A 57,671-nucleotide genomic window follows, 5' to 3' on the forward strand; every position below is an offset into this window, starting at 1 on the left:
CCAACCAAGCTCACGCAGTTACGCCTTTCCAGCTCCCCAGGCGGTTGGGGTTTGGGGCGAAGCCCCAAGGTCTTGACTGTCCACATAAGAAGCACCGTCCTCCAGGTAGGCAGTGCCACCCAAGGAACGCGCCTCAACGGCGGCACTCATACGACGAAACAATTCCGGCGATAAGACAGACGATGCCTCAGCCGACGTACACCAGCGCCAGCTTCGGAGCTCTTCAACAGGGAGCACGATGCGCGCAGCCTGGTCGGCGGACAAGACGCCCCCGTCGAAAACCAGCATGAGCCCGTCGACAAGGGGCGGCGTCCAGTCGATCACCAGCAACCGGCCGACCGGCAACGAAAGACCCAGCTCCTCGAGCAACTCCCGGGACACAGCAGTCAACGGCGACTCCCCCGCTTCGACCACCCCTCCAGGGATCTCCCACGTGTCCTTGTAGGTGGGCTCGACAACCAGAAACCGGCCACCTTCATCGGTGATCAATGCGCCCGCCCCGACCACTTTCCGAGGCAGGGAAGCAAGGAAGGTCATGCGGTGACTTTGTCAGGTCTTTGCCGGGCGGTCACGACCGTGTGGCTCTGCGCACTCCCAGGCGGTTCACAGTGTGCGCATGATCCGGTTTGCGGCCCTCGGTGATTCGGTCACCAGCGGGTACGGCGATCCGATGCCCGGCGGCGGCTGGCGCGGCTGGGCGGCTCTGCTCGCCGACGCCCTTCCCGCGGGCACCGACTTCCACAATCTCGCCGTCAGCGGCGCCCGCATCGGCGACGTCGCCGAGCGTCAGCTGCCGGCCGCCCTCGACCTGCGCCCGCAGCTGGCTTCCGTGCTGATCGGGATGAACGACACCCTTCGCGGCGACTTCGACCCCCGGGTCCTGGGCCATTCCCTCACCGACATGGTGGCGGCGCTGTCGGCGTGCGGCGCCACAGTGCTGACCGCCCGCCTGCCCGACCCGGGCCGCATGTTCGGCTTGCCCGGCGTGATCGCGCGTCCGCTGGGCCGGCGGATGGCCGCCCTCAACGAGGTTCTCGACGAGATCGCCGTGACGTACGAGACCGTGCACGTCGATCTGGCCGACGCCGCGTACGCCCGTAACAACTGGAGTGTCGACCGTCTGCACCCGTCGGAGCGCGGCCATCGCCTGCTGGCCCACAGTTTCGCCACCGCCCTGGTCGAGGCCGGTCATCCCGTCGATCGCCTGCCCGGCCTGGACGCGATGAACCCGGAGCCCAGCATCGGCGAGCGGGTGTGGTGGATGGCCACCAAGGGCAACCGCTGGCTGCTGCGCCGCTCCACCGATCTGCTGCCCACGCTGGCGCAGCTGGCCGCCCGCGAATGGCTCACCACCACTCAGCCCACGACCGTCCGCGTCACCGACTGATCCTCGCCGGCCCGCGCGGGCAGCCGCAGTTCGAGTTCGACGCTTTCCGGTGCGGCCAGGCTCGCCCCGATCGGCACCGGCCGGCCGCATCGGAAGCCTTGGGCGAAGTCGACCCCGTAGCCGCGCAGCAGGTCGAGGGTCGGTTCGTCCTCGACGTATTCGGCGGCCACCCGGATGCCGAGGGTGTGGCACAGCGTCACGAGCTGCGAGACCAGCGCCTGGTCGGTCGGCGACCGGCACAGGTCGACGATGAACGTCCCGTCGATCTTGACGAGGTCGACCGGGAAGTGCCGCAGGTAGTTGAGCGGGGCGAACCCTGTTCCGTAGTCGTCGAGGGCCAGGTGGCAGCCGATCCGCCGGATGCCGGTGGCGAAGTCGAGGGCGGCGTTGTGGTTCTCGATCAGCGCGGTCTCGGTGATCTCGAAGGTGAGCCGGGCCGGGTCCACCTCGTGCCGGCGGATCGCCTCGTGCACGAAGGCCAGCAGTCCCGGGTCGGCGAGCGACCGGCCCGAGACGTTGAGCTGGTAGTGCGAGGTCTGCGTGCCCCGGCTGACCGCTTCGAGGGCGTGGTCGATCACCCACTTGTCCACGGCGAGGATCTCGCCGACCCGTTCGGCGATGTCGAGGAACGCCCACGGCGCAGTTGGCTCGCCGGTGTCGCTGCGCACGCGCAGCAGGATCTCGTGCCGGGTCACCTTGTTGAGACCGAGGTCGAGGAGGGGCTGGGTGTAGAGGGCGAACCGGTTGGCCGAGACCGCCCGCAGCACCCGCTCCCGGCAGCGGGCGGTCCTTTCGGTGTTCCGCACCGGGTGGTCGAGGGCGTGGACGACGTGGCCGCTACGCCGGGCCTCCCGCACCGCGTACTCGCCGTCGACCAGCAGGTCGAACCCGGTTTCGGGCACGCCGGCGCCGAAGTGGACCAGGCCGGCCCACGTGTTGAGCCGGATCGACTTGCTTCCGGTGGGGAACAGGTGGTGCCGCAGGGTGTCGGCGATCCGCTCGGCCAGTGCCTCGGGTGTCTCGCCGGGCCGGTCGGGCCCGGTCACGAGCATGCCCCACAACCCGGGGCCGACCAGTCCGCACGTCACCCCCGGGCCGGCGATCTGTTCCAGCAGGTGCGCCGTCCGGGCGGCCAGCCGGTCGCGGTCGGCGTCGGTGAAGTCGCCGGGCAGGCGGACGGCCGGTTCGGTGGCCACGACGACGAGGGCCCCGTCCGTGGTGCGCCGGGCCCGGTCGACCTCGTCGGTGAACCAGGCCCGGCTGGGCAGCCCGGTCACGTGGTCCTGGGCGGCCCGGTCGGCGCACAGCATCTCGTTGCGGGTGGCGACACGGACGCGTTCCTGCCGGGCGAGTTCCTGGGCCGTCACGTCCTCACCGGTCGCGATGACGCCGGACGGCTCGCCGGCGTCGGTGAGGACTTCGATGTCGCAGCGCACGTAGCAGACTGTGCGATCTTGCCGGATCACCCGGAACGTGACCTCGCCGGGACGCCGGTGCTCCCAGGCCGCCTCGACCGCGGCACGGAAAGCGGCCGCGTCGGCGGGGTGAACGATCTTCAGCAGCGCGTCCGAGGTCAGCTCGATCGTCCCGGGCGCGTACCCGAAGATCATCGCCATCTCGTCCGACCAGCTGACGTCGGTCAGGCGCCGGGGCTGCCCCCGGCCGACGGTCCAGGTGATCGTGCCCAGCTTGGCCAGTTGCGCGGCCCGCGCGATCCGGGTCGCCTCGTCGAGGCCGGCGGCCAGCGGATCCACCACCTCGGCGTCGACGATGATCTCGCGGTTCTCGGCCAGCGCGGCGTCGTGCTCGCTCAGCACGGCCCGCGCGAAGCGACGGGCCCGCGCGACCTCCAGCGCAGTGGCCGGCTGAGATTCGGCCAGCGCGAGGATGTCATCGAGATTCATGACGGCCTCCCGGTCGGCGGCTCGTCTTCGACCGGTAGCCCGCCTGCTCGGCGAGCTGGCGCAGCTTGCCGATCGCGGCCGACCGGTACGAGACGACGCTGTCCTCGGCCACTCCGAGGTGGACGGCGATCTCGCGGTCGCCGAACCCGTCGCGCGACATCCGGAACACCTCGGCCTGCCTCGGCGACAACTGGGGCAACCAGCGTTCGACCAACTCGCGCGCCTGCCAGGCGTCGGTCACGTCGAGCGGTGGCGCCGGCGGCAGGTCCTCCGGGGCCGTCGCGGCCTCGTCGCGGAGCTTGCGCTGCTCCTTGAGGATCTTGAAGCGGGCGGTCGTGATCACCCAGCCGACCGGGTTGACGTGGACCCGGACCTCCGGCCACTTGACCCGAGCGTGCAGGAAAGCCTCGTGCAGGGCGTCCTGCACCAGCTCGCGCTGCCGGCACCGGGCCAGCAGGATCCGCTCCACAGTGCCGTAGCCGGCCTCGGTGAAGACCTGGAACTCGGCGTCGTGCTGGGCCTTGAGACGCCCGGCCCCACCGTCGTCGTCGGGCGGATCGGGGTTCAGCGCGACGGTACCGTCCACGGTGGTCATGCCGCCTCGCTCTCCGTCGCGAGAGGCGCGGCCGGGCCGCCCAGCTCCACCTCGCGGTGGCCGTCCCGGTCGCGCTCCACGATCCGCACCACGTCGTGGTGCGTGCCGGCCAGCCCCATCAGTCCGTTCATCCGGGCCGCGGCCCGGGCCGAAGCCTCCCGCTCCGCCTGCCACCTGGTGCGGTGTGCGATGTAGGCCCGCACCAGCCCGGCCGCCGCCCCCGCGAACGTGACGGCCAGGGCCAGCGGCCCGATCATCGATTCGTCCATCGTCTCCCCCACTCGCTCCCTGCCCCGCTAATTACTGTCCGTGGGGAGGGCCGGAGATGGATGACACTGCGGACGGCAATCTTCGAGGTGATCGACGATCACGGGTAAGAGCAGGCCAACAGTCACAAAGTTATCTGCCGGCCACGCTGAGCGAGCAGTGCCGCCAGCGACCGAAGGAACACTCTCAGTGGCGGTCGGTGAGCAGCTCGGGTGGGGGTGCGGTGGGAACGGCGGCTCGGAAGGGGACGGTGAGCAGCAGGGCGAGGCTGATCCAGACGTACGTGTTGCTGCCGATCGCGGCCAGGAAGCCGTGCGCGCCGGCCCACCAGAGCCAGACGACGCTGCTGCTCAGAATCACGTAGGCCACGGCCAGCGCGGCCAGGCGAGGGCGGGATCGGTCGCGCAGGGCGGCGTCGGTGAGCAGGAACAGGGCGGGCAGCAGCCACACCAGGTGGTGCACCCAGGTCACGGGGCTGATCAGGCAGGCCACGATGCCGGTGGCGGCGAAGCCCGCGGCGTGGTCGGCCGGGCCGGAAGCGTCACGGAGCAGGCGTACGCGCAGGAACCACACGGCCAGGACGACCGCGACCGCGGCCAGCCACCAGGCCGAGGGCAGCTCGAGGCGGGCGACGACGCCGCGCAGCGACTGGTTGGAGACGTACTCGAGGCGGCCGACCCGGTCGGTGTCCCACAATGTCGTGAGCCAGAACTGGGCCGATGTGCTCGGGGCGATCAGCGCGGCCAGTGCGGTCGCGCCGGCCGCGGTGGCGGTGGCCGTCCAGGCGGCGCGGTACTGCCGGGTCACGATCAGGTAGCCGATGAAGACGACCGGGGTCAGCTTGATCGCGGCGGCCAGGCCGATCCCGGCGCCGGCCCAGCGGCGACCGGTGGCCAGGGCGCGCAGGTCGACCAGCACGAGCACCAGCAGCGCCAGGTTGACCTGGCCGAAGCTGAACGTGTCGCGGGCCGGTTCGAACACGAGGATCGCGAGGAAGACCAGCGAGCAGACGAACCACGTGGAACCGCCGTACCGCCGTACGACAGGAACCAGGAACCACCGCAGCAACAGGACCACCGCCGCGGCGTTGACGACGATGCCGAGCGCGACCGCCACCGGCCAGCTGGTCAGCGCGAGCGGGCTGAAGACCAGGGCCGCGAACGGCGGATAGGTGAAGCCGTACTCGGTGTTCTGGTAAAGGAAGTCGTACAGCTCGTTGCCGTCGAGCAGCCACGAGCGCACCGCGCCGCGGTAGACGCCGAGGTCGAAGAACTCGCGGAACGTGGGCACGGTGACCAGGAAGACGCCGACGGCCACGGCCGCGACGACCACGACAGTGATCTGCAGCCGGCGGCTCATCGGGTCGCCCTCGCCGGGACGAGCCGGTCCGGGACGGGCGCGGCGGCCAGACGCACGGCCAGGAAGGCGGCGCACCCGGCCAGGCCGCCCAGGGTCGCCAGCAGCAGTTCCCCGGCGTCGACGGCGAAGCCGTCCGGCAGCACCACCAGCGTCATCACCGCGCAGGCGACCGCGAGCGCGCCGCGCACCCAGCGATGACCGGCCGCCGCGGCCAGCGGCACCAGCCCCCAGATCAGATACCAGGGGCGCAGCGCCGGACCGAACGCCACGACGGCCACCAGCACGACCCCGAGGCCGTAGAGCGGACCGAGACGGTCGAGGTAGGCCCAGACGAGCCCGGCCACCACCAACGTGGCGAGCACGCCCAGCCAGCGCCAGAGAGCAGTGGTGTCCGCGCCCAGGAAGTCGGTGGTGAACCGGCCGAGCACGCTGGTCAGCGACAGATTCTGCGGGGAGATCGGGGTGTCCAGGGCGGCGATCCAGCCGTACCCGGTGCCCGCGATCTGGGTGAACAGCGCGGTCGCCGCCGCGGCGGTGGCTCCGACGGCGGCTGAGGCGCGCAGGCGGGGTATGCGGCCGTCGAGCCGGGACGCCCAGATCACCGCGACCGCCACCAGGCCCAGCACGGCCGGCGCCTTGATCAGCGCGGCCGCCACGATGAGGACGGTCGCCAGCACCGGGCGGTTGCGGATGGCGGCGGCCAGGCCGGCCGCGAGCAGGCCGACCATGAGCGCGTCGTTGTGCGCGCCGCCGACGAAGTGGATCAGCACCAGCGGGTTCAGGACGGCCAGCCACAGCGCCTTGTGCGGCGGAACTCCGGCCTCGGTGGCGAGCATCGGAAGCACGTACGCCAGAAGCGCGAGACCGGCGACGGCCAGCAACCGCATCGCGATCACCCCGGTCAGCAGGTGGCCGCCGATGGGCGCGGTGACCACCTCGGAGAGCAGCAGGAAGACCGGCCCGTAGGGGCTCGGGGTGTGCTGCCAGATCGCGGGCACCTGCTCGGCGAAGAACCCGCCCAGCGCGGCCGGCCCGGCCCGGTAGACGTCCATCCCCTCGCCGAGCATCAGGCCCTGGGCGAGGTAGCTGTAGACGTCGCGGCTGAACATCGGCGGCGCGATCAGCAGGGGCGCGGCCCACAGCGCGGCCGTACGCCACATCGTGCGGGTGTCACCGGCCCGGCTCAGCCGCCCCAGCCACCACCACGCGAGCAGCAGCAGCATCAGGCCGCCGTACACCGCGAACAGCCCGATGCGCACGTGCTTGAGCCCGGCGAAGAACGGGATCCCGACCGGCAGCGCGCCCGCTCCGAGCCCGCCCACGGCGATCAGGCAGGACCCCGCGAACCCCGTCGCGCGTGCGGCGTGATCTCTCAACACCGCAGAACCCTCTCAATGAAGGGTGTCGCGCCGGGGACGGGATGCCGTCGCTCAAGTGACGGGCCGCCGTCCCGTCAGTCGGAGATTTTGTGCGCTGCGCCGCGTCCCGCTTCCACCGCGTGACGGAGGCGCCGGGCTCACCGGACAGTCAGGGTGCTGCCGAGCGAGTTCCAGCCGCGGGCGGCGTCCCAGACACCCGCGTTGGCCAGGCGAATCGCGTAGGCCGGGGTGGCGGCCAGTCGGGGCGACGTGTCGGGCAGGCTCAGCGAGAGGCGGTAGGCGCCCCGGGCGGGCGCCTTGAAACTTGCGGTCAGCGTGACGGCTCGGCCCGGTTCCCACGTACGAGGGTCAGTGGCGACCCGGATCGCTCGGGAGCCCAGCCGCAGATAGACCGGACGGCTCTGGGCCGGCGCCGCATAACCGTCATTGACGAGGGTGATCCGGGCGGTAACCGTGGCACCGGCCCGAGCCTGAGCCGGCAGGGTGGCCTTGACCAGGCGCACCCGGTAGCCCAGCCGGCGGGCGGCCTCGGCCCGTCCGGCCGCGCCCCACGAGGCCAGCACCTGCTCGTTGAACGACGGGTTGAGGTACGTCCAGTGGTAGCGGGCCATCTCGGCGCCGGCGTTGGGCCAGCCCGACCGGGCCGAGACGTCGCACGTCTCGCCGCCGACCAGGGTGGTCGTGGAGGACGCGAGCCACTTGGTGTCGTCGGGCGCGGTGAAGGTGCCGTAGTCGTCGGTGCCGGCCAGGAAGCAGTCGTTGTGGATGCCGATGCGCGCCATGGACGGGAACAGGCGGCGCTTGTATTCGGGCGTACGCACCTGGATCAACGTGGTCGGGGCGGTAGCGGCCAGCAGCGCCGCCAGCACGGCCTTGCGGTCGGCCCAGTTCTGCGCGGTCAGCACGCCGGGCGACGACGAGAAGTTCTTGCTGTAGTACCACTCGCCCCACTGGCCGATGAAGCCCGCCTGCAGCGCGAAGATCACGTCGGCGTTGGCCTTGAGCAGCGGCCCGAGCTGGGCGATGTGCCCGAGGGCCCGGGCCTTGGGGGCGTCGGCGTCCGTTTCCGAGCTGTACGAGAACCGGAGCACCAGCTTCACCCCGGCCTTGCGGGCGGTGGCGAAATCGGCCCCGATCAAAGCCAGGTCGGCCGCCGAGATCTTGTCGACGGCCTGGTACTTGTCGAGGTAGTAGTGCCGGTAGACCAGAGTCCGGTCGCTCTTGGCCGGCGCCAGCGGCTCGAAAAAGCCCAGGTGGGTCTCGGTGTACGCGAAGAAGCCGCGCCCCGGGTTGGCGATCACCTCGGACGTCGCCGCGTACGTCTTCGTCACGGACGCGGCCGGCGTCGCGGCCTGGGCCGAGCCCGGGAGCAGCACGGCGACGGCCAAGGCCGCGACGGACAACAGACGCATGATTCGGTTATCGACCGGCACCGGGCCGGCCTGAGCAAACTCAGCGGATCACCGTCCGCAGGGGCGGCAGCCCGTTGAAGCCCACCGACGAGTATGTCGCCGTGTAGGCGCCGGTGCCGAGAATGCGGATCTCCTCGCCGGCCGCCAGGTCCAGCGGGAGATCGTACGGCGCGTGCTGGTAGAGGATGTCGACGCTGTCGCACGTCGGTCCGGCCAGGATCACCGGGCCCGTCGGGCCGTCCCGGGCCGTCCTCAGCTCGTACTGGATCGCCTCCTCCTCCGTCTCGGCGAGCCCGCCGAACCGGCCCACGTCGAGGTAGACCCAGCGCGGCTCGTCGTCGTAGGACTTGCGGGCGACCAGCACCACCTGCGTGTGCAGGACCCCGGCGGGTGCCGCGACGTACCGGCCCGGTTCGATCATGAGCGACGGTGCATCCTGTCCGAAATGTCGCATGACGGCCGACCGGATCGCCGACGCGTAGGACGTGATCGGCTCGACCGGAGTGCGGTACGAGACCGGGAAGCCGCCACCGGCGTTGAGAACCCGCAGGTCGACGCCCGAGCCGCGCAGAGCCGCGAAGATCGACGCGGCGGTGGCGACGCTGGGCTCCCACCGTTCGGGGTAGAGCTGCTGCGATCCCACGTGGAACGCGATGCCGGCCGGGTCGAGCCCGCGCAACGCGGCCACCTTCATGAGGTCGACCGCCATCTCGGGCACGCAGCCGAACTTGCGGCTGAGCGGCCAGCGCGCGCCCTTGCTGGAGGCCAGCACCCGGCACATCACCGACGAACCGGGCGCGTGGTTCACGATCTTGTCGAGTTCACCCTCGCTGTCGAAGGCGAACAGGCGGACCCCTCGGGCGTACGCGTAAGCGATGTCCTCGGCCTTCTTGATCGGATGGCCGTAACTGAGGTCACCCGGAGAGGCGCCGGCGGCCAGGCAGAGGTCGATCTCGGCCCGGCTGGCCACGTCGAACCGGCATCCGGCGGCGACCAGGGCCCGTAGCAGGGGTGGTTCGGGGTTGGCCTTGACGGCGTAGTGGATGTGGGCCCCGGCGAAGGCGTCGGCGATCCGTTGGTACTGCTCACGGGCCACGTCGACGTCGATCACCAGGCACGGTGTCGGATGCGCGCCGGCCGCGAGCGCCGGCTGCGCTGTCTCATCTGCGGTCACTGTCATGGTTGCGGTGTCCTCATCGATGACGGGGGCAACGACGACACTCAGCGTACTTCCATCAATGCGCTGAGTGGTGATCGGATATAGACAGCGGGAAAGATTCAGAAGTCTTATTACAGTTACGGCGTGTCCGACCTGCTCTCCACACCGGAGCAGCACGCCTACCGCCTGCTGGTGCGGATGGCCGGAGCTGCCCCCAGGGATCTCGCGGCGCAGGCCGGCCTCGACCCGGTCGAGGCGTCCGCATTGCTCGAGGCCCTGCACCGCAAGGGGCTGGCCACGCCCGGCCCGCTCTTCCACGCCCTGCCGGCCGACGTCGCGCTGGGCGAGACGCTGCTGCGCGAGCAGCAGGCCCTCGAGTCGTCGCGGCAGCTGGTGGCCGCGCTGAGCGAGGAGTACCGCTCGAACACCCGCCGGCGCAACTCCGACCACCTGGTCGAGATCGTGGTCGGGGCGCCGGCGCTGCGCACCCGGCTGCGCGAGATGCAGGACTCGGCCCGCGACGAGATCCTCTGGTTCTGCCGGGCCAACCCGATAGCGATGCAGGGACCCGACAACAACGAAGAGTCGGGGGCGCTGGAACGCGGCGTCCGCTACCGCGCGATCTACGAGCGGGATCTGCTCGAGAAGCCGGGCGAGCTGGAGAGCATCGTCGACGCCATGCGGCTGGGCGAACTCTCCCGGACCCTGCCCGCCCTGCCCGTACGGCTGGCGATCGCCGACCGCGAACTGGCGATCTGCCCGCTGGTGCCCGACGCCTCCCGTGGCGTCGGGGAGCCCACCGCGGCATTGATCCGCCCCAGTGAGCTCCTCGACGCCCTGGTCGCCCTCTTCGAGAGCTACTGGGAGCGCGCCACCCCGTTGCTGCCCGACGGCAGCGAGGAGGAGCCCGACAAACTACTGCTCTCGCTCTTCGTCGCGGGACTGCCCGACAAGTCCATCGCGACCCAGCTCGGGGTCAGCCGCCGGACCGTCCAGCGCCGGCTCGACCGGCTGATGGAGGCGGCCGGCGTGGACACCCGGGCCGGCCTGGCCTTCCAGGCCGCCCGGCGGGGCTGGCTGTAGGCCGGCCACCGGTCCTCCGCGAGCGGTTTCATGCCCGGCCGTAGGCCCGGAGCACGGTCTGCGTGACCGAGTTCCCGGACTTGTCCGAGGCGGTCACCCGCAGCGACACCGTCCCCTTACCGGCCGGCACGATCACCGTCGAGCCGATGGCCGGGGCGGTCTTCCAGGTCTTGCCCTCGTCGGCCGAGGTCTCGACCCGCACCTGCCGGGCGTTCGGCACCTTGACGCCCAGCAGATGCGGCTTGGTGGTCGTCACCGGAACGTCGTATCCGACCTGCAGCAGTGGAAGACGGCCGGCCGCACCCGATGTGAAAGTCCACTCGGTGGCGGTCGACGTGCCGTACTGCCAGTCCTCGCTGCTGCGGTTGCTCGTGATCGACAACTTGTAGGTCGCCTTCCCGGCCGGCACGGTCACGTCCTGCCAGCCGTCGGGCAGCGTGGCCAGCGGGGCGCCGTCGCGGTAGAGCGTGGCCGGGGCCGCGTCCACCAGATAGTGCCGATCGCTGCTGTCCACGTAGGACGCCACTCGCAGCTTGAGTGTGTCGCCCTCGCGGGTGTTGCTGTACCCGTCGGGGGTGGCGGGCCGCACGACCGGCGCGTACCAGATCTCCGTCGACGATCCCGCCTTCGGGTAGGAGACCGGGTCGTCCTGGATGCCACCCTGCAGGCTGCCGCCCATGTTGTTCCACGGGTACTCGTGGTGCACCTGGTGCTGCCACACGGTGTCGCCGGTCGAGACCCACTCCTGGCGCACCGACGGGGTGCGCACGGCCCGCTCGGTGTCGTTCCACGAGTACTCCTGGGCCGGCCGCCACCCGAACCGCTGCTCCTTGATCCAGTCGAAGCCGCCGTTGTCGGGGTAGCGCGTGGTGATCCGCCGCGTGTTGGCCGGGGTCACCTTGTGCACGATCTGGCTGGGCACCTGATTCTTCGAGACCTGGTACACGTCGTACAGGTAGGGGCTGTCCGGGGTGAGCGTCAGCGTGATGGTGGCACCGGGGCGGGCCGCCCGGGCCAGGATGCGCTGGCCGTCGTCGTGGGCGACGAGCGCGCTGGGAATCGCCATGCGGTCACCGCTCGGATCCCACGGCTGCCAGGCGCTGCGGTCGGCCGGCACCACGACGAGCGCCACCGCCGCCCCGGCCGCGGCCGCCGCCGCGGAGGCGTCGTCCGGGTTGTCCGACTCGATCAGGACGGCCTTGCCTCGTACGTTGCCCTTGAGGCCTTTGACCAGTTCGAATTTGCGGGTGCCGTCCCACGCCGGCGAGGTGACGCAGAGGTTGATGTCGAGCTCGCCGGTGACTCCCGGCACGCTCGGCTGCACCAGCGGGGCGACGAGCTGCCAGCGCGACGAGAACTCGTAGCTGCCGTGGCGCAGCTTGGCCGTCGGGGTGACGTTGATCTTCTGCACGGCGCTGAAGCTCATGAAGCCGTTGATGATGCTGCGGCCGCTGCCGGTCACCCGGTGCACGTAGTAGCTCTGGATCGCCCGCTGCTCGGCCGGCTTGGGCGTCTCGATCCGGATCGGCCGGCCGGTGCGGGCGTCGAGCAGCACGGTCAGGTCCCGGTCGACCTTGAGCTCGGGAATGGTGACCAGGGTGTCCTGCTCGTCGAGGGGCACACCGTCCGAGATGAGCGCGTCGACCAGGTAGTCGCCCTCGCCGAGCTGGAACGTCTTCTCGTCGCCCTGGAACAGGAAGTCGAGCACGTCGTAGCGCGCCACGTCGCCGAAGGCCTGCAGGGCGGGCACGGCCGCGGGCTTCCCGCTGCGGTCGACGGCCTTGAACGTCACCAGGTGGCGGGGCTGGTCGAGGGTGCCGCCGACGGCGGTCGTGACCTTGATCCCGTCCGGCCCGGTGGCGGTGAGCCAGCCGCTGAACTGGCCGGGGTCCGACTTCGCGATGTCGAAGGTGAGCTTCACACCGGCCGTGCCGCCGGCCGGAACGGTCACGGTGGACGCCGAGAGGCCGACCGCGGCCACGTTCTTGGTCAGGGTCAGCGTGACCGGCGTGGCGCCGGTGTTGGCGTACGTGACGGTTCGCTCGAGCAAGGCCGGCGTCTCGTCGATGGCGTGGAAGCCGAAGTCGGCCACACCGGTGCCGGACACCGGCTGAGAGGTGGCCCGGGTCAGGTCGACCCGGCCCGCGCCCTGCGCGTAGACCGAGGTGTCGGCGGTTGTCTTCGCCGTGCTGACCAGCTCGTCCTTGATCTGCGCGCCGGTCCAGTCCGGGTGCTGCTGTGCGATGATCGCGGCCGCGCCGGCCACGTGCGGGGTGGCCATCGAGGTGCCGTTGGCCGCGGTGTAGAGCTCGTCGACCGGCTCGCCCATCGAGGTGCCCTCGGCCCGGGCGGCCACGATGCCGACGCCTGGCGCGGTGATCTCGGGCTTGAGTCCTTCGTCGCCGAAGCGCGGGCCCCGGCTCGAGAAATCGGCGATCCGGTCGTCCCGGTCGACCGCTCCGACGGTCAGCGCCGAAGGGGCCGCGCCGGGCGTGCCGACCGAGTAGTCCTGGCCCTCGTTGCCCGCCGCCACCACGAACAGCGTGCCGGTGGCCGCGCTGATCTCGTCGACGGCCGCGCTCATCGGGTCGGTGCCGTCGGTGGCCCCGCCGCCCAGGCTCATGTTGACGACCTTGGCTCCGGCGCCGGCCGCCCACTCCATGCCGGCGATGATCCCGGACTCGTAGCCGGAGCCGCTGTCGTCGAGAACCTTGCCGATCAGCAGCCGCGCGCCGGGCGCCACGCCCTTGCGGGTGCCGTTCGATCCGGCGCCCGAGCCGGCCACCGTGGCTGCCACGTGTGTTCCGTGTCCGAAGTGGTCGGTGGTACCGGTGGCGCTGTCGCTGAAGTCGCGAGCTTCCAGGATCCGCCCGGCCAGGTCAGGGTGGTTCTGGTCGGCGCCGGTGTCGAGCACGGCAACCTTGACGCCGGCGCCGTCGAGGCCGGCCTTCCAGGCGTCGGGCGCGCCGATCTGGGCCGTGCTGCGGTCGAGCACCGGCTCGACCTTGCCGTCGAGCCAGATCTTGGCGGTGGTCGCGGTGCGTGAGCCGTCGGCGCTTGCTTGCGTACGCCAGAAGTCCGCGAGCGTCTTCTTGTCGGCGCGCACCGCCACGGCGCCCAGGCTGGGCAGCTCGGTGCCCGCCGCAGCGCCGAGCGCACGGGCGCCGGCCGGCGACTTCACGATCAGCGGGAGGGTCGGCGTGGCCGCGTCGCCGTAGCCCTCGTCGACCAGGTGCTGCACGTCGAACAGCTCGGCGTCGACGCGGCCGTCGGCGATCAGCGGCACGGCGTCACGCGGGACGACCCGGACGCCGTCCTTGGTCTCGGTGGTCGTGAACGACATGCGCTCGCGACCGGGGGCCGGCCACACCGTCGCCGCGACCCGGCCGTCGCCCGCGGGGGCGAGCTGGACGACGTCGCCCGTGACGAGAGTGATCGCCTGGGCCTGGGCGCGGGCGGCGCCGGGTGCGGCCGGGGTGGCAGCGGCGGGTCCTGGGGGGAACCCGGCGATGCTGCCGGCTCCGATCAGGACGCCGGCTAGTACGCAGCTGAGGCGCTTGTGTGGTGACAAGGCCGACTCCTTCGCGTGGGGTTCCACGCATTTTGAAGTGGGCCGATGTCTCGGCGGGAGGTGTGCGCGGTGCCGCAGAGGCGACATGGCGCGATGTGGACAAGTTGTTTCAGGACAAAGACAGCGCGGCCACGCGGGCTTCTTCGAGGCTGGTGAAGCCCTCGAGGCGGTACGTCACCTGACCGTGCTCCCAGATCAGGGTGGGCGTGGCCAGGCGGGCGGTGGCGGTGCGCTCGGCGCCGGTGCGGTCGACGTAGGTCAGCGTGTGCGGGCCGGACAGCCAGATCGCCATGTCGCCGCCCATGTCGACCCACTGGGCGTCCCGGGCCTGCTTGAGGAAGGCGCCGGCCGAGCCGTCGAACTGGTCGAACCGGATGGCGCCGCCGTGGTAGAGCGCGCTGACCACCCGGGGCACGCCGTTGTCGTCGGGATCGGCCAATTCCACGCGCTCCGGCGGGCCGAGTGCGGCCGGCATCCGTACCGGGAAAGGCGCTTTCTGCTTGGCCACGTCGAGGGACACCGAGCCGGCGGAGGGAAGCGGGCTCGGACTGCTTTGCGGGGGCGCCGCGTTGTTCGAACGCTCCACCTCGATGCCGGCGATCCGCAGCACCGAGGCGACCGCGTCGACCACGGCGGCCCGCGCCGGCTCCACCGCGACAACAGTGACCGCGACCGCGGCCACGGCCGCCGCGAGCCAGACCCGCCACCGGCCGATTTCCTTGCGGGACAAGCGTTCCCGGACGGCCACGCGCTGGTCGGCCGGCTCGGGCACGGCCAGCCAGCTCTCCAGGTCGCGCAGCTCGTCGATCAGGTCGTCGTCGCGGTCAGTCACCAGGCACCTCCTCGGCCCGCAGGTGCTCACGCAACCGGGCCAAAGCCCGCGAGGTACGCGACTTCACCGTGCCCTTGGGGACGCCGAGCGCGGCCGCGGTCTCTTGCTCGCTCAGGTCGAGCAGGAAGCGGCAGACGAGCACGTCCTGATCGCGCCGGTCGAGCAGGCGCAACCGGCTGACCAGCCGCTCTCGTCGTTCGCGAGCCAGCACTGTGTCGGCCGGATCGGGCGCGTCGGGCAGCGGTTCGGAGGCCGCGGCCGCGCGCAGGGCCAGCCCGTCGCGGCGCCGGCGGGAGCGGTGCAGGTTGCGGGTTTCATTGGCCACGATCGCCAGCAGCCACGGGCGGAAGCCGGACTCGCCGCGGTAGCGCGACAACTGCCGGTACGCCTTCACCAACGCCTCCTGCACCACGTCGTCGGCGTCGTCGCCCGCGCCGAGCAGGACGGCGGCCCGATGGGCGGGCACGGTGTAGCGGGCGGCCAGGACCTCGTACGCCCCCAGGTCGCCGCCCCGCGCCCGGCTCACGGCCGTCGCGTCGTCCAGCTCGGTGTCCGCGCTCAACCGGCTCCTTCGTCCGCACCGACACTGCACTGACACCGGCCGTGGCGGAACGGTTCCCGGAACCCGATGCGAAGTTGTGGTGTCAGCAAGGCATGACCACACGCCGCTCGTTCCTGACGCTCTCCGGTGGGGTGCTCGCCGCCTCCGCCCTGGCCGCCTGCCGCGAAACGCAGGCGGCGGCCGCTCCCCTGTCGTCGTCGGTGCCCGACGTGGTGCTGGCGGGCAGCCGTACGGGGATTGTCCGGCTCACCGGCGGCGAGGTGCGCCCGATCGGCGCGCAGTCCGTGCTCAGCCGGGCCGGCGACGTCGCGTACGTGGTGAGCGACGCCGGGCTCGAGCGGGTGGACGCGGCGACCGGGGCATCCCTCCAGCAGCAACCGATCGGGGGTGGATGGATGCCCCGGGTGGTCGCCGAGTCGTCGGATCTGTGCGCGCTGCTGACTACGCCGCCGGGCGAGCCGCCGGCCGCGCGCGCGACGTCCGGCCTGCTGGTCGTGGGGGCCGGCCGCCGGCAGAAGTTCAACCTGCCGGGCTGCGTCGAGCCGGACGCCTTCACGTCAGACGGCACCGGTCTGTTCGTGCTCGACTGGTTGCCGGCCGACTTGCCGGACCATTACCGCGTACGGCTTCTGGACTTCAGCGACGGCAAGCTGCACCCGCTCTACACGCGCGACAAGACGCCCGTGCCGGAAGGCGCGGAAGAGCAGATGCAGGGCCGCGGGCGCCAGGCGGTGTATTCGAAGGATCGGCAGACGCTGTACACGCTTTACACGCACCAGCCCGAGCATCAGCACACGCGCAACCTGCTCAACGGCACGCGCAGTCACGTGCACGCCTTCGTCCATGTGCTGCACCTGGCCGAGCGATGGGCGTACTGCCTGGATCTGCCCGACCCGTTCGGGCGGGGGCCGGCCGAGGGGCACGCGCTGGCCGTCGACGGGACGCGGCTGGCCGTGCTGGACACGGCTTCCGGCTCGATCGCCCATGCGAACACCGAGACGCTGCAGATCGAGCGGGTGGCCCGAATCGCGGCCGGACACGGGCCGGCCGGTCTGGCCTACAGCCCGGACGCCCGGCTGTTCGCGGCGGACGGCAACACCGTGCATGTGTTCGATCGCACCGACCAGGCGCTGGCGACGTGGTTGCTGCCGTCGGCGGTGCGAGGGGTGCGGCTTAGTGCGGACGGGGCGCGGCTCTACGCCGGGAGCGAGAACGAGGTGGTCTGGCTGGACGCCGGCTCGGGTGTGCTCCGGGGCCGCGTACGGGTCGATGGGTTGACCGAGATACTTTCCGCCGGATGACCGGAAGTTTCGGTTGATCGCCTGTCACGAGCAACGGCCTCACCAGCCGATAAATCGTCGGAAGTTAATGGTTGACTCCGCCTGGACGCGCTCCCAAGATGGAGTCAATGACGACCGTCGATGGCGTCAGGGCTTCCACCGGTCCTCCGCCGTCGTCTCCCCCGACCGACGAAGGTGATCCCCCGTGATCCGTCCTCGATCCCTGATCCTCGCCACCGCGGCGGCGCTGCTGGCCGGCGCCGCCGCGGTCGCCCTCACTCCCCCGGCCCAGGCCGCGGCCAGTTGTGCCAACGGCTACGTCGGCCTGACGTACGACGACGGGCCCAACCCGAGCACCACCACCTCGCTGCTGAACGCGTTACGCAGCAACGGTTTGCGGGCCACCATGTTCAACACCGGCCAGAACGCGGCGGCCAATCCCGGCCTGGTGGCGGCGCAGGTGTCGGCCGGCATGTGGGTCGGCAACCACAGCTACACCCACCCCCACATGCTCACACTGAGCCAGTCGGCCATGTCGTCGGAGCTGTCGCGCACCCAGACGGCCATCCGCAACGGGGGCGGCGGCACCCCGACGATCTTCCGTCCCCCGTACGGCGAGACCAACGCGACGCTGCAGTCGGCCGCCTCGGCCCTCGGGCTGCGTACCGTGACCTGGGACGTCGACTCACAGGACTGGAACGGGGCCAGCACCGCCGCGATCGTGCAGGCCGCCTCCCGCCTCACCAACGGCCAGCTGATCCTGATGCACGACAACTACCAGACGACCATCTCGGCCATCCCGCAGATCGCGGCCGGCCTGGCCCAGCGCGGCCTGTGCGCCGGCATGATCTCGTCCTCGACCGGCCGGGCCGTGGCGCCCAGCGGCGGGTCCGGCCCGACCAACCCCACCACGCCGCCGCCCGGCAACGGCAGCTGCACCACCACGTACACCGCCGGGCAGCAGTGGCCGGACAGGTTCAACGGCTCGATCGCCGTGAACGGCAGCAGCAACTGGGTCGTCACCGTGACGCTGCGGGCGCCGCAGCGCGTCATCGCCAGCTGGAACGCGTCGATCAGCACGGACAGCAGCGGGCTGGTGCTGACCGCACGGCCCAACGGCAACGGCAACACGTTCGGCCTCACCATTCAGCACGGCGGTAACTGGACCTGGCCGTCGCTGAGCTGCCGGGTGGGCTGACGGGTCGAGCGTGGGGGTGCGCGTGCCGGCACCCCCACACTTGATCACCGGAGTGGCGTCTGTCCTTTCGTGTCCGATTCTCGTAGATTGGAGCGCATGGCAACGAACTCACTCCGCGGCGCTCTGCTGCGGTCGTTGCCGTTCCTGCTCCTGCTGCTGACGCTGGGCCTCGTGCGCATCGCGCCGGCTGCGGACTCCACTGCCGACGGTCGGTCCGACGAACTGGTCGAGGCCGAAGCCCGTACGTCGGCGCCGGTTGCCGACCGCACGCGGGCTCTCACCGCGCAGCGCACCGCCGGGGTTTCCGGCTCTCGCGCACCGCCTTTCCACACCGCCTGATCACGCGCTGACGGCCCTCGCGGCCGTGCCCGTGGTCGCTGCTTCCGCGCCCCCGGCTCACCTGTGTCCCGGCCCGCGCGGACCCGATCAGCCTTCGGCGGCGTGGCCCTGTCCGCGTTCCCGTCGGCGCCCAGCCCGACTTTCTCCCGAGCGGACAGGACTACCTGGCGATGAACAACGTTGTTGCGGAAATGCTGCTGACCACCCCGGCCCCGGCCGCCATCTGGGCCACCCTGTGGATCCTGACCCTGCCCGCCATGCTGCTGCTGGCCAGCCCGCGGGCCATGCGCAACCCCTGGCAGACGCTGCGCGAGACGGTCGGCTGGCTGCGCGACCGCACCGAGGAGCGCCGCGAACTGGCCCTCGAAGCCATCGCGGCCACCCAGTTCGCCGAGGAGGTGCGGGTCGCCGCCGACCGCGCCGCCCTGGCCGCCGACCGCTGGCAGGAGCGCTGGGAGCAGACGACCGACGAGGTGACCGACGCCTGGCAGGCCTGGCTGGACGCCGACGCCCGCCTGCGCACCCGCCGGGCCGGGGCCGTGTTCGGCACCCCGTGGAGCGCCCAGACCCCCACCGAGTACGCGGCCCGCGAACGCTTCCTGCACAAGGCCGTCCGCACCGCCGCCGACCAGGGCTGGCTGCCCGCCGCCGCCGTGGCCGACGCCCTGGCCGGCCGGGCCGGCTGGGACGCCCGCCTGCACCCGCTGGAGCAGGAACTGGTCGTCCTGCGCGCCGCCGCCGGCCACCTGCGCGACCACTACGAGCGCGCCGTGGCCGCCGAGCAGTCCGCCGCCCACGACGCCGAACTGGCCCGCCGCACCCGCGACAGCCTCCGCCAGGAGTCCTGGACGGCCACCGCCCGAGCCGCCGAACTGCGCCACCACCTGCCCGCCGAGCTGACCACCGCCGAGCCCGCGACCAAGCGCGCCCTCGCCGCCGCCTGGCGCTGACCCGCTCTGATCTCCGCAGCGGCGCTCCGATCCCACGGTGGGTCTCTGTTATTTGGGCCCGTAGAGGCCCGCTGAACGGGCCAGTGGCGGCCGCTCGCCGGCGTTAGCCTGCGGGGCATGGCAACGCACTGGACCATCGGCGCCGACGCCGCCGACCCGCACCGCCTGGCCGCCTTCTGGGCCGAGGCGCTGGGCTACATCGCCGAGCCCGGCTACGACGACCCCGACGGCGCCTCCCTCATCGACCCCGACGGCCGCGGCCCCGCGATCAGCTTCCTGCGGGTGCCCGAGCCCAAGACCGCCAAGAACCGCTTCCACATAGACATCCGAGTGGCCGGCGAACCCCCATGGAACATGCCCGAGCGCGAACAACTGATCCGAGCCAAGGTCGAAGCCCTCCGAGCGGCCGGCGCCACCGAACTAAGAGACGAGTTCTACGGCGACGACCTCGGCCACGTGGTCATGCTCGACCCCGAAGGCAACGAATTCTGCGTCGCCTGAAGGGGCGCCGAGCACGCCGGCTAGAGGGCCTGCGCGAGGTTCCATTCGTAGCGACGCCCCTCGGGTGAGGGGTCGGTCCAGACGATCACCCAGCCCCCGCCCTCACGCACCTCGGGCGAGCCGATCCGGCCGAACCGGTGCAGTTCCTCGACACTCGGCGCCTTGTCGCTTTTCGGGAAGACGAAGCGAACGGTCAGCTCGCTGAGAACGGAGTTGTCGCCGTTGCCGGCTGGGAGCCGGTCGTTCCAGACGAGGTGGTCGTAGCCACGCTTGCGCAGCGGCGCCCACAGTCCACGCGAGCAATAGCTGATCTGCCAGGTGAAAGGCTCGGTCAAACCCGGATCGAAGACCAGCCAGACGCGGGGCTTCTCGGTCGGCCGCAGCGGCAGAGGGGTGATTCCCCCGTTGGGCCGGTCCAGCGCCCATTTCAGTCCGATGTCGTCCAGGCCGATGATGCGGTCGTTGCCATAGGGCACGATCGGCCGGATCGCACGCTGGGTCACTCGTGGCTTCGGGGTGGTGCGGCGGCGCTCAAGGATCGTGTCGCCGTCGTCGTCCGCACCGATGGTGACAGTCAACTCGAGGCTTTCGGCGTAGATCGGCCCTTCCTGGTCGATGATCCGGTCGATCGCTTCGACGTAACGCTGGTGCGCGATCTGCTGGGCAGCCAGTTCCTGCCGCAGCTTCCCGCCGACGCGGACGTAACGCAGCAGCGAGTACCGGATGATCAGGTACAGCAGGCAGGCGGATCCGAGACCGGCGAGGATGAACCGGCCGACTCCGGTGGGCCAGCCGTACAACTGGGCCACGCCCGACCCCAGCCCGACCACCAGCGCCACGAAGCCGATGAATTCCTGTAGCAGCTTCCGCACGTGCGGCTCCCACGGATCTCTGGATCACCCATGGTGCCGAATACGCCATCTCGCCCGCATCACTCGCGACGGTGATTGTGCGCCGCACAACCGGCATGGCCAAGATATTCACGTGCTCATCGTTGTGATCTCGAATCGTGGCGTCGCATCCTTGCGGTGGACATTGAATTGACTCAGATCTTTGGAGTCGACGGATCACCGGAGGGTGGAGATCCACATGCCGCGACTGTCGAACGGCCGTTCGCCACAATCAGCCGACGGCGGCGAAGGCGGGAGCTTCATGCACAGTTTGTTCGCGGCGCCGAGCGCCATCTCGGAGAAACTGACCGACGCCGGCCTGCTCGCCGTCACCCTGTCCTTGTCGGCGGTCCTGGTAGTCATGGTGGCCGCCGCCGTGGCTGTGTAGCCGGGCGGAAAGCAGCGAAGCCGCCCATCGGGGCGGCTTCAGAGCGGGCGGATCACATGCGCTCAGCGGAAATTGCCGCCCTCGCCGCCGTGCCGGACATCAGTCGAAGTCGCCATGACAAGATCCTTCTCTCGATTCGGTCACGCCATTTCCCGCAGTGGTGAAAATGGCGCCACGGGAGGCTACCGGATGCCCAACGAATGGTCGCGCATCACCGATGTCACCCGGACAGGCCGAATCTACTGACCGAACAGCCGGGCTGCAGGCGAACCTGCGACCCGGCCGCTTCCGTGGTCTTTGTCAGGGGCGGGTGAGCAGGCAGCCGGACTTGTTGAGGTCGATCGTGCGGGTCGAGGTCAGGCACGTGGTGAACCAGTAGGTCTGTTCGCCGTAGCTTTGGCCCTGGTAGGCCCTTGTCGTGCCGTCGGCGGCTACCTCGCAGGGGTTGTTCAGGGTGCACATCTGGCCGTCGTCGTTGCCGGTGTTGTTGATTCCTACGATCTGGTTGGTCGCGGCGTTGAGGATCGGGGAGCCGGACGTGCCGTGGATGGTGTCGCAGGCGGTGTCGTAGCGGATCGAGTCGCGCCACGTCCATTCGCCCTCGCGCAGCTGGGGGACGAAGCTGTCGATCTTGCAGTTCCAGATCCGCTTCCAGTAGCTGGACGGGATGCCGATGCTGATGCCGGCGGCCGGGCGGCTGCTCGCGATGGTCAATGCGGTCGCCCCGTACCGGCTCGACAGCGTCGCGTAGGTGCTGGTGAGGCGGTACAGCGCCACGTCGGTGCCGGTCATCGTGGCGTAGAGGACGCGGTCGGCGCGGACCGTGCCGAGGCTGCCGCCGCTGCTGTTGAGCAGGGAGCCGGACCGGCTGGAGGTGCGGTTCTGCAGCACCTGGCCGGCGCTGAGGAAGCCGCCCTCGTAGCAGTGCCCGTTGGTCAGCATCATCGCCCGGTCACTGCTGACCGAGGACGGGTACCGCACGAGCGAGGCCGAGCAGTTGTTCAACGCGATGGTGGACGCCAGCGTGGTGGCGGCGACCGCCTGGGCGGGGGCCGGCCCGGCCACGACGCCGGTGATGGCGGCGGCGGTGGCGGCGGCGAGGGCGAAAGCACGTCGTAAGCGCATGGTTCGCACAGTGGCACCGCGCATTTAGGCCTGTCAATCTATAGCGCCCGGGTCATATCCCCCGGCCGGTCCGTTGTGCACGGACGCGGACCGGGCCAGGATGAGCCCCATGGGCACCGCGAGGAAGTTCAACCGGATCCTGCATTCCGAGCTTGACGTGCACGCGGCCTGGGTGCCCGTGACCAACACGTTCGCGCTGGGCGACTACGGCGTCTTCAGCGACGGTGTCTTCGTCAAGATGGGCAACATCGCCGAGCACGGGATCACCTTTTCGACCGCCTCGGGCGCGCCGGCCCGATTGCGGTTCCGGTCCGACGGCGTACGCGTGACGAAGTTCGTGGCCGGCGCCGAGGTGCCCAATATTCCGCAGGTCGACCTGGAAGCGTCGATCCGCATCGAATTCTCCACCGCGGATTCGTTCTACGTCGACGCCCCGGTGCTCTCGGTCGAGTCGATCGAGGACGTGGCCCGGGTCGGCGCCGCCCTGCGCGAGGTCGAGGGGTGGCGCCGGAAGTACAAGGTGGTCTTCTCGACGTACACGGGCCAGGGTTGCACCGTCATCTCGTCGCGCAAGGCCAACTCGACCTTCGAGCTGAGCGCCACCGCCGACGTCCTGCACCTGCTCGAGCTGGGCAAGGCGAACGGCGGCATCACGCTGTCCGGCGAGTCGGCGGCCGGGCTGGAGGTCATCGGGGCGACCGGCGTCGTCGGGCTGCGCCTGTTCAAGCTGCGCCTGTTCACCGGCAGCACCGACATCCTGCGCGACCAGGAGAAGGGCGACCTGATCGAGTACGAGGACGAGGGCGACCCGGAGGACGACCTCTGACATGCGGTCCGACCTGATCGAGTTCTTCCGCTTCGACGACCAGGACTCGGGCATGCTGCGGCGCGGCGACCGGTTCCTGCGGGCCCGCGGCAACGAGCCGGTCACCGAGGTCGAGATCCCGATCCAGCACCGCGACTTCCTGCGCCGCCTGGACCAGCTGCGGTACCAGGTGCAGCACGACTCCGACCGCCGGGACGAGGCCCTGCGGGCGCTGGCCGAGGTGGTCACCCAGGTGCTCGGGGTGTGCGCGACGCCGGACGAGCCGACCCAGATCGACCTGGTGACCAATGCGGCCGAGCTCAGTGCCCTGCCGTTTGAGCTGGCCCACGACGCCGACGACCGGCCGGTGTTCGCGGTGTCCGAGCCGCCTTTGGTGCTCACCAGGCGGGTGCGCACCGGCACGCACGGCACCCGCCACGTCTGGTGGTCCACGCCGCGCGTGCTGTTCGCGGCGGCCTCTCTGCCGGGGGCGGGCGAGCCGGTGCCGATCGAGCCGCACCGGGCCGCGCTGCGTGACGCGCTCAAGCCGTGGAGCGAGCCCCTGCCGGTCGAGGGCATGAACGACGCGGTCCGCGACAACCGCCGCGTGCTGACCACTCTGGAACGGGCGAGCCTGGGCCGTATCCGGTCGGCTGCGCTGGCCGCGGCGGCCGAGGGCCGGCCCTACACGCATCTGCACGTGCTGGCCCACGGCTGCGACGTCGGCGACCAGTTCGAGCCCGCGTTCGGCGTCGCGCTGTTCGCCGACGACGGCAAGAGCCGGGCCGCGGTCACCCCGGACGAGCTGCGGGCGGTGATCCAGTCGATCGAGCCGGGTCCGGTGGTGGTCACGCTGGCAGTGTGCGACGGCGGCAACGAGTCGAACAGCGTGACCGGCGGCGGCAGCCTGGCTCACGAGTTGCACCGGTCGGGCGTACCCGTCGTCCTTGCTTCGCAGTTTCCGCTCACCTTCGCCGGTTCGACGACGTTCGCCCGGCAGTTCTACGGCGACCTGCTGGCCGGCGGCGACGTGCGCACGGCGCTGCACAAGACCCGCTCCCGGCTGCACCACGAGGGCGCGGACTCCAAGCACGACTGGGCCAGTCTGGTCGCGTACGTGCAATTGCCCGAGGACTACCAGGACAGGCTGTACGAGGTGGCCATGCAGGCCGAGATGGCCTCGCTGCGCACCGCCCAGCTGTGGTCGGACAGGCTGATCAGGGAGGGCATCACCGACGAGGCCGCGTTCGAGACGGTGGCCGAGCAGCTGCGGTCGCGGATCGCCTCGCTGACCCGCTACGTCGAGGGCCCGGTGGCCGAGCCGGCCGAGGCGGCCCGGCTGGAGAACATCGGCGTCCTCGGCAGCGCCCAGAAACGCTACGCCGAGCTCTCGTTCCACCGCGGTGACCCGGAAGCCGCCCGCGCCGCCCTGCACGAGGCGCACCGCTGGTACCGGCGCGGCTTCACCCGCAGCCTCTCGCACCATTGGCACGGCGTGCAGTCCCTGTCGACCGAGGCGGTGCTCACCGGCGGCATCGAGAGGCCGGGCCAGTGGTACGCCGCGGTGGAGGCCGCCGAGTCCGATGACGACGACGTCTACGCCCCCGGCTCGCTGGCCGAGCTCTGCCTGCTGGCCCCGCTGGCCGGGTTGCCTCCGGCGCTGGAGCAGGCTGAATTGCGGCTGGCCGAGCTGGTGGCCGGGGCCGGCCCGATCCCGGTCGACTCCACCCGCCGCCAGCTCACCCGCTACGTCCGCTGGTGGACGCGGGGGCACGGCTACTTCCCGGGCTACGCCGGGGGCGATCTGGCCGCCGGGGCGTCGCGGCTGCTCGAGCGGCTCAGGGCGTTGCCGGCACCATCCAGTCCAGCACCGGAGTTCCCTGAAGAGTCACCAGAACGCACATGACCAGCAGCAGGGCGACGCTCCAGCCGACCACCCGGCGGAAGATGTCGCCCTCCTTGCCCGCCATGCCGACGGCCGAGGCGGCGATGGCCAGGTTCTGCGGGCTGATCATCTTGCCCAGGACGCCGCCGGACGAGTTGGCCGCGGCCAGCAGCACCGGGTCCAGGCCGGCGTCGGCCGCGGTCTGCACCTGCAGCGCTCCGAACAGCGCGTTGGCCGAGGTGTCGGAGCCGGTCACGGCCACGCCGATCCAGCCCAGGATCGAGGACAGGAAGACGAAGAAGCCGCCCGCCTGGGCCAGGAACTCGCCGAGCGTGTTGGTCTGACCGGACTGGTTCAGCACGTAGGCGAGGGCCAGGACGGCCATCACCGTGACGATCGCGTGCCGCAGTTCGACGTACGTCCTTCCGTACGCGCGCAAGGCTTCTCGCGCCCCGACGCGCAGGAGGACCGCGGTTATCAGGCCGGCCAGAATCATCAACGTGCCCGCGGCGGGCAGCCAGCCGAGGGTGAACGTGGTCGAGGCCAGGGGTTTGCCGTTGGCGCCGAGCACGTCGAGCCCGGGCCACCCGAACGACACCGTCCAGGGCGCCTCGGCCAGCGCCGCCTTGATCGGCCCCAGGTTGGCGATCGAGAAAATCACAATAATTACCAGGTACGGCGCATAGGCACGGGCCACTTCGGCCCGGGTGTCCCGCTTCTCGGCCACCGCCACGGCCGAACCCGACGCCGGCGCCGGCCGTTCCCCTGTGGACAGATTGGGCGACTCGACCGGGCGCCACCGCCGCAACAGCAGCATCACGGCCGCCGCGGCCAGCAGCGCGGCGATGATGTCGGTCAGCGGCACCGAGATGTAGTTCGACGCCACGAACTGGGCGCCGGCGAAGACCACCCCGGCCACCAGCGCCACCGGCCAGGTCTGCTTCACGCCGCGCTTGCCGTCGATCACGGCCACCAGCACCAGCGGCACCACCACGGCCAGCACCGGCGTCTGCCGGCCGACCATCGCGCCCAGCGTGTCGGGGTTGAGCCGGGGGTCGTCGGCCGCGCCCGATGTCACCGTGCCCAGCGTGGTGATCGGGGTGGCCAATGCGCCGAACGCGACCGGCGCGGTGTTCGCGATGAGGGCCACCGCGGCGGCCTGGATGGGGCGGAAGCCCAGGGCCATCAGCATCACCACGGTCACGGCGACCGGCGTGCCGAAACCGGCCAGCGCCTCGAGCAGCGCGCCGAAGCAGAAGGCGACGATCACGGCCTGGATCCGCATGTCCGGGCTGACCCGTTCCATCGAGCGGCGCAGCACGTCGAAGTGGCCGCTGACCACGGTCAGGTTGTAGACCCAGATCGCGTTGATCACGATCCACAGGATCGGGAAGAAGCCGAACGCGGCGCCCTCCGTGGCCGACAGCACCGCCTGCCCCACCGGCATGGCGTAGACCGCCACGGCCACCACGAGGGCCACCAGCAGCGAGATCACCCCGGCCAGCCAGGCCCGCATGCGCACGACGCCGAGCAGCACGAACAGCGTCAGCAGGGGCAGCACGGCGAAGACGGCGGAGACCGCCACCGAGTCGCCGACCGGGTCCGTCACGATCCGGAACTGATCAAACATGATCGCCATCCATAAATATCGATGGAGTGTCATCGTCCACCCGTTGCCGCGCCGCCGCATCCCGAGCCTCAGATGCCGCCGAATGCGGAAAGAGCTCACTTTCGGCGCATTTCGCTAGTACGGTCGGGGAGCGTGAGACCAGGGCGCCCACCCGCCGCGACGCCGGTCCGTGACCTCCATGACGAGCTGGAGGAACAGGTCCGGGAGCTCGACGCGTTCGCGTATTCGGTCTCGCACGACCTGCGCGCGCCGCTGCGCAGCCTCGAGGGGTTCAGTCAGATCCTGCTCGAGGAGCACGCGGCCGGCCTGGACGACGAGGGCCGGCGCTACCTCGAGCGCATCCGGGCCAACGTCGAACGGATGACCGAGATGATGGACGCCCTGCTGGAGCTGTCGCGGGCGGCCCGGTCGCAGTTGCGGCGGGAGCGGACGGACCTGAGCGCCCTGGCCCGCGAGGTGGCCGCCGACCTGACCGCCACCGACCCGGGCCGGCCGGTGCGCTTCGCCGTCGCGGACGGGCTGGTGGCGCCGGGCGACCCGAACCTGATCCGGATAGTGCTGCAGAACCTGCTCGGCAACGCGTACAAGTTCACCGCCCAGCGGCCGGACGCGCTGATCGAGGTGTTCGCCGAGCGGCAGGACGGCGTCGACGTCTACGTGGTGCGCGACAACGGCGCCGGCTTCGAGACGCGGCACGCGCACCGCATGTTCGACCCGTTCCAGCGGCTGCACCCGGCCAGCGAGTTCGAGGGCACCGGGGTCGGCCTGGCCATCGTGCGGCGGATCGTGGCCCGGCACGGCGGTCAGATCGGCGCCACGGGTGAGCCCGGCCAGGGCGCGCAGGTGCGGTTCAGCCTGGCCCCGGGCCCGGCCGGCTGGGAGCTGCGATGACGACGGACGAGATCGCGGTGCTCGTGGTCGACGACAACGACGACGACGCGGTGCTGATCGGTCATTCGCTGACCCGGGCCGGTCTGCCCGTGCGGGTCACCCGGGCCGAAACCACCGAGGAAGTGACGGCCGCGCTCACCGGCCTGAAGGTCGACGTGGTGATCTGCGATTACAACCTTCCCGGCGTACGGGCGGAAGATGTGCTCGCCCAGGTCGGTGCGCACGACGCGGACCTGCCGTTCGTCCTCGTCTCCGGCCAGGTCGGCGAGGAGACGGCGGCCGATCTGATGCGGGCCGGGGCGCGCGACTTCGTCCTGAAGGACCGCCTGACCCGGCTCGCCCCCGCCGTACAACGGGAATTGCACGAAGCGGCCGAGCGCCGCCGTCACCGCCGCATCGAACAGCAGCTGCGTCAGGCCGAGCGGCTCGATTCGCTGGGGCAGCTGGCGGGCGGCATCGCGCACGACTTCAACAACATCCTCGCGGTGATCTCGGGCTACGCCGCGATGCTGACCGAGGAGCTGGGGCCCGGTCACGAGCTGCACGCCGACGCGGTGGCCATCGAGCAGGCGGCGGCCCGGGGCAGCGGGCTGACCCGGCAGCTGCTCATCTTCAGCGGGCTCGAACCGTCCCGCCCCGAACTGCTCGACCTGAACGCCGTGGCCACCGACATGCAGCGGGTGCTGAGCCGCACGCTGGGCGACGACGTCGAGCTGACGATGATGCTGTCGCTGAGCGTGCCGCGCATCCTGATCGACCGCAGCAAGCTGGAACAGGTCATCATGAACGCCGCGATGAACGCCCGCGCGGCTATGCCCTCGTGCGGGCGGCTCACGCTGAGGACCGAGGTGGTGCGCGAGAGCGGCCAGGTCTGCCTGTCCATCACGGACAACGGCTGCGGCATGTCGCCCGAGGTGGCGGCGCGGGCCTTCGAACCCTTCTTCACCACCAAGGGCCGGGGGCGCGGCACGGGTCTGGGGCTGGCCACCGCGTACGGCGTGATCGCCGAGGCCAACGGCACGATCACCCTCGACTCGCACGAGGGCGCGGGCACGACGTTGCGCATCTGCCTGCCCCCGGCCGAGGTCGCGGCACCCGCGTCGACACTGGTGAAGCGTCCGGCGGCGGCGTCGGGCCGGGTGCTGGTGGTCGAGGACGAGGACGGCGTACGCGACATCGTGTGCCGCATCCTGCGCAGGGCCGGCTACGAGGTGCACGCGGCCGCCGACCCGGCCGAGGCCCTGCGGCTGGTCCGCGAGCAGCACCTGACGATGGACGCCCTGCTGACCGACATCATCATGCCCGGCATGTCCGGCACCCAGCTGGCCGCCGAGCTGCGCCGCACCCGCCCCGACCTGCCGGTGCTGTTCATGTCCGGCTACACGAGCGGCCCGGCCCCGGGCGGCCAGGCGCTACCGCCCGACGCTCCCCTGCTGCACAAGCCCTTCCAGACCGAGAACCTGCTCAACGCCCTGCACGCCGTCCTGCCCTAAGCGATGCGCAGGGCGTCGAGCTCGTCGAGGGCCCGATGGCCGCGCTCGATAACCTCGGGAGCGAGATGGTTGTCTCCGTTACGGATGGAGACCTCGAGCATGTGGAGGATCTGGGCCGCGGCAAGCACCGCCGCCCCCTCCCATCCGACCAGGGCGAGGATTCTTGTCCAGAGCTGCCTGCGAGTAACGTCCAGCGAATCCTGGAAGGTGTTCCACGCGAGGGTGGTCAGATCGGTCGCCCGTGTGCCACTGCCCGCGTTCCCGATGTCCACGACCGCCACCACGACTCCGTCGCGGACCAGGACGTTGCCGGGGTTGAGATCGGCATGGACCATGTCCGGCGCCTCCGGTGGTGGCGGGACGCCGGCACACCTGAGCCGCAGGCGGTCGACCAAGGCCGACACCGCGGAGGAATGCGCGGGGAGCCGGGCCACGGACCGGCGGAGAGATGACTGCTCCGGCGTCTCGGTGACATCGGCCGATTCCTGGCCGGTGGCGACCCGCCAGGCGTACGACCAATGGTCGTAGGGCTCGGAAGCCTGGCCGGCCTGGAGTTCGACGATCGGAATCAGCTGCTCGACGAGGGACGGCGTGAGCTCGGGCGCGGGCTTCGCGTCGACGAAGTCCATCAGATGCCAGACATGAGTGGCCGTGGCTCCTGCTCCGAGCCAGGCCGGGGTGGGGTAGCCGCACCGGCGCATGTGCTCGACCACTCGCTGGGCTCGCAGGGTCTCGTCCAGGTGGGTGGGGTGTGCCCGTGGCACCGCCTTGAGCACTGCGTGCGCCCGGCCGGCCAGCTGAACGCGCATGGCGCCGCCGTTGACGCCTCCCTGGAGGGGGCCGAGCAGGGTGACCTCCGCCCCGACCACGCCGGCCACGTCGTTCAGGACGTCAGGCGGCGGCTCGGGACGGGCGCTCCGGCTCATGGGCCTCAGGACTGGGGCTGGGCGAAGCGGAGGACGTTGCCGGTGGGGTCGACCACCTCGAAGGTGGGGCCGCCGGGTGAGTCAGGCTCGATCTCGTGCGGGAGGTGGCCGCCCGCCTTCTCGGCGAACTCTTTGTGCAGGCCGTAGACGTCGGTGACCGGGATCCACACGACGCTGTTGGGTGTGCCGTCGCCTCGGTGCTCGGACAGGTGGAACACCGTCTGCGCGCGGGAGACCTGCACGTACAGGGGAAGGCCGGGGGCGAAGCGGTGCTCCCAGTCGACCTCGAAGCCCAGCCGGTCGACGTAGAACGGCAGGGCGGCTGCCATCGACTCGACCCGCAGCACGGGGATTCCTGGTCCGATCTCCATCTCTGCCCGCCTTTCCGGTCGCGGTTCCTAACTGCGCAGCGTAAGCGCGGGACGCCACTGGCCGGTGTGGTCGCGGTAGAGGGGCACGGCGGTTCGTTCCGGGGGCGGGGTGTAGGTCAGCAGCAGCATGAGGGCCACGCCGAGGGTCAGCACCGCGGCACCGGCCAGGGCCAGGCGGGCGGCGTCGGGGCCGGTCACCGGGAAGTGGCCGGGAGTGCCACCCGGGTCGTCGGCCGGGATGACCACGGTGGAGGGGGCGTGGGCCTGGGCCGGCCGGGGCCGGGACTCGACGTCGCCGGTCACCCGGGCCTCATAGGTGCGGTGGCCGCGCGCGATGTCGTCCGCCGTCAGGTGGTACGGCTCGGACACGCAGGTGGCCTGGGCGCCGGGGGCGAGACGGGTCGGGTCGCAGGTGACCTTGGCCGGGATGCCGTCCACCCGCACGTTGACCAGTGTGGCGTTGCCGGTGTTGGTGACCCGGACGGTCGAGACCACGTCGTCGCGGATGCTCAGCACGCCGTTGCCGTCCCGGTCGGCCCAAGTGGCGGTCTGGGCGGCGGTCATCCGGGGCCGCAGGGCGACGGGCGGCACCGACACCGAGGCCGGCCCGAAGGTGAGACGCCGGCCCGCCCCCGTCGCCGACGCGGTGGCGGCGAACGTCAACGGCTTGGCCTTGTCTACGTCGGTTTGCCGTACGGGATAGGAGGCGTCGGCCGGGCAGGTGGCAGCGGCGCCCGGCACCAGCGCGGTGATCGGGCACGTCGCCGAGGGAACGGTCACCGCCGTGAGGGTCACGTTGCCGGTGTTGGTGAGGCGATATGACACCTCGACGGTGTCCCCGGCCGCGACCCCGGATCGGTGGCCCGGCGGCGTGACCGTGGCGGCGGCGACGATCCGCAGCGCCGGCGTGGCCTTCTGAAGCGGGACGGCCACCGTGAACGGCCCGAACCCGTTCACCGAGACGGATTCGACCAGTGGCCCGTCGGCATCCACATCGGACTGGCGAACGGTGACTTCGGCGCCGCCGGTGCATGTCATCGTGGCCCGCACGGCCAGTGTGGTGGCCGGGCACCGGGCCGTCCCGGACCGGACGGCCGTGACGACGATGCCGGTGGCAGTGCGGTTGCCCGAGTTCACCACCTCGAACGTGTAGGCGATCGTGTCGCCGGCCCGGGCCGCGTACTGGCGGGCCACCGGACTGACCTTCGCCACCCCGTTGACTGTGAGCGAGGGGGCGGCGGCGAGCACGGCGACCGCGGCGGTGGCCGGGCCGAAGGTGACCACCGCGCCGCCGGGCAGCCGGCCCGACACGTAGGCGTCGGTGGTGATCGCCTCGCCCGCGTCGACATCGACCTGGCGCACCTCGTAGGTCGCCGGCGAGGCGCAGGACGTCGACGCCCCCGGAGCCAGGGTGCCGGCAGTGCAGGCGGCTGGGCCCAGGGTGTCGTCGTCGACCGTGATGTCCCGCATCGTCACCCGGCCGGTGTTGCGTACCCGGTAGGAATAGCCGATCTGGTCGCCCGCCTCGACCGCCGTCGTGTGGGCGGCGGGCGTCACGACCGGCGTCACGGTGAGCACGAGCGACCCGCCGGCCGAGGCCAGCGGCAGGCTCGCGGTCGCCGTGTCGTACGCGCGGGATACCGGGTCGGCCGGCGCCCGCCCCAGCACCCGCGCGGTCGAGGCGATGGTCCCGCCCGCGTCCACGTCGTCCTGGGTGATCACGTAGGCGGAGGCACCGGCACAGGTCATCGCCACCGCGGGCGCGACGGCCGCGGCCGGGCAGGTGGCCACGCCGAGGCGCGAGTCGTTCACCGTCACTTCGCTCATGGTCACGTTGCCGGTGTTGCGCACCGTGTAGGCGTAGGTGATCCGGTCGCCCAGCGTGAGCCCGCGCGACGGCGCCGACGGCGTGATCGTCACGCGCAGAGCGGGATCGGCCGGAACCACCGGCACGCGCGCGGAATGCTCGGCCGTGGTCCGCGGACTGCCCGGAGTGACGCCGTGCCCCTCGACCAGCACGTCGTTGATGATCAGCACGCCGGCGTCGATGTCGTCCTGGGTGACCTGGTAGTCGCCGGCCGAGGTGCAGACGACGGCCGCGCCGACGGCGAGCGCGGTCACCGGGCAGGCGATGGTCGCGATCATCTCGTCGGTGACGAGCAGACGGTCGACGGTGACGTTGCCCCGGTTGGTGATCTCGTACCGGTAGGCGATGCGGTCGCCGGCCGCGACCGGGCCGGTGGGGTCGGCCGTGACCCGCACGGTCAGGGCAGGCGCGGGCGCGGCGACTTTGACGTCGGCGCCGAACGGTCCGTACGAGCGGGGCGTGGGCGACCCGGCCGGCCGCGCGGTCACGGTGGCCGCGTCGGTCACCGCTCCCCCGGCGTCGAGGTCGGCCTGGCGTACGACGTACCCCGACACCGACGTGCAGGTCATCGTGTCGCCGATGGCCAGCGTGGTCGCCGGGCACGAGACACCGCCGCCCAGGGTGTCGCTGAGCCCGAGGAACTCCATGGCCACGTTGCCGTTGTTGACCACCGTGTACCGGTAGTCGATCGTGTCGCCGGCCGCGGCCGCGTTCTGCCGGCTCGGGGCGCTGACCGTGGGCGTGACCAGGACGACCAGCGACGGCCAGGCGGCGGCCAGCGGCACTCCCGCGGTCACCTGGGCGTACTGCACCGGGCCGGTGGTCGTCGCGTTCCCGGCGGTGGCGGTCGCGACGTCGGTGATCGGGTTCCCGGCAGTCACGTCGGCCGAGGTCACCACGTACGAACCGGCGGTGCAGGTGGTCGTGGTGCCGGGCCCCAGGGTGGTCGTGCCGCAGGCGCCGGGGCCGCCGCGGGTGCCGATGACGGCCAGGCCGGTCATCTCGAGGTTGCCGGTGTTGGTGACGCGGTAGCCGTACGTGATGGTGTCGCCCGCACCCGCCCCGGCGGCCGACGCGGGCACGACGGCCGTGGTGACTTCCAGGTGGAGCGCGGGCGCGGCCGGGTCGGCGGTGACCGTGGCGGTGTCGCTGTCGTTGGACGGCTCCGGGTCGATGCTGCCGGAGGAGACGAGCCGGCTCGTGTTCCTCAGGGTGCCGGCGCCCTCGGCCTCACCGGCCACGTCGAGCTGCTCGGGTGGCTCCCGCCGCGAGCGACCCGAGCCGCCACACGCCGGCCGGATCGTACGAGCCGGCGGTCGCCGTGCCCGCCGTCAGCAGCAATCCGGCCGAAGGCTCCTCGCGCGTCACGACCGCGTCGGCGTCGGACGGGCCAAGGTTCTCGACGGTGACGCGGAAGGCCACGGAATCGGTCTGCACCACCGACGGCGTCGAGGTCGTCTTCGTGATTCTCAGATCGGCCCGGTGTTCGACAGTGGCCGTGGTGGTCACGCTGTCGTTCGACGCGTCCGGGTCCGGCGCCGAGGACGAGACCGACGCCGTACGGGCGAAGCTGGATCCCGCATAGCCCGGCGGCAGCACGACGTCGCCGAAGGTCACCGTCCACGCCGCCGAGCGGGCCAGCGCGGACAGCGTGCAGAGGTAGAGGCCGCCGTCCGGACTGATTCCGCCGGGGCTGCCGGTGCCCTGGTACGCGCACGACCCGCCGGACGGGCTCGCGGCCGGGATGCGCCGACCGGCCGGGACGGGCTGGCGCAGCGCCACGCCGTCGGCCCGGGTGGGCCCGGCGTTGGTGACGGTCACGACCCCCCGTACGGAACGACCGGCGACCAGGACGGCGCCGCCGCCCGCGTTCGTCAGCGTCTGCGCGACGGCCAGATCGGCCTTCAGCACGATCGTGAAGGTGACCGTGTCGGTGTCGTTGGCCGCCCGGTCGTCGGTGGTCGGCGAGATGACTGTCGTGCTGGCCTGCTGCACACCCGCCGCCGCATCGGCCCCGACCACCGCGTCGCCCTGGATCCTCACCACGGCCCCGGCCGGCAGCGCGGGCAGGGTGCAGGCCGTCGGTGTGCAGTACGGGTTGCTCGGCCGCACGATCGTGAAGCCGGGCGGGACGACGGTGTTGAACGAGACGTTGGTGGCCGTCGACGGTCCGTTGTTCGTGACGACCAGCGTGAACGGCACGGTGTCGCCGGGCGAGGCCGTGTTCGCGGCGAGGCTGAGCGCGACACCGACGTCGGCCACCGAGGTGCCCGCCGACTGCACCGAGTAATTGTTGTTGCCCACCACGGGATCCGGTGTGGCCGCACTGACTGACACAGCGTTGTTGATCGCTCCGGTGCCGCCGGGGTCGAGTTTCACCACGATCGTCACCGTCTGGCTCGTGCCGGGATCGGTGTCGGGCAGCGAGCATTCGACAGTGCCGGTCGAGCCGAGGGCGCAACTGCCGTCGGTGGTGGCGCTGACGTACGTGGATCCGGTGGCGATCGGGTCGGTGAGCACGATCGTGCGGGCGAGCGACGGGCCGGCGTTGGTGACGGTGGCGGTGTAGGTGACCGTGCCGCCGGCCACCGGCGTCGGCGGCGAATAGGCCAGGGTCACGCCGAGGTCGGCTTGGGTGACGACCGCAGCGCTGACCGAGGCCGCGTTGTCGGCCTGATTCAGCTCGTACGTCGTACTCGCGACCGAGGCCGTCAGGGTGGCCTGCGCGCCGGGGGTGGCGCCGGCCGGCACGTCGCCCGCCACGGCCATCGTCGCCGTGGCGCCGGAAGCCAGCGATCCGACGGTGCACACGGCGGTCGACCCGCTCACCGTGCAACTGCCCTGGGGCGTGCTCGCGGTGACGTTCGTGATGCCGGGCGGCACCTGGGCGGTCACCTGCACCCCGGTGGCGGCGCTGGGCCCGGCGTTGCTGACCGTCAGATTCGTGATGGCGCGGCGGCCCGCCACCACGCCCGGGCTCGCGACGACGGCGGCGACGGACAGGTCGGCCGCGGCAGCGACGGCCGTCGTGACGGTGTTCGAGATCGAGGCCAGCCGGCTGCCGCTGATGTCGTCGGTGTAGGCCGAGCGGGCGTCGGCGCTGATCGTCGAGGCGGCCGCGGCCGAGGTCACCCGGGCCTGATAGGTGAACGAGCGGCTCTCCCCGACCGGGATGGCGCCGCCGGCGATTGAGCCCGCGCCCACTCCGCCGCGCACGGTGACCGTACGGGAAGAAGCGTCGTACTCCCCGGTGTCGCTGTCCGCCGCGTCGGTGACCGTGCTGCTCGTCGCCCCGTTGACCGACCGGATCGAGCCGGGAACGAAGGTCAGGCCGGCCGGCAGGTCGTCGCTGAGCACGCTGAGCCGGGCCGGGTTGCCGCCGTCGTTGCGGGCGGTGACGGTGTACGTCAGCACGTCGCCCACGTTGGCCGCGGCGCTCGAGACGGCGGTGGTGGTGACCAGGCAGGGCGCGGTGCCGAAGGAGATGCCGTCGAGGAAGTTGCCGTAGGTCGGCTTGTTCTGCGCGGCCGAGACCGACTCGAACGCAAACCGGGTGGTGGTCTGCCCGGCCGGCACGGTGTAGGTGCCCGAGTACGTGCCCCAGGCCTGGCCGTCGGAGATCTGCCGCTGCTGGACGAGCGTGCCGCCGGGCGGACCGATGTTCACCGCCATGACGTCGACGCCGAGGCGGCCCCGGTGCTTGAGTTCCCACCGCAACGGCTGGCCGGGTGTGGTGGCCACGTCCTGATACAGCGTCGAGACGAAGTTGGCGTTCAGCTCGACGAACTGGGACCGCGAGCCGGCGTTGACGTCCATCCGGACCTCGCGCCACAGCTCGAACACCTTGTCCGGCGCGGTGGTCTTCCAGCCCGGCATGTTGCCCTCGCTGATCAGCGACATCGACGCCGCGTTGATCACCGGCAGCTCGAAGTCGCCGTTGACCAGGGCCACCGCGGCCGGGCAGACGGTGGCCGCGGTCGCCTCGGGCCGCAGACCCGGCAGCGTCACCGGAAGCAGCAGGCACGTCGCGGTGAGCACGACGAGAGCCGCGACGCGGGCGAAGAAGCCGGACACCCCTCGAAAGATATGCCGGAAAAGGTGAGCTTACGTCGTATTTGAGGTTATTCCGGCCGGGCCGGTGCCGGATGCTCATCCCACGGCCGAATGCTGTCCATCTGGCCTGCCTAGCGTCACCGGCGTGCGGTTCGCTGAGTATCTGCTGCTCTTCTTCGGGCTCGTCGGGATCTACATTGCGGTCGACGTGCCGGGCGGGCCGATTCCTGTGCTGCTGGTGGCGGGGGCGCTGATCGTCGTCTACCTGCGGCGGCAGAAGGTCGGGCTGGCCGGGCCGCGGGACTTCCGGGGCGTGGTGGGGCTGTGGGCGGTCGTCTCGGTGCTGACCGTGGCCGCCATGGCCCTGTTCGACCGGGACAACCTGTTCGTGCTGCCGCGCGAGAACCCGGGGCTGTGGCTATTGATCATCGTGTTCTATCCGCTGGTGTCGGTCTATCCGCAGGAGCTGCTGTACCGCGCCTTCCTGCTGCACCGGTATCGCGACGTGTTCGGCAGCGGCAAGCGGGCCGCGGCGGCGAGCGCGGTGGCCTTCGGCTTCGCGCATCTGCTGTTCGGCAACGTGATCGCCGTCGTCGCCACCGTCATCGGCGGCTGGCTCTTCGCGCGGCGCTATCAGAAGACGGGGTCACTGCTGGTGGTGTCGGTCGAGCACGCCCTGTACGGGATCACGATCTTCACGGTCGGGCTGGGGCAGTACTTCTATCACGGAGCCTGAGCCATTTCGGGCGCCGGCCGGGGCTCCCCAACCCCGGCCGGCCGATCCTGGGCTACTGGCCGATGTTCGCCTGCGGTCCGGCATACGTCTTGAGGAGCGCCGGCACGTCGGCGGCCGGGTCCAACGCGTACGAGTAATAACTGCTCGGCGTGAAGGCGGAGCCGTTGGTCTGCTGCTTGCCCGAGCTGTTCACCACGATGCTTCCGCTCTGCTTGAGCTGGGCGGCCGACGTGTCGTTGTAGTACGGGTTCTTGACGTTGTCGAAGTAGCTGTTCTCGAGCACCAGCTTCGTGCTGCCGCGCGAGAGGTTGCCGTACGACGTGATGTTCTGCAGATAGTTGTTGTAGAGGTGGGCGTACGCGACGTTGTCGACGCTGGGGTTGCGCTGGTTGGTGTCGTGCAGCCAGTTGTGGTGGATCGTCATCCGCGCGGTCACGTTGTCGGTCCAGCCGATGCCGAACGACTTGTTGTTGTTCGACAGCACGTTCCACGACACGGTCAGATAGGTCGTGTCCTTGCGGCTGTCGATCGAGCCGTCGTTCATCCGCGTGATGGTGTTGTGGTCGATCCAGATGTGGTCGGCCGTGTCCATCTGGATGCCGTCGTAGTCGTACACCTTGTCGTCCGGGTCGTCGTCGGGCATCGCGGTGTCGCGGATCGTCAGGTTGCGGATGATGACGTTGCGCACGCCCTCGCCCAGGAAGAACCCGCCACCGACGATGTGGCCGCTGGTGCCGACGCCCACGATCGTCTTGTTCGACTTAACCTTGAGCTCGGTTCCCTTGGGCGTCACGGTGATCGCGCCGTTGACCCGGATGACGTACGGCTCGGTGGCGGTGACGTACTTCTGCAAATCAGCCAGCGTGGTCACGGTGACCGTCGTACCCGCCGCGCCGCCGGTCGTGCCGCCGCCGGTCGAGGCGAATCCGTCTGGTGTGGACGGCCAGGTCCGTTGATTGGAGGCGGCCTGAAAAGCCCATTGTTTGTTGGAGTTCGCGGAACACGTCTCCTGGATGATCGCGGCGCCGGACGCCGTCGAGGCGTCCTTGTCGCTGATGCAGAGACCGTTGCCCACGTTGATGATCTGGAAGGTGTTGGTGCCGCTGGCGGCCAGCCGCCACTGCTGGTTCGTCTGCCCGCTCGCGCAACCCCATTGCTGCAGCTGCGTGCCGCTGGCCGTCGACGCACCCGGTACGTCGATGCACTTGCCGCTGCTGACGTTCTGCAGCAGGTAGTTGGAACCGGCGGCGACCAGCTTGAACTGCTGCCAGCCGGCACCCGACGTACAGCCCCACTGCTGAAGCAGGGCGCCGTTCGCGGTCGAAGCGCCCGGCACGTCGATGCACTTGCCGCTCTTGGTGACCGCGAGTTGATAGGTGCCGCCGGTGGCGGGCAGGGCGGCCGCGTCCGACGGCAGCACCGAGATGCCGACCACGGCGGCCGGGACGACGACGGCGCTCAGGGCCGCGATGATTCTCTTCTTCATGGGGTTCCCTCTCAACCGACCGGGTTCCAGCCGTCGCTGCCGGCCAGGTATTTCTGCGGGGTGTAGGTGGCGGCCTGCGCGTCGCTGAGCTGGGGCCGGTTGCTGTTCGTGCCGGCGCCGGAGCCGGTGTTCTTGTACTCGAGGAAGCGGGCGGACTTCCACGAGTTGCCGGACATGTCGGTCCACGGCTGAGCGGTCTTGATCGTGGCGCTCAGGTTCGACTCGCGGTACAGCACCTGCGCGTTCGGTCGCCAGGGCCGGCCGAGTTGCGTGACGTTGTTGGCGGCGCCGGTGATCGTGCATTGGTAGAACAACAGCCCGTACGTCTTGGCGGCGTCGGTGCTGGCCGCGGTGATCGGGCCGCCGCTCGTGCGCTTCTCGTGGATCGTGCTGCCGTGGAAGACCGTGGTGGCGCCGCCGAAGATGAAGTCGACCGTGCCTTCGACGTACGAGTTCCTGACGTACGACCGGTTGTTGTTCACCAGGAACGTGTCCTGATTGCCGAGGAAGCGCACGTTGGTGAACACCGAGCGGTCGGCGTTGAGGTTGACCGCGACCGCCTGGCTGCCCTCGCCGTAGTCGTTGGAGAACGTCAGATTCGAGGCGGCGAAGTCGTGTCCGTCGAGGAAGGCGGTGGCGCTGCCCGACGTGCCGTAACCGCCCGCGCTGCTGTGGTTGTTGACGATCACGGTCTGGCTCGCGCTGCCGCCGAGGCCCTGCAGTGTCACGTACGGCTTGTTCGACGGAACCGTGACGATTTCGCGGTAGGTGCCGGCTTTGATCGTGATGACCCGCCGCGTGGTGTTGCCGGCGGGCACGGCGTCGATCGCGGCCTGGACGGTCGAGTACTGGCCCGTGCCGTCCTTGGCGACGGTCGCCGTGCTCGGCGTGCCCGTCGGGGTTCCGCCGACCGGCGTGAAGGCCCATTGCTTGTTGGTGTTGGCGGTGCACGTCTCCTGGATGATCGCGGCGCCGGACGAGGTGGACGCGTCCTTGTCGCTGATGCACAGGCCGTTGCCCACGTTGATGATCTGGAACGTGTCGGCGCCGCTGGCGGCCAGGCGCCACTGCTGGTTCGTCTGCCCGCTCGCGCAACCCCACTGCTGCAGCTGGGTTCCGCTCGTGGTGGAGGCGCCGGGTACGTCGATGCACTTGCCGCTGCTGACGTTCTGAAGCAGGTAGTTGGAACCGGCCGCGACCAGCTTGAACTGCTGCCAGCCGGCGCCCGACGTGCAGCCCCACTGCTGGAGCAGGGCGCCGTTCGCGGTGGAGGCGCCGGGGACGTCGACGCACATGCCGCTCTTGGTCACTTTGAGCTGATAGGCGCCTCCGGTGGTGGGCAGGGTCGCCGCGCTCGACGGCATCGCGATGAGGATGACGGCGGCGGTGGGGACGGCGATCGCGAGGGCGGCGACGCCCTTTCTCGCGAGGGGTGGTCGGGACATGGGAATGTCCTCTCGCATTGTGGGAGCGCTCCCGAATGGTCACGCACTGCTGTCGCCACCGTGGGGAATCGGCGGCACCCTGGTAGATGCGTTGCCGGCGAGGCGACAACAGGAATCACCAAAATTTGTTCGGCGGACCGTCTCTTTACAGCTCCCGGCGCCCGTGTCAGCATCGGGCCGCCCGTTTCGAGGCCGTTTCGAATGGATGATCATAGATACGCCGAAGGAGCCGACCGTGACACAGAGTCAGATGGCTCCAGAGGTCGACCGGCTCGTGCGCCGGGCCCAGGCCGGCGACGTGGCGGCCCGGGACGCGCTGATCGCCGAGCACCTGCCGCTGATCTACAACATCATCGGGCGGGCGTTGCACGGGCACCCGGACGTCGACGACGTGGTGCAAGAGACGATGCTGCGGGCCGTCCGCGGGCTCGGCGGACTGCGCGAGGCTGACCGCTTCCGGTCGTGGCTGGTCGCCATCGCGTACCGGCAAATTCAGCTGCACCTGCGGGCGCGCCGCACCAGCCGGGCGCAAGCGGTGCCGGCGCCGCCCGACGTGCCCGACCCCGGCGGCGACTTCGCCGAACGCACGACGGCCGAACTCGTGGTGGCCGACCAGCGGCGCGAGCTGGTCGAGGCGACCCGGTGGCTCGACGATCAGGACCGGCGGCTGCTCGGGCTGTGGTGGCAGGAGGCGGCGGGGGAACTCACGCGTACGGAATTGGCGGCCGCCCTGGACGTGCCGCCGAAGCACGCGGCGGTGCGCGTGCAGCGGATGAAGGCGCAGCTCGAGGCGGCGCGCGGAGTGGTGCACGCGCTGCGGGCCCGACCCCGCTGCCCCGGGCTGATGGCGCAAATCAAGCGGTGGAACGGGGTGGCCGGCCCGCTGTGGCGCAAGCGGCTCGTGCGGCATGTGCGCGACTGTCCGCAGTGCGCACTCGGACAGCACGGCCTGGTCGCGCCGGAGGAACTGCTGCTCGGCATCGCGGCGCTGCCCGTGCCGGCGGCCATCGCGGCCGGAGTCGTGGCGAAGGTGTCGTCGGTCGCCTCGCACAAACTGCTGGCCGTGGCGGCGGTCGCGTCGGTCGCGGTCGGCGGCGGCATTGTGTACGCAGTGAACTACTCACCGGCACCTTCGGCGCCCCCGGTCGCCATCGCGCCGCCGGCGGTCGTACGCCCGTCAGCACCCGGTGCGGTGGCCCGCAGCCGGGCGGCCGCACCGGCCGCCTCGCCGACGACCCGGCCGGCCGTGGTGGGGCTCGGCGTGCAGCGGGCGGACATCTACGTCGCACCCACCGGCTCCGACAAGAACGACGGCACGATCGGCCAGCCGCTCGCGACAGTGGACAAGGCGGCCGAAGTCGTGCGGCCCGGGCAGACCATCGCGCTGCGCGGCGGCGTGTACGACGTCTCGTCCGAGATATCAATATCGGTCAACGGCACGGCCTCCAAGCGGATCACCCTGAGCAACTACCGCGACGAGAGGCCGGTGCTGGACGCGGCCCGGCTGCCCGACACCGACTGGGCCATCGAACAAACAACGGCGTACTGGACCGTGCAGGGCCTCGAAATCCGGAACGCGCCGTCGCACGCGCTAGTCTGCTCCGCCTGCCGCGACACCGTGTTCCGGCGGCTGACCCTGCGGAACAACACCCGGGCCGGGATGATGCTGCGCGACTCCGGCACGGTGCGGAACCAGGTGCTGGACAGCGACTTCACCGGCTCGGACGGCATCGGACTGGGGATCCAGTTCGGCTCGGGGGCCGGGAACGTCGTACGCGGGAACCGGTTCTTCGGCAACAAGTCGTCCGGCCTCGACCTCAAGTTCGACAGCCCCGTGCTGGTCGAGCGGAACTGGTCGTACGACAACGGGGCCAACGGCTTCGTGCTGACCGGCGACCCGGCGTCGCACCGGCTGCGGAACAACGCGGCCTGGGACAACGGCGGCCACGGCTTCACCGACGACGCCGGGCCGACCTCCGGCCTGCTGCTCGAACGGAACACCGCCTACCGCAACCGGGGGTCGGGGTTCGCGCTGCCCGGCGGCCCGGCCACGCTGCGCGCGAACGTCGCCGTCGACAACGCCGAGGACCAGGAGAGCCTGACTCAGAACTCTTCCGCCCAGGGCAACAGCTGGCAGCAGGCGGCCTGGACGAGTGATCGCTTCCGGTCGACGTCGCCCAACACAGCCGAGGCGTCACGGCCGACAACCGGCACCCTGCCCCGCACCACCTTCCTGGCCACCAACGACCCCGTCGGCGCCGACATGACCACCGAATAGCGCGCCGTTGGGACCGCGCCGGCCACCGGATCCCGACCCCCGGTCACCCGCGGCCCCACCAGATCTTGGCACCCCGGTCGCCCTCAGCGGCCCCGGCTTAGGCGCCACGATCGCCCTCGATCGGCCTCGGTTCACCGGACTCCGGCACCCCGGTCACTCCCGGAACGGCCCCGGCTCACCGGACCCCGGCACCCCGGTCACCCCCGAACCGCCCCGGCCTACCGGATCCCGGCGCCACGATCGTCCCCGGCCACCGGGTCTCGGCACCCCGGTTCCTTCCGGCCCACCAGATCTCGGCACCCCGATCGCCCCCACAAGCGGCCCCGGCTTACCGGATGCGGCGCCACGATCGTCGCCGGCCACCGGATCTCGGCACTCCGGTTCCCTCCGGGCCACCAGATCTTGGCACCCCGATCGCCCCCAAGCGGCCCCGGCTTACCGGACCTCGGCACCTCCGGTCACCACCGAGCGGCCGCCCCGGCTTGCCGGATGCCGGCGCCGCGATCGCCTCGGGCAGCTCTTGCCTACCGGCCCGGACATGGCGAAGGCCCGGTCTGCGCGACCGGGCCTTTCATAACTGCAATGGGGTGATCGACGGGACTTGAACCCGCGACCCCCTGGACCACAACCAGGTGCTCTACCAACTGAGCTACGACCACCATTGCGCACGAGGAACCAACCCCGTGGTGCCGGACAAGCATAGCCGAACTCCGGCGGTGCTCGTCCAGCGGGTTACCGGCACGGCCGGGTGACCGGTTGTCGCAGCTCGGGCGGCTGCTTTCCGGCTTTCCGGGCGGACTGCTTTCCTGGCCGGCGGCTTTTGTGGGCCGGCGCTTTTGTGGCCGGCTGCTTTCCGGGCCGGCTGCTTTTCGGGCGGCGGCGTCAGAGTTCGGCGGCGATGGCCTTGGCGGACTCGACGTCGGGGCCGGGGAGGGGGACGAAGATCGTGCGGCGGTAGTACTCGAGTTCGCGGATGCTCTCGCGGATGTCGGCCAGGGCGCGGTGGGCCAGGCCCTTGGCCGGCTGGCCGAAGTACACACGCGGGTACCAGCGGCGGCACAGTTCCTTGATCGAGGAGACGTCGATCATGCGGTAGTGCAGGAACGAGTCGAGCGCCGGCATGTCGCGGGCCAGGAAGCCGCGGTCGGTGGCGATCGAGTTGCCGCAGAGGGGCGCCGTGCGGGGGTTGGGCACGAACTGCTGGACGTACGCGAGCACGGCCTCTTCGGCCTCGGCCATGGTGATCACCGACTGGCGTACCTCATCGGTCAGACCGGACTTGGCGTGCATGTCACGAACCACCGGCGGCATCGCGTCCAGCGCCGCGTCGTCGGCATGAATGACCAGGTCGACGCCCTCACCCAGCACGTTGAGATCGGCATCGGTGACGAGCGCGGCCACCTCAATGAGCTTGTCCTTGCCCAGGTCGAGGCCCGTCATCTCACAGTCGATCCACACCAAATGATCAGCCACCCGCACAGCCTACGCCGCGCACGCATGGACCGGTGTCACGTCTTTCCGAGACACCCTCCCGGGCACGCTCCGCACAGCGATGCGCTTTGCCCGCTTTCGGGCGATGACTTCCCACTCGGGTCGTTGACGGGCTAAACTGGTCTTAACGGACGAAGCCCCCTTTCGGTTACTCCGTTCCCCCGGTAAAGGGCCCTCCGCGTCGGCAGCGCGGAGGGCCCTTTCGGCTAGTCACACCACCTCCTCCCCCGCCCGCACCGCGATGGCCACGGCAAAGCACAGACGCGAGTCGGCACCGGGATTACGGGCAACGCTCAGGCGCGGGACAACGCTCGCGCGCAGGGCGACGCTCAGGCGCAGGGCGACGCTCAGGCGCAGGGCAACCCTCGGGCGCAGGGCGACGCTCGCGCCCGGGGCGACGCTCGAGCGCAGGGCAACGCTCGAGCGCAGGGCGACGCTCGCGTGCAGGGCGACGCTCGCGTGCAGGGCGACGCTCGCGTGCAGGGCGACGCTCGCGTGCAGGGCGACTTCGAAGATCTGGAGCGACGCTCAGACAAGGGAAACGCTCGGATGCGCCGGCCGACCGGGCTCGCCGCACCAACCCGGATACTCCCCGGCGGATCGCGCCGACCGATCACAGTGGCGACGCCAGAGCGGACGCTGTCGGGCGGTTCGCGCCGGGCGACGGGGACTCGCGCCGAGTGTTCCGGTGGTGGGCAGCGAAAGGGCCCTCCGCGTCGGCAGCGCGGAGGGCCCGGTCGGGTTGGTCAGGCTTCGGGTTGTGTTCCGGGGGCGGGACGGCGGCGGCTCGGCGGTTGGTCGAGGCCGGCGTCGTCCGGCTGGTCGATGGGGGCCGTCGTGGTGATTCGGCGGCGGCGTCGCTGGGTGTTGCCTTCCAGCAGTTCGGCCGCTTCCTTTTGGTACGCCGCCAGCCAGCCGGCGGGGGTGCCGCTGCTGGCCGGGATGGCTCCGGTGCTGGTGCGCACCGGAACGTCGGCGGCCGGGCGGGGTGTGCGCGTCATGCCGGTGGCCGGCTTGGCGGTGGACCGCGCGGCGGGCTTGGCCGGGGTGGCCGGCTTGGCCGTCGAGCGGGGCTTGGCCGGAGTCGTCGCCTTGGCCGGTGCCGCCTTGGCCGCCGCGGCCTTGGTTGCGGCTGCCTTCGCCGTCCTGGCTGCGGTGGCGGACTTGGCGGCCGGTTTGTCGGTTTCGGTCTCTGCCTTGGGCTTAGTAACCCGGGCGCGGGTGGCCTTGGCCTTGGGCTTCGTGGCCTTGGCGGGCGGCGTGGCCGGCTCGTCGTCGAGCGTGTCGGCGGCCGGCTCGGAACCGACCTCGGCCGCGGCGGCGCGGGCCGCCACCGTCTGGGCGGCCTTGCGCCAGGCGGCCGGCGCCGGCCGTCCCGACGAGCCGCTGGGCAGGCGGCCCGCGAGTGAGGACGTGGGCCCTCCTTCGGTACGGCTTTGGGCCTGCGCCATGAGGTCGCGCTCGGAGTCGAGTCGGGATCGCCGCCCGGCCGTCGGCTCGGTACCGGCCGCGACCGGCTCTTCCTCGGCATCCTTCGCGCTTCCGGCGTCCTCGGCCGGACTGCCGTCGGAGGCCAGCTCGGACCGCTGCTGGAGAGAAACAGTTGCCGAACGTTCCTCGGCCGAGTCGCCCTCGCCTGCCTCCGAAGAGGCGGCGGTCGCCGACTCCGAGCCACCGACCGAAGTCGTGGACGACGGAGCACCGCTGACCGCGCTGCTGTCGCCGGTCGTTCCCGGTTCACGACCATTGGCGGCCGAAGGCGACAGGGACGAGCGCTCGCCGGCCGATTCGGTCAGGGCGGACGGCTGGTCGGTGTGCGCGCGGTCGCTTCCGGCCCCGCCAGGCGTGGCCGCCGACGTGGGTGCGGCAGCCGGAGCCGCCGACACACCGTTGGTCGCGGCCGCAGCCTGCGCCGCGCCGTTGGTGGCCGCCGGAGCCGGCGACACACCGTCGGTCGCGGCCGGAACCTGCGCCACGCCGTTGGTGGCCGCCGAACCCTGCGCCGCGCCGTTGGCGACGGTCGAAGTCTGCGGCACGCCGTTGGTCACAGCCGGAGCCTGCGACACGCCGTTCGTGACCGCCAGAGCTTGCGGCACGCCGTTGGTGGCCGCCGGAGCCTGCACTGCGCCGTTCGTGACCGCCGGAGCTTGCGGCACACCGTCGGTCGCGGCCGGAACCTGCGCCACGCCGTTGGTCGCGGCCGAAGCCTGGGGCGCGCCGTTGGTCGCGGTCAGAACCTGCGCCACGCCGTTGGTGGCGGCCGAAGCCTGGGACGCACCGTCGGTGGCCGCCGGAGCTTGCGGCGCGCCGTTGGTCGCGGCCGGAGCCTGCGGCACGCCGTTGGTCGCGGCCGGAGCCTGCGCCGGGCCGTTGGCGGCCACCGGAGGCTGCGTTGCGGCGTTGGCGGCCGCGCCGGTCAGGCCCGAGACGGCGGGTGCGGGCGAGGTCGGCGCGGCAGCCGGGATCGGAGCGGCGGGGCGGACCTGGCCGCTGCCGTTGGTCTCGGCCGAGACGGCGGGTGCGGGCGACGTCGGCGCGGCGGCCGGGATCGGAGTGCTGGGCCGGACCTGGGCGTTTCCGCTGTTCAGCGGGCCGTCGGGCGTGGTGCCGTTGGTGGGCGACATGTTGGTCGCGGCAGTGGCACCGTTCGGCGCCGCGCCCTTGGGCGGGACGCCGTTCGCGGGGGCGGGCTGCTCCGAGGTGCCGGGGCGCGCCGGTGAGGGAACGATCGGCCGGGTCGGTGACGGTGGCCGGGGAATCGTCGGGCGCGGGGGCGCCGGGGCGGTGGTGGCTCCGGGGCCGGAGTCGTCGCCTTCCTTTGGCTGGTTCCGCCGGGCGGCGTCGTCGGGTGTCGCCGATTCGGTGCCGGTGACGTCGGCTCGGGGGCTGGCCTCTTCCACGTCGGCCGCGGGGGTGGAACCCGGCTGGTTGCGAGCGTCGGTGGACGACTTGGAAGCCGGCACCGGGCGGTTGCCTTCGGTGCCGGCCTCCGTGGCCGGGCGGACCCCACTGGCGGATGGGGTGGCCGGCTCGGTGTCAGTCTTGGCGGCCGCCTGCTCTGCGAGTTCGCGTTCGCCGGCGGCCGGCTGGCCCGCGCCGGGCGCGGTGGAAGTGTGCGCTGCGGCATCCGTAGCCGAGCGTCGGCGGGGCGCGCCGGGCGACTGGCGAAGTCCCTCGGGCGTCGGGCGGTCGGCGAGGTTGGCCGGTGTGGGGTGTGCGGGGCCGGTCGGGCTCTCGGAGTTGGGGTTGGTCGGCGTGTGGTCGGGGGAAGGGCCGCGGCCGGTGGGGGCCGGGCGGCCGGGGCGGTCCGCGGGGGAAGGACGACGGCCGGGGGCCGGACGGCTCGGGGGCGGGGACTGGCGGCCGGCGCCCGAGGGTTGCGTGCGGGGCATGCCCATCGCGGACCAGTCGGTGGCCCGAGGGCCGGTGACCATGGAGACCTTCTGGTTGGCCATCCGGGGGTCGCGGCCGTCGTCCATGGCGTCCTCGCGGATCGCGCGGGCGTCGGCGGCGCCGGCCGCGTAGGCGGCGGCCACGGCGTCGATCGGGTGGCCGGCCTCGTCGTCGGCCGCGGCCGGCTCGGCGGGCGTCGCGCCCGCTGCGGCGCCGGCGGGGGCCTGGGCCTCGGACGGGACGCGGGCCGAGCCGACGGCTACGGACCCGGCCGCGGCGGAAGCAGCTTCGGCACCGACGCGGGAAGCGTCGGCATCCGACACGTGAGCAGCCGCTACAGCATCACGGGCGGCCGCCGCACCGGCGGCGGAAGGAGAGGCCGAGGCGGCAGCACCAGCAGCTCCGGCGCGAGCGGAAGCGCCCGCCGCACCGGCGGTAGCAGGCGTAGCCGGAGTAGCGGCTCCGGTGGGAGCGGAAGCGCCCACCGCACCGGCCGTAGCGGACGTGGCCGGAGTAGCGACGCCAGCAGCTCCGGCGGGAGCCGAAGCGCCCACCGCACCATCGACAGAAGCAGCCGCAACAGCGTCACGAGCAGCACCGGCACCGGCAGCGGCGGAAGCAGCAGCGGCGGCATCACGAGCAGCGCCGGCACCAGCCGCGGCGGAAGCAGCAGCGGCGGCGTCACGAGCGGGAGCGCTGACACCGGCCGAAGCGGAAGCCGACCCGGCCGCAGCGGCGGCGTTGCGAGCAGCACCGGCGGCGGTCGGGACATGGGTCCGCGGGGAGGCCGGCGACGCGGCGCCAGGCCGGTCGGCACCTGCGGCGGCTCGGCGGCGGGCCACCTCGGCCTGCCGGGCCGCGGCCTGAGCCTCAGTCTCGCGAGCCCGCACCGGCGCCGTCTCGGCCACCCAGGCCTCGACGGCCGACGGCTGGAACATCGGGATGTCGCCCGGCACCGGCACCTGGCGCTTCGCCGCCCGCTCGGGACGGCGCCCGGCCGATTCTTCCGAAGCGAACGACGAGAGCGCCGACGACGGCGCCGACGACGAGGACGAGGGCGGGGACGAGGACAAGGACGGGGACGAGGGCGAGGGCGGCGCCGACAACGGCAGCGAGCTCGCCCCGATGAACTGCAGCGGCTCCCCCGGCGCCGGCTGGCGCCCCGGGATGGCCGTGGCCGCCGCGTACTCGGCCGGGTCCGGCGGCATCCCGGGCCCGGCGGCCGGCGACGAGATCGCGGGCGGGGCGGCCGCCGCGGTGAGGGCGGGCGCCGGCGGCCAGGCCATGACGGCCGGCATCGGGCCCGGGCGGGAGTCGGCCAGCGAGCGCGGCCGGTGCGCCCCCACCGGGCGCCCGGTGGACGGCAGCAGCGGCATCGGGGCGCCGATGGCCTTCATGAGCTCCGGCACCTGGCTGGGCTCCACCACGTACACAATTTCGCGTCGCCGCGGCGGCCAGGCCAGGATCGTCATGCCGACCATCATCAGCAGGGTGCCCAGGGTGAGCAGCCCCCACGCGCTCGAGCTGAGCCAGCCCGGCCGCAGTTCGGCCCTGGTCCGCAGCTGCAGGCCCGGCGTGGCCTCGGGGCTCATGATGACCAGGCTGTACGGGCCGCCGCGGACCTCGGACGGCGTCCACGAGATCTGCCCGGCGCTGTCCGTCCGGGTCCAGATCGGCGCCAGGCCGGGCTGCAGCCGGGGGGCCGACGTGCCGGGGACGACCGTCGTGGCGACCGGCAGCGCGCCGGTGCCGATGTCGACCGTGCGAACCGTGCTGTGCTGCACCCCGGCCAGGTACTGCCGCACCGCCTCGGTCGGAGCCAGCCCGAGGAACGCCGCGCCCTGCTGGGTCTGCCCGACCAGCCGCAGCTGGGTGTCGCCGAGGCGGGTGAACGGCGCGTCGGAGCGCAGCAGCCCGTCCACGTCGTCGACCACGAGGGCGTAGCCGGGCGTGGACAGCTGCTGCAGGCGCGCGCTGAAGGCTTCGCCCTCGTCGCGGTGCTGCATGGCAGCCCACAGGCCCGCGCCGGCCAGCAGCGACGGCAGACCGATGGTCAGCGCCAGCATGCCGAGGATGGTCCGGAACACCCGCATCGCTTCTCTCCTTCAAGCTCAGAAGCAATAACGGCCCGACCATACAAGTCCAAATAACCCCAAAGTGGTCAAATAACGGCTAACTCGCTGATAGAAGTGAGGCTCACTTGACCGTGACGGTCGTGGAAAGCGTCGACTGATCGATGTCGCTCGTTCGCGCGGTGACCTTGAACGTCCACTCGCCGGCGGCCGGCAGGGCGATGTCGCCGACCGCGTGGAAGTCGGTGATCCGCAGCAACGGGATCTCGATCGGTTCGATGCCCTTGCCCGCCAGCGCGGCCGTCGCGCTCCACTCGACCACGGTCAGCGGCTTGTTGTCGGGCGTGTAGGCGTACAGGTGAATGCTGTTGTTGCCCACCGCAGCGGGGAAGACGTCGATCTGCACGGCCATCTTGTTGTCGGTCAGCGTCTTGGTCACCGTGGTCGAGACACCTGCGGTGTCCGAGGCTTCGGCCGTACGCGCGGGTGGGATCTGCACCAGCGCCGAGGTCACGCCGAGCACGACGGCCGTGATCGCTAGTTCGACCCAGACCACCCGGCGCAGCCCCCGGGGCTCGGCCTCGGCCGCCTTCGAGCGCACCAGCCGGCGCGAGTACCAGGCCACGCCGAGCACGATGGCGGCCAGCCCGACCTTGACCAGGATCAGACGCCCGTACGTGGTGAGGAAGAGCCCGTCCAGCGACGAGACCTCGATCAGCGCCTGCACCACCCCGGCCACGATCAGCGCCGCGACGGCCGTGGCGGCCCAGCGCGACCAGATCGGCAAGATGGCTCCGAGCTCTCGTTCGTCGGCCTGGCGCAGCAGGAAGGCGACCAGCATGACCAGCCCGCCCAGCCACACCGCCATGGCGGCCAGGTGGATCGCGTCGACCACCACCGACACCCCGGCCACCGGGGAGGCGGTCGGGTGCCCGGTCAGCGGCCAGGTGGCCAGCGCGGCCACGCCGAGCACGCCGAGCAGGGCCAGGTCGGTCTTGGAGTCGTTGCCGTTGCCCTTGAGCAGGGGGCGCAGCAGCAGGGCGGCCGCGCAGATCACGCCCAGGCGGACCAGCATGATCGCGCCGAACGTGCTGCCGAGCACGTCGCGCAGGTCTCCCACCCGTACGTCGAAAAGCCCCGACCCGGTCGAGTAGGGCGCCTGCAGCCAGATGGCCAGCAGCGTGCTGAACGCCACGAGGCCGAGCCCGGTCCAGACCAGGCGGCCGGGACCGCGGCGGCTCAGCCGGTGCGGCCAGAGCAGGGCGAGGACGAGCACCGGCCCGACCAGGAGCACCAGACCGGCGTACCCGAGATATTTTCCGACCGGGATGATCGCCCGCACGACCGGGTCGACCGTCTCGTCGTCGACCGTGGCCGTGGGCGTGGCCGACGCGGCGCCGACGGAGTAGGTGATGCTGCCGCCGACCGGGTGACTGTCGGCCGAGATCACGCGATAGCTGACCAGGTAGGTGCCGCGGCCGCCGCCCGAGCGCAGCGGGATGGTGACCGTGCTGCCGTCGGCCGTCGGCTCGCCCTGGTCGGCCCGCGAGCCGTCCGGCGCCAGCACCTGGATCTTGCCGTTGAGCAGCTGCACCGATTCGGTGAAGTTCAGCGTGATCTTGTTCGGCGCGTCGGGCACGATGGTGCCGTTGGCCGGGTCACTGTTGGCCAGCGCGGCGTGGGCACTCGCGGGCGCGGCGGGGCCGAGCACCACGGCGAAGAACCCGATCAACAAGCCCGCCAGTGCCGCCAGACCGCGACAAAACCGGCGCCGATCAACAGTCATGACCGACATGCTGCCCGATCGCGTCGCTCAATGCCCACCACGGGTGGTGGCGTACGATGCTGGGCCATGGACGGCCTGGACGAAACCACCTCGCTCGCCCTCGCCGCCCGCGAGGGTGACGAAGCCGCTCTGGCCGCCTTCGTGCGGGCCACCCAGGCCGAGGTCTGGCGGTTCACCGCGGCCCTGGTCGACACCGGCGCCGCCGACGATCTGACGCAGGACACGTTCCTGCGCGCCTTCAAGGCTCTGCCCGCGTTCGAGGCCCGCTCGTCGGCCCGCACCTGGCTGCTCGGCATCGCCCGCCGCACGTGTGCCGACCACCTGCGCACTGTGGTGCGCCGCCGCCGGCTCGACGCCCGCCTGGCCGCCGAGGCCTGGACGGCGTCGCCCACACCCGACCCCGGGCACCGCCTCACCACGGCCGACCTGCTCGGGCGGCTCGGCGAGGAAAGGCGTACGGCGTTCGTGCTGACCCAGGTGCTGGGCCTGTCGTACGCCGAGGCGGCCGAGATCGAGGACGTCCCGGTCGGCACGATCCGCTCCCGCGTCGCCCGCGCCCGCGACGAGCTGGTGACGGCCGTCTCCCAGGCCAGGGCGGTCTAATCAGGCAATTCCCAGCTGAACCTCAGCACAATAGAGGGAACCGGCGGGACATTTGCTTCGACTAAACGGGCGTGACCATGGACTTGAGGCAGCAGCCATCCCGGCTCGCGGCGGCCTGGCCGTGGATCTCCACCCTCGCGCGTCTCGGCCTGGCGGCGGTCTTCCTGATCGCCGGTGGGCTCAAGGTGACCGATCTGGCCGCCTCGGCGCGCGCGGTGAACGCGTACGACCTGATGTCCTACGACACCGCCAAGGTGATCGGGGCCGTGCAGCCGTTCCTGGAGATCGCACTGGGCCTGCTGTTGCTGATCGGCATCGCGACTCGGCTCAGCGCGGCCATCGCCGCCGTGCTGCTGGTGATCTTCATCGCCGGCATCATCTCGGCCTGGACGCGCGGGTTGCAGATCGACTGTGGCTGTTTCAGCAAGGGCGGGGAACTGACCGGCGGGCGCACCGCCCAGTACGGCCTGGACATCCTGCGTGACGTGGGCTTCCTGGCCTTGGCGGGCATCCTGATCTGGAAGCCGCGGTCCAAGTTCTCGCTCGACGGCGTCTTGTTGGGAGAGAGATGAGCAAGGGCAATCGGGGGCGCGACCGCTCGGCCGCGAAGCGGATCGTGGAACAGCAGAAGGCGGCCGAACGCCGCCGCCGGGTGACGATCTGGACGTCGGTCGGTGTCGTGGCGGTGCTGCTGATCGCCGGCCTGATCGGGTGGGGCGTCATCGCGAACCAGAACAAGGGCGACGTGGACACGCCGAGCGTGGCGGTCGACGACGGCACGGCGTTCGCGGTCGGCTCGGGCCCGGTGACGGTCGACGTCTACGAGGACTTCATGTGCCCGATCTGCCACGAGTTCGAGCAGCAGACCGGCCCGACGATCGCGCAGATGGTCACCGACAAGAAGGTGACCGTGCGGTACCACCCGGTGTCCATCCTGGACCGGGCGTCGAACGGCACCAAGTATTCGACCCGGTCGGCCGGGGCCGCCGCGGCCGCCGCCGTCGACGGCAAGTTCATCGAATACCACAACGTGCTTTTCGAGAACCAGCCCGAGGAGAACAGCGACGGGCTGGACGACGCCAAGCTGATCGAGCTGGGCAAGTCGGTCGGCCTGGGCGACTCGTTCGCCTCGGCGGTCAACGACAAGACGTACGACTCGTGGGTCACCCAGGTCACCGAGACGTTCTCGTCGCGCGGCTACAACGGCACGCCGACCATCGTCGTCAACGGCAAGCAGGTGACCGGCCCCAACGAGACGCTGCCGACGACCGAGATCTTCACCCAGGCCGTCACGGCGGCCGCCGGGTGAGAAGGTTCGTCCTGATCGTGGCGGTGGCCGGTGCGGTGCTCGCGCCGGCCACCCCCGCGTTCGCCCACACCGGCGACATCCCGGGCGCCACGGCGTACCGGACGTCGGTCACGGCCGTCTCGGCGCCGGGCGTCTCGGTCCGCGCGGTCGAGGCGGGGGCGCGGCTCGAGCTGTCCAACACGTCGGGGCATTCGGTCGAGGTGCTCGGCTACGCCGGTGAGCCCTATCTCGACGTACGGCCCGACGGGACCTGGCAGAACGTGAACTCGCCGGCCGCGTACATCAACGAGACCGCGAACGGCGACACCCCGGTGCCCGCGACGGCCGACGTGACCGCGCCGCCTTCGTGGCGCAAGCTCTCCGATTCGACGTCGGTGCGCTGGCACGACCAGCGGACGCAGTGGCTGAACCCGTCGACGCCGCCGCAGGCCGTGGCCGATCCGTCGCACAGCCATCGCCTGCGCGACTGGACAGTGCCGCTACGGATGCAGACCACGTCGTACGAGGTCCGCGGCACGCTCGACTGGGAACCGCCGCCGGTGGCCTGGCTGTGGTGGGCCGGCGCGGCGCTGGCCGGTCTCGCGACGGCGGCCCTGGCTCATCGGTGGCCGCGGTCGGTGCGGGCGGTCGCGCTGGTCGCTGGTCTGGCTCCTTCGGCGTACGGGGTCATGGGGCTCTCGGACGGCGCGACGCCCTCACCTGTGTTGTTTCTCGCCGCTCTGATGGCACTCGCTGCTGTGTGGCGGCACCCGCCGTTCTACCTCGCTCTGACCGGAGCGGTGGTCGCCCTCTTCGCGGGCTTCAACGAGACCCGCGTGTTCTTCGCCGCCGTGGTGCCGACGACCGGGCCGGGCTGGCTCGTGCGGCTGGCGGTCGCGCTGGCCCTCGGCGCCGGCGCGGGGCTGGCACTGACCGGCCTGCTGCGCATGCGCGCCGCCGTCCCGGCCCGCACGCCGTCACCGGGCGCCGTGACTGTGTGAGCCCGGCGGCCTTTTCGACGAGCTTGCGGGCGTGCGGTCTAGTCTCATCGGCATGACTGAGACCGCCCGACTTTCCGCCGGCGACACCGCGCCCGAGTTCAGCCTGCCGACCGACAACGGCGACCGGCTCACCCTCAAGGACCTGCGCGGACGCAAGGTCGTGCTGTACGCGTACCCGGCCGCGATGACCCCCGGCTGCACCACCCAGGCGTGTGACTTCCGAGACTCGCTGGGCTCGCTGCAGGCGGCCGGCTACGAGGTCGTCGGCATCTCCCCCGACGCCCCGGCCAAGCTGGCCAAGTTCCGCGAGAAGGACGCCATCACGTTCCCGTTGGTCAGCGACGAGGACAAGAGCGTGCTGAAGGCGTACGGGGCGTTCGGCGAGAAGAACAACTACGGCAAGACCGTCATGGGGGTCATCCGCTCGACCTTCGTGATCGACGAGAACGGCGTGATCGAGCGCGCCCTCTACAACGTCAAGGCCACCGGTCACGTCGCCAAGCTGCGCCGCGATCTTGGCATTGACTGACCCTACAGTCCGTCCGGCACCGGCCGAACCATACGGCAGGACCCTCTGACGGTCTCTCAGACCACGGCGGCTGTCACGCGGCATGATCCGCGAGGCGGCCGCCGTGCCTTTGCGTCTAGACTCTGCTGGACGTGCCGCCCGCGAGGCGGCCCGGGCGGGAGTGGCGTAATCGGCAGCCGCGCGGGTTTTAGGTGCCCGTGCCCGAAAGGGCGTGGGGGTTCAAGTCCCCCCTTCCGCACTCGTAAGAATGGGCGGCATGGCTCTCGAGTTCGTAGTGGATCCGCCGCTGACCCCGGAATTGCGAGCGGGCATCGTCGCGCTCTGGGTCGAGGTCACCAATGCGGGCGGGGCCGTCGGCTTTGTCGCGCCGGTTTCCCGTACGCAGGTCGAGCCCGTCGCCGAGGCGGCGTTCACCGGGGTCGAGGCGGGGATCGATCATCTGCTGGCCGGCTTCGACAACGGTGAACTGGTCGCGTTTTTGTTCGTGGTCAGCAATCGGTTCGCGCTCAAGGAGCACTGGCGGGTGCTCAAGCGGGTCATGGTCACACCGGCCAGCCAGGGGCGCGGCTACGGCGCTGCCCTGATGCGCGAGGCCGAGAAGTACGCGCGGCAGCTGGGCCTGGCGGCGCTGCAGGTCACCGTACGCGGGGGCGCCGGCACCGAGAAGTTCTACGAGCGACTCGGCTACCGCGAGGTCGGCCGCATCCCCGGCGCCCTGCGGGTGGGGCCGGGGGACGACCGCGACGAGTTCTTCCTCTGGCTGGCGCTGGACTAGCGCTGCCTCGGGCCGGCGCTTCTTCGGTTCGGCGCCGGCGCTTCTTCGGTTCGGCGCCGGCGCTTCTTCGGTTCGGCGCCGGCGCTTTCTCGGCTGGGGCCTCGGCTAGCAGCGGGGTGTGTCGGCGGCCAGGTCGGCGTCGAGCTGGGCCGCCTGGGTGGCGGGGGCGGGCGGCGCGGCAACGGTCGTCGATTCGAGCAGCGGGGCGGCGGGGGCCGATGTCGTCGCCTTCGGCCTGGCAGCCGCGGTGGTGTTGGCCGGCTTGGGCGTCGCCTTGGTGACGGTCTTCTTCGGCGCCTTCGCCTTCTCGGGCTGCGCCTTGATGCTGCCGGCCAGCTTCGCCGTCGTCTTCTGAGTCTTGCCCACGGCCAGCTTGATGTTGCCGACCGTCACCGAATTGCCGTACACGTCGGTGATTTTGACCTTGAAGGGCCCGTTGCCGGCGCCGCTCGGGATGGTCCAGTAGTTGTAGTCCTCGCGGGACGCGCTGCGGAAGCTGCCACCCTTGCCGGCGATCTTCACTGAGGCCAGCTGGTTCGAGTGGTTGTCGATCAGCACGCTCAGCCAGTACTGCGAGGAGCCTTCCTTCACGCGTACGGAGATCGGGCCCGGAACCGCCGCGCCGGGCACGGTCTTGTAGGTGATCGGAATGATCCCGGCCGACTGGTTGCCGATCTTCTTGAACGCGGCGAGGCTCAGGTCGAGGTGGCCGGCCGGGCACTCGGGGCACGAGTCGATGACCTTCACGCGTACCTTGCCTTTGGGCCCGGTGACGTCGATGTACGTGCCGCAGGCGGCGCCCTCGGAGTACTGGTTCTTCTGCCCGAGCGCCACGAACAGGTTGTCGGCGGGCGGGCTCGGGAACGAGCAGTTGCCGAGCGTGCCGTCCAGCGAGAAGTACGTCGCCTTGCCCTTCGACGCCGAGGTGGACGGCGGGGCGGCGCAGGCGGAGCCGCTGTTCTGCAGCACGAGCGCCACTCCGAGGACGGCGGCGAGGATGCCGGCGCCGCCGAGGGCGAGCCAGCGGGGCGAGAACAGGCGAGAAGCGGTCACGGTCGCCGATCCTGCGCGGACCGCGTCGGTGGCGGCAACTTTCCTAAGACACTCCTAAGACTCCGGTGGCGGGCTTCACCCGGTCGGGACCTCGACCGTGTCGCCCAGGCGCAAATAACCTAATTCGTCCGGAATGAGATTGATTGCGAAGAGTAAGCCAGTTTCGAAGCGGCGGCGTTTCCCGAGCATCCGCAGCGGCTGGCGGCCCTTCTCGCCCGTCTCCTGGTCGATGGTGGTGACGACGCACCGCGAGCACTCCTTGGCGGCCCGGAAGCTCAAGCCGCCGATCCGCAGCCGGCCGCCGAGCCAGTCGTCCTCGGCCCACGGCTCGGCCCCGCCGACGACCAGGTTGGGCCGGAAGCGGGTCATCGGCACCGGCTCGTCGCCCGCCTCGGCCAGCCAGTCGTTGAGCGCCGACAGTGAAGCCTCGTTGGCCAGCAGCAGCGGGAAGCCGTCGGCGAAGCTGACTGGTTCGCCCGGCCGCGCGTGGGACTCGATCGCCCGTCCGGCCGGGTCGGCCTGCCACACGAGCCGGACGTCCCGGCCGAGGAACTGGCTGCTCCACTCCTTCTCGGCCACGCGGGCGGGCACCGGGGGCTTGCTCCGGAAGACCCGCACGAACTCCTCGGGACCGTCGACCGGCTCGGCCACCTCGAGGGGCGCCAGACCCGGGGCTTGCAACAGCAGGCCGCCGGCACGAGGAGTGACCGACAGCTGGGTGAGAAGAGACGTGTCGCGCTGCGTGATGGCGATGCCCTCGGCGTCGACCATCGCCCAGCGGCGGTCGCCGGCCAGACCCCACGGCTCGACCCGGGCGGTGGCGTGCTCGACGCGGTGACACCCCTTGACCGGATGGGTGTAGAGGGCCGTGATGCGCATTACCCCAGCCTGCCACGGCGCAGGTCACTCGATTGTTCCCGGCGCTTGATACCTCTGACTCGAGCCGGGCAGCTCTTGGCTTATACCCCCTGGGGGTATAAGTTGCCGACAGGAGGTGGCGCGATGACCGAGATGCAGCACCCCGAGCACGTGGATCACGCTGGGCACGGCGCGCACGGCGGGCACGCGGGGCACGACCCCGCGATCTTTCGGCGGAAGTTCTGGCTGAGCTTCGCGCTGACCGTGCCGATCGTGGTGACCAGCGAGATGGTCATAAAGTGGTTCGGGTACTCGCTCGACTTCCCCGGCATCGGGTGGGTCGGGCCGGTGCTGGGCACGTTCGTCTTCCTGTACGGCGGGTGGCCGTTCCTGACCGGCGCGGTCGGCGAGATCCGTGGGCGCGCGCCCGGAATGATGCTGCTCATCGCGATGGCGATCACCGTCGCGTACGCGGCCTCACTCGCCACCAGCGTCGGCCTCTTCGAGCTGGACTTCTGGTGGGAACTGGCCGCCCTGGTCACGATCATGCTGCTGGGCCACTGGCAGGAGATGAAGGCGATCGGCCAGGCCCAGGGCGCCTTGTCCGCGCTGGCCGCCCTGCTGCCCGACGAGGCCGCACTCCTGAAGGACGACGGCACTTCTGAAAACGTACCGGTGACGGCCCTCAAGATCGGCGACCGGGTGCTCGTGCGCTCGGGCGGCCGGGTGCCCGCCGACGGGCGTGTCGTCGAGGGCACGGCCGAGATGGACGAAT

At 71.3% G+C, this 57,671-nt stretch carries 46 protein-coding genes and 2 tRNA genes (1 of these 48 running past the window's edge); 22 read left to right on the forward strand and 26 right to left on the reverse strand.

The features are described 5' to 3' along the window. Positions 1-18: 18 nt before the first annotated feature. On the reverse strand, positions 19-537 hold the full coding sequence (locus OWR29_RS32515) for an NUDIX domain-containing protein (RefSeq protein ID WP_267567207.1): 519 nt from the start codon (positions 535-537) through the stop codon (positions 19-21). 79 nt (positions 538-616) lie between these two features. Between OWR29_RS32515 and OWR29_RS32520 the strand changes: the two genes are divergently transcribed. Continuing rightward, the gene (locus OWR29_RS32520) at positions 617-1,387 is read left to right on the forward strand and encodes an SGNH/GDSL hydrolase family protein (protein ID WP_267567208.1); all 771 of its coding nucleotides are present in this window, start codon (positions 617-619) and stop codon (positions 1,385-1,387) included. Here the strand turns inward: OWR29_RS32520 and OWR29_RS32525 are convergent. The 7 genes from OWR29_RS32525 to OWR29_RS32555 all read right to left on the reverse strand — a co-directional run bounded on the left by OWR29_RS32525 (position 1,357) and on the right by OWR29_RS32555 (position 9,483). Then, complete coding sequence (locus tag OWR29_RS32525; RefSeq protein WP_267567209.1) at positions 1,357-3,291, reverse strand: EAL domain-containing protein; 1,935 nt, start codon at positions 3,289-3,291, stop codon at positions 1,357-1,359. The genes OWR29_RS32520 and OWR29_RS32525 overlap by 31 nt on opposite strands. Continuing rightward, positions 3,278-3,886, reverse strand: a complete 609-nt coding sequence (locus tag OWR29_RS32530; protein ID WP_267567210.1) for an RNA polymerase sigma factor — start codon at positions 3,884-3,886, stop codon at positions 3,278-3,280. The genes OWR29_RS32525 and OWR29_RS32530 overlap by 14 nt, the downstream gene beginning before the upstream one ends. Then, a complete protein-coding gene (locus tag OWR29_RS32535; protein WP_267567211.1) occupies positions 3,883-4,155 on the reverse strand; it encodes a hypothetical protein in 273 nt (90 codons plus the stop codon). The genes OWR29_RS32530 and OWR29_RS32535 overlap by 4 nt, the downstream gene beginning before the upstream one ends. A gap of 184 nt (positions 4,156-4,339) precedes the next feature. Beyond that, on the reverse strand, positions 4,340-5,512 hold the full coding sequence (locus tag OWR29_RS32540) for a glycosyltransferase 87 family protein (RefSeq protein ID WP_267567212.1): 1,173 nt from the start codon (positions 5,510-5,512) through the stop codon (positions 4,340-4,342). Continuing rightward, positions 5,509-6,891 carry a polyprenol phosphomannose-dependent alpha 1,6 mannosyltransferase MptB gene (gene mptB / locus OWR29_RS32545; RefSeq protein ID WP_267567213.1) on the reverse strand — a complete coding sequence of 461 codons (1,383 nt, stop codon included), beginning with the start codon at positions 6,889-6,891 and terminating at the stop codon, positions 5,509-5,511. The genes OWR29_RS32540 and mptB overlap by 4 nt, the downstream gene beginning before the upstream one ends. A 137-nt stretch (positions 6,892-7,028) precedes the next feature. Further along, positions 7,029-8,303, reverse strand: coding sequence for a DUF4832 domain-containing protein (locus OWR29_RS32550; RefSeq protein ID WP_267567214.1), 1,275 nt, complete (start codon positions 8,301-8,303; stop codon positions 7,029-7,031). A gap of 40 nt (positions 8,304-8,343) precedes the next feature. After that, positions 8,344-9,483 carry a type III PLP-dependent enzyme gene (locus tag OWR29_RS32555; RefSeq protein WP_267567215.1) on the reverse strand — a complete coding sequence of 380 codons (1,140 nt, stop codon included), beginning with the start codon at positions 9,481-9,483 and terminating at the stop codon, positions 8,344-8,346. A gap of 123 nt (positions 9,484-9,606) precedes the next feature. Here OWR29_RS32555 and OWR29_RS32560 point away from each other — a divergent pair, with 123 nt between their 5' ends. Then, entirely contained in the window at positions 9,607-10,545 is a 939-nt protein-coding gene (locus OWR29_RS32560; RefSeq protein ID WP_267567216.1) for a helix-turn-helix domain-containing protein, read from the forward strand. A 28-nt stretch (positions 10,546-10,573) separates the two neighbouring features. Here the strand turns inward: OWR29_RS32560 and OWR29_RS32565 are convergent, their stop codons facing one another. From OWR29_RS32565 to OWR29_RS32575, 3 genes are all read right to left on the reverse strand, one after another. Next, positions 10,574-14,116 (reverse strand): S8 family serine peptidase, encoded by a 3,543-nt coding sequence (locus OWR29_RS32565; RefSeq protein WP_267567217.1) that lies wholly within the window; start codon positions 14,114-14,116, stop codon positions 10,574-10,576. A 109-nt stretch (positions 14,117-14,225) separates the two neighbouring features. Next, on the reverse strand, positions 14,226-14,948 hold the full coding sequence (locus OWR29_RS32570) for a hypothetical protein (protein WP_267567218.1): 723 nt from the start codon (positions 14,946-14,948) through the stop codon (positions 14,226-14,228). After that, positions 14,941-15,510, reverse strand: a complete 570-nt coding sequence (locus OWR29_RS32575) for an RNA polymerase sigma factor (RefSeq protein WP_267567219.1) — start codon at positions 15,508-15,510, stop codon at positions 14,941-14,943. Before OWR29_RS32575 ends, OWR29_RS32570 begins: the two co-directional genes overlap by 8 nt. A gap of 92 nt (positions 15,511-15,602) precedes the next feature. On the opposite strand from OWR29_RS32575, the gene OWR29_RS32580 reads away from it, so the two are divergent. From OWR29_RS32580 to OWR29_RS32600, 5 genes are all read left to right on the forward strand, one after another. Further along, positions 15,603-16,811 (forward strand): beta-propeller fold lactonase family protein, encoded by a 1,209-nt coding sequence (locus OWR29_RS32580; RefSeq protein WP_267567220.1) that lies wholly within the window; start codon positions 15,603-15,605, stop codon positions 16,809-16,811. A gap of 184 nt (positions 16,812-16,995) precedes the next feature. Then, positions 16,996-17,988, forward strand: a complete 993-nt coding sequence (locus tag OWR29_RS32585) for a polysaccharide deacetylase family protein (RefSeq protein ID WP_267567221.1) — start codon at positions 16,996-16,998, stop codon at positions 17,986-17,988. A 96-nt stretch (positions 17,989-18,084) separates the two neighbouring features. Next, positions 18,085-18,327: a hypothetical protein gene (locus OWR29_RS32590; protein WP_267567222.1), complete on the forward strand. Its 243-nt coding sequence runs from the start codon at positions 18,085-18,087 to the stop codon at positions 18,325-18,327. Between the two features lie 170 nt (positions 18,328-18,497). Further along, a complete protein-coding gene (locus OWR29_RS32595) occupies positions 18,498-19,277 on the forward strand; it encodes a hypothetical protein (RefSeq protein ID WP_267567223.1) in 780 nt (259 codons plus the stop codon). A gap of 117 nt (positions 19,278-19,394) precedes the next feature. Further along, positions 19,395-19,778, forward strand: a complete 384-nt coding sequence (locus OWR29_RS32600) for a VOC family protein (RefSeq protein WP_267567224.1) — start codon at positions 19,395-19,397, stop codon at positions 19,776-19,778. Positions 19,779-19,798: 20 nt separating this feature from the next. On the opposite strand, the gene OWR29_RS32605 is transcribed toward OWR29_RS32600, so the two are convergent. After that, complete coding sequence (locus OWR29_RS32605; RefSeq protein WP_267567225.1) at positions 19,799-20,650, reverse strand: hypothetical protein; 852 nt, start codon at positions 20,648-20,650, stop codon at positions 19,799-19,801. 280 nt (positions 20,651-20,930) lie between these two features. Here OWR29_RS32605 and OWR29_RS32610 point away from each other — a divergent pair, with 280 nt between their 5' ends. Continuing rightward, positions 20,931-21,056, forward strand: coding sequence for a hypothetical protein (locus OWR29_RS32610; RefSeq protein ID WP_267567226.1), 126 nt, complete (start codon positions 20,931-20,933; stop codon positions 21,054-21,056). A gap of 300 nt (positions 21,057-21,356) precedes the next feature. Here OWR29_RS32610 and OWR29_RS32615 read toward each other — a convergent pair whose 3' ends face one another. Then, positions 21,357-22,181, reverse strand: a complete 825-nt coding sequence (locus OWR29_RS32615) for a S1 family peptidase (protein ID WP_267567227.1) — start codon at positions 22,179-22,181, stop codon at positions 21,357-21,359. Positions 22,182-22,290: 109 nt separating this feature from the next. On the opposite strand from OWR29_RS32615, the gene OWR29_RS32620 reads away from it, so the two are divergent. Next, a complete protein-coding gene (locus OWR29_RS32620; protein WP_267567228.1) occupies positions 22,291-23,007 on the forward strand; it encodes a hypothetical protein in 717 nt (238 codons plus the stop codon). Between the two features lies 1 nt (position 23,008). After that, positions 23,009-24,892, forward strand: coding sequence for a CHAT domain-containing protein (locus tag OWR29_RS32625; protein ID WP_267567229.1), 1,884 nt, complete (start codon positions 23,009-23,011; stop codon positions 24,890-24,892). On the opposite strand, the gene OWR29_RS32630 is transcribed toward OWR29_RS32625, so the two are convergent. Further along, positions 24,825-26,510, reverse strand: a complete 1,686-nt coding sequence (locus OWR29_RS32630; RefSeq protein ID WP_267567230.1) for an L-lactate permease — start codon at positions 26,508-26,510, stop codon at positions 24,825-24,827. The genes OWR29_RS32625 and OWR29_RS32630 overlap by 68 nt on opposite strands. A gap of 123 nt (positions 26,511-26,633) precedes the next feature. Between OWR29_RS32630 and OWR29_RS32635 the strand changes: the two genes are divergently transcribed. Continuing rightward, on the forward strand, positions 26,634-27,392 hold the full coding sequence (locus OWR29_RS32635; RefSeq protein ID WP_267567231.1) for a sensor histidine kinase: 759 nt from the start codon (positions 26,634-26,636) through the stop codon (positions 27,390-27,392). Further along, positions 27,389-28,885, forward strand: a complete 1,497-nt coding sequence (locus tag OWR29_RS32640; protein ID WP_267567232.1) for a response regulator — start codon at positions 27,389-27,391, stop codon at positions 28,883-28,885. Before OWR29_RS32635 ends, OWR29_RS32640 begins: the two co-directional genes overlap by 4 nt. Here the strand turns inward: OWR29_RS32640 and OWR29_RS32645 are convergent. From OWR29_RS32645 to OWR29_RS32660, 4 genes are read right to left on the reverse strand one after another with little or no spacing between them, the layout of a single operon-like run. Then, positions 28,882-29,811, reverse strand: a complete 930-nt coding sequence (locus OWR29_RS32645) for a phosphotransferase (protein WP_267567233.1) — start codon at positions 29,809-29,811, stop codon at positions 28,882-28,884. The two genes, OWR29_RS32640 and OWR29_RS32645, sit on opposite strands and share 4 nt — an antisense overlap. Positions 29,812-29,816: 5 nt before the next feature. Then, positions 29,817-30,182, reverse strand: a complete 366-nt coding sequence (locus OWR29_RS32650) for a glyoxalase superfamily protein (protein WP_267567234.1) — start codon at positions 30,180-30,182, stop codon at positions 29,817-29,819. Positions 30,183-30,209: 27 nt separating this feature from the next. After that, positions 30,210-33,290: a CLIPPER-2 domain-containing protein gene (locus OWR29_RS32655; RefSeq protein ID WP_267567235.1), complete on the reverse strand. Its 3,081-nt coding sequence runs from the start codon at positions 33,288-33,290 to the stop codon at positions 30,210-30,212. After that, positions 33,280-36,123 (reverse strand): NEW3 domain-containing protein, encoded by a 2,844-nt coding sequence (locus OWR29_RS32660; RefSeq protein ID WP_267567236.1) that lies wholly within the window; start codon positions 36,121-36,123, stop codon positions 33,280-33,282. Before OWR29_RS32660 ends, OWR29_RS32655 begins: the two co-directional genes overlap by 11 nt. 124 nt (positions 36,124-36,247) lie before the next feature. Between OWR29_RS32660 and OWR29_RS32665 the strand changes: the two genes are divergently transcribed. After that, the gene (locus OWR29_RS32665; protein ID WP_267567237.1) at positions 36,248-36,838 is read left to right on the forward strand and encodes a CPBP family glutamic-type intramembrane protease; all 591 of its coding nucleotides are present in this window, start codon (positions 36,248-36,250) and stop codon (positions 36,836-36,838) included. A gap of 52 nt (positions 36,839-36,890) precedes the next feature. On the opposite strand, the gene OWR29_RS32670 is transcribed toward OWR29_RS32665, so the two are convergent. Beyond that, positions 36,891-38,324, reverse strand: coding sequence for an RICIN domain-containing protein (locus OWR29_RS32670; RefSeq protein ID WP_267567238.1), 1,434 nt, complete (start codon positions 38,322-38,324; stop codon positions 36,891-36,893). Between the two features lie 11 nt (positions 38,325-38,335). Continuing rightward, positions 38,336-39,769 (reverse strand): pectinesterase family protein, encoded by a 1,434-nt coding sequence (locus tag OWR29_RS32675; RefSeq protein WP_267567239.1) that lies wholly within the window; start codon positions 39,767-39,769, stop codon positions 38,336-38,338. Positions 39,770-40,004: 235 nt separating this feature from the next. On the opposite strand from OWR29_RS32675, the gene OWR29_RS32680 reads away from it, so the two are divergent. Then, positions 40,005-42,047 (forward strand): sigma-70 family RNA polymerase sigma factor, encoded by a 2,043-nt coding sequence (locus OWR29_RS32680; protein WP_267567240.1) that lies wholly within the window; start codon positions 40,005-40,007, stop codon positions 42,045-42,047. A 583-nt stretch (positions 42,048-42,630) separates the two neighbouring features. Here OWR29_RS32680 and OWR29_RS32685 read toward each other — a convergent pair. The 4 genes from OWR29_RS32685 to OWR29_RS32700 all read right to left on the reverse strand — a co-directional run bounded on the left by OWR29_RS32685 (position 42,631) and on the right by OWR29_RS32700 (position 50,798). Further along, a tRNA-His gene (locus OWR29_RS32685) sits at positions 42,631-42,706 on the reverse strand. A gap of 223 nt (positions 42,707-42,929) precedes the next feature. Beyond that, positions 42,930-43,526, reverse strand: a complete 597-nt coding sequence (gene orn / locus OWR29_RS32690; RefSeq protein ID WP_267567241.1) for an oligoribonuclease — start codon at positions 43,524-43,526, stop codon at positions 42,930-42,932. A gap of 758 nt (positions 43,527-44,284) precedes the next feature. Continuing rightward, positions 44,285-49,024 (reverse strand): YML083C domain-containing protein, encoded by a 4,740-nt coding sequence (locus tag OWR29_RS32695; protein ID WP_267567242.1) that lies wholly within the window; start codon positions 49,022-49,024, stop codon positions 44,285-44,287. Between the two features lie 103 nt (positions 49,025-49,127). Beyond that, on the reverse strand, positions 49,128-50,798 hold the full coding sequence (locus OWR29_RS32700; RefSeq protein WP_267567243.1) for a copper resistance CopC/CopD family protein: 1,671 nt from the start codon (positions 50,796-50,798) through the stop codon (positions 49,128-49,130). A gap of 57 nt (positions 50,799-50,855) precedes the next feature. Between OWR29_RS32700 and OWR29_RS32705 the strand changes: the two genes are divergently transcribed. The 7 genes from OWR29_RS32705 (at position 50,856) to OWR29_RS32735 (ending at position 54,985) form a co-directional block, all read left to right on the forward strand. Then, positions 50,856-51,392, forward strand: coding sequence for a sigma-70 family RNA polymerase sigma factor (locus OWR29_RS32705; protein ID WP_267567244.1), 537 nt, complete (start codon positions 50,856-50,858; stop codon positions 51,390-51,392). A 77-nt stretch (positions 51,393-51,469) separates the two neighbouring features. Beyond that, on the forward strand, positions 51,470-51,964 hold the full coding sequence (locus tag OWR29_RS32710; protein ID WP_267567245.1) for a MauE/DoxX family redox-associated membrane protein: 495 nt from the start codon (positions 51,470-51,472) through the stop codon (positions 51,962-51,964). Then, positions 51,961-52,701, forward strand: a complete 741-nt coding sequence (locus OWR29_RS32715; RefSeq protein ID WP_267567246.1) for a DsbA family protein — start codon at positions 51,961-51,963, stop codon at positions 52,699-52,701. Before OWR29_RS32710 ends, OWR29_RS32715 begins: the two co-directional genes overlap by 4 nt. Beyond that, the gene (locus OWR29_RS32720; RefSeq protein WP_267567247.1) at positions 52,698-53,681 is read left to right on the forward strand and encodes a hypothetical protein; all 984 of its coding nucleotides are present in this window, start codon (positions 52,698-52,700) and stop codon (positions 53,679-53,681) included. The genes OWR29_RS32715 and OWR29_RS32720 overlap by 4 nt, the downstream gene beginning before the upstream one ends. A gap of 52 nt (positions 53,682-53,733) precedes the next feature. Then, on the forward strand, positions 53,734-54,210 hold the full coding sequence (gene bcp / locus OWR29_RS32725; RefSeq protein ID WP_267567248.1) for a thioredoxin-dependent thiol peroxidase: 477 nt from the start codon (positions 53,734-53,736) through the stop codon (positions 54,208-54,210). 154 nt (positions 54,211-54,364) lie between these two features. Further along, a tRNA-Leu gene (locus tag OWR29_RS32730) sits at positions 54,365-54,448 on the forward strand. An 18-nt stretch (positions 54,449-54,466) separates the two neighbouring features. After that, the gene (locus OWR29_RS32735; RefSeq protein WP_267567249.1) at positions 54,467-54,985 is read left to right on the forward strand and encodes a GNAT family N-acetyltransferase; all 519 of its coding nucleotides are present in this window, start codon (positions 54,467-54,469) and stop codon (positions 54,983-54,985) included. Positions 54,986-55,090: 105 nt separating this feature from the next. Here OWR29_RS32735 and OWR29_RS32740 read toward each other — a convergent pair whose 3' ends face one another. Both OWR29_RS32740 and OWR29_RS32745 read right to left on the reverse strand, forming a co-directional pair. Continuing rightward, on the reverse strand, positions 55,091-56,038 hold the full coding sequence (locus OWR29_RS32740; protein ID WP_267567250.1) for an expansin EXLX1 family cellulose-binding protein: 948 nt from the start codon (positions 56,036-56,038) through the stop codon (positions 55,091-55,093). Between the two features lie 75 nt (positions 56,039-56,113). Further along, positions 56,114-56,917, reverse strand: a complete 804-nt coding sequence (locus OWR29_RS32745; RefSeq protein ID WP_267567251.1) for an MOSC domain-containing protein — start codon at positions 56,915-56,917, stop codon at positions 56,114-56,116. 132 nt (positions 56,918-57,049) lie between these two features. Here OWR29_RS32745 and OWR29_RS32750 point away from each other — a divergent pair, with 132 nt between their 5' ends. Continuing rightward, positions 57,050-57,671: the beginning of a heavy metal translocating P-type ATPase gene (locus tag OWR29_RS32750; protein ID WP_267567462.1), read on the forward strand. The gene runs 1,466 nt beyond the window's last position; the window shows 622 of its 2,088 coding nt (coding positions 1-622); it begins with the start codon at positions 57,050-57,052; its stop codon lies beyond the right edge, outside the window.

It is taken from the genome of Paractinoplanes pyxinae (genome assembly GCF_026626335.1).
In the GTDB taxonomy this organism is placed as follows: domain Bacteria; phylum Actinomycetota; class Actinomycetes; order Mycobacteriales; family Micromonosporaceae; genus Actinoplanes; species Actinoplanes pyxinae.

Coding starts and splice junctions, on each gene's coding strand:
- OWR29_RS32630 (WP_267567230.1), bottom strand. CDS start 26,510: ATGGCGATCATGTTTGATCAGTTCCGGATCGTGACGGACCCGGTCGGC.
- OWR29_RS32610 (WP_267567226.1), top strand. CDS start 20,931: ATGCACAGTTTGTTCGCGGCGCCGAGCGCCATCTCGGAGAAACTGACC.
- OWR29_RS32535 (WP_267567211.1), bottom strand. CDS start 4,155: ATGGACGAATCGATGATCGGGCCGCTGGCCCTGGCCGTCACGTTCGCG.
- OWR29_RS32705 (WP_267567244.1), top strand. CDS start 50,856: ATGGACGGCCTGGACGAAACCACCTCGCTCGCCCTCGCCGCCCGCGAG.
- OWR29_RS32675 (WP_267567239.1), bottom strand. CDS start 39,769: ATGTCCCGACCACCCCTCGCGAGAAAGGGCGTCGCCGCCCTCGCGATC.
- OWR29_RS32590 (WP_267567222.1), top strand. CDS start 18,085: ATGGCAACGAACTCACTCCGCGGCGCTCTGCTGCGGTCGTTGCCGTTC.
- OWR29_RS32515 (WP_267567207.1), bottom strand. CDS start 537: ATGACCTTCCTTGCTTCCCTGCCTCGGAAAGTGGTCGGGGCGGGCGCA.
- OWR29_RS32615 (WP_267567227.1), bottom strand. CDS start 22,181: ATGCGCTTACGACGTGCTTTCGCCCTCGCCGCCGCCACCGCCGCCGCC.
- OWR29_RS32695 (WP_267567242.1), bottom strand. CDS start 49,024: ATGCGGGTGTTCCGGACCATCCTCGGCATGCTGGCGCTGACCATCGGT.
- OWR29_RS32555 (WP_267567215.1), bottom strand. CDS start 9,483: ATGACAGTGACCGCAGATGAGACAGCGCAGCCGGCGCTCGCGGCCGGC.
- OWR29_RS32735 (WP_267567249.1), top strand. CDS start 54,467: ATGGCTCTCGAGTTCGTAGTGGATCCGCCGCTGACCCCGGAATTGCGA.
- OWR29_RS32525 (WP_267567209.1), bottom strand. CDS start 3,291: ATGAATCTCGATGACATCCTCGCGCTGGCCGAATCTCAGCCGGCCACT.
- OWR29_RS32700 (WP_267567243.1), bottom strand. CDS start 50,798: ATGTCGGTCATGACTGTTGATCGGCGCCGGTTTTGTCGCGGTCTGGCG.
- OWR29_RS32625 (WP_267567229.1), top strand. CDS start 23,009: ATGCGGTCCGACCTGATCGAGTTCTTCCGCTTCGACGACCAGGACTCG.
- OWR29_RS32540 (WP_267567212.1), bottom strand. CDS start 5,512: ATGAGCCGCCGGCTGCAGATCACTGTCGTGGTCGTCGCGGCCGTGGCC.
- OWR29_RS32710 (WP_267567245.1), top strand. CDS start 51,470: ATGGACTTGAGGCAGCAGCCATCCCGGCTCGCGGCGGCCTGGCCGTGG.
- OWR29_RS32645 (WP_267567233.1), bottom strand. CDS start 29,811: ATGAGCCGGAGCGCCCGTCCCGAGCCGCCGCCTGACGTCCTGAACGAC.
- OWR29_RS32640 (WP_267567232.1), top strand. CDS start 27,389: ATGACGACGGACGAGATCGCGGTGCTCGTGGTCGACGACAACGACGAC.
- OWR29_RS32520 (WP_267567208.1), top strand. CDS start 617: ATGATCCGGTTTGCGGCCCTCGGTGATTCGGTCACCAGCGGGTACGGC.
- OWR29_RS32620 (WP_267567228.1), top strand. CDS start 22,291: ATGGGCACCGCGAGGAAGTTCAACCGGATCCTGCATTCCGAGCTTGAC.
- OWR29_RS32715 (WP_267567246.1), top strand. CDS start 51,961: ATGAGCAAGGGCAATCGGGGGCGCGACCGCTCGGCCGCGAAGCGGATC.
- OWR29_RS32530 (WP_267567210.1), bottom strand. CDS start 3,886: ATGACCACCGTGGACGGTACCGTCGCGCTGAACCCCGATCCGCCCGAC.
- OWR29_RS32595 (WP_267567223.1), top strand. CDS start 18,498: ATGAACAACGTTGTTGCGGAAATGCTGCTGACCACCCCGGCCCCGGCC.
- OWR29_RS32670 (WP_267567238.1), bottom strand. CDS start 38,324: ATGAAGAAGAGAATCATCGCGGCCCTGAGCGCCGTCGTCGTCCCGGCC.
- OWR29_RS32550 (WP_267567214.1), bottom strand. CDS start 8,303: ATGCGTCTGTTGTCCGTCGCGGCCTTGGCCGTCGCCGTGCTGCTCCCG.
- OWR29_RS32745 (WP_267567251.1), bottom strand. CDS start 56,917: ATGCGCATCACGGCCCTCTACACCCATCCGGTCAAGGGGTGTCACCGC.
- OWR29_RS32580 (WP_267567220.1), top strand. CDS start 15,603: ATGACCACACGCCGCTCGTTCCTGACGCTCTCCGGTGGGGTGCTCGCC.
- OWR29_RS32600 (WP_267567224.1), top strand. CDS start 19,395: ATGGCAACGCACTGGACCATCGGCGCCGACGCCGCCGACCCGCACCGC.
- bcp (WP_267567248.1), top strand. CDS start 53,734: ATGACTGAGACCGCCCGACTTTCCGCCGGCGACACCGCGCCCGAGTTC.
- OWR29_RS32650 (WP_267567234.1), bottom strand. CDS start 30,182: ATGGAGATCGGACCAGGAATCCCCGTGCTGCGGGTCGAGTCGATGGCA.